Raw genomic sequence first — 50,278 nt, 5'->3', positions numbered from 1 at the left:
GTTCATCAAAAAGCAAGATTTTAGGCAGTTTTGTTTTAAACGGGTTCATTGGCTGGTAGAATTTTTTGAGTATACGATAGACGGAAGAAGTGGAAATTTTTTTATGATGGGCGATTTCAGTCATTGACGTGTTCTTTTGGAGTCGCTCAACAACTGACCATCTTACTTTACGACTAATGAAACAATGTATGTCGACTACTGAAGTGTCAGCTACGACAGTCTTTTCACAATGCTTACAGCGGAAACATTGTTTTTCTAAATCTAAATAGGTTTTGTATTCCGACACATCATTGACTAACAACCGGACGGTTGTTTTACCCCAACGAATCATCGTATTTTTCTCAGTACAATGAGTGCATGATCTAGGTGCATAAGAAAGCTTTCCACGATAAATCATGCAGATAGCCCCTTTATACTTTTCTTTTGTTAAACAATTTTTTTTAAAAGTGATAGTTAAATCTAGAATATCTAATGTATCTTTGATAAGCTGAGTATAGGACATCTTAAATCCTCCTTTGAATTGGTTCGCCAAATTGATTCAATTGGATTTTAAGGTGTCTTTTTCTTTTTTACAACAAAAAAGATGCTGGTGAGATTCACCAACATCAAAAAGTATAGAGCCACTTTTATCAAATACGAAAAAAATAAAATAGAAAGAGAAATCACTAAAGGCTATTCTTTTAAGAAAGAGAACCCACAATGTTTAATAATAGTCGGTATTTCAAATGTAGGATGTTCGAATACGACGCATTTTCATCGAATACGAGGTATTTTAGTTTTGCCATCCATAGAGAGAGTAAGATGAAGATATACACATTGAAAAAAGATAAATGGTAAGACCAACTATATGTAGGGTTAAGCAGTTGAAAGCACAGGTAAGACAACCCTAACTAGAAAAGACACCTTTGTTGGCTTTTATCAGTACAAATTTTTCATTTTAACTGAAAAAATAGATCAGTAACCTTATCGACGAATCTGTAGTAATCAGGTGGCTTAGAATTTATCTGTCTCAAATGATGTATGATACACTTATTAGAACGGGGGTTCCCTCATGGGGTTAATTTATGCTAGTGATGAATCATCAGAGATGATGAGCGCTCTTTCTCGTAACTTGTCCATTGCCCGCACTACCGTCAATGAGCTAACTGCTGGGAGTAAACGCGTTATCGATGCTGTAGATGGGCAAACCTTATCTGGCGCTGCTTATACAGCAGGAAAGGGGTTGTTTTCGGAACTGATCTTACCCACGATCAAACGGGTCACCACTGCGATAGAGGGGATTCAAGAAGACTTAGTGAAGTATTCCGCCGCCAATCAGTTTGTCTCAAGGGAAGGCTACTTAGATGAAGACAAGCTGAATTTGAAATTGGAACTTTTGCGGCGTAACCAAAACAGCTTGATGAACACTGCTAGTTATCTCAATAAAATGGTGACGGGGACGTGTGATCCTACCTTAAGTGATCAGTATCGCTACATGGCCAAGAGCCATCGAAGGATGGCGGACAGTTTCCAAGAGGACATCAACAAAGTCCAAGACCAGCTGAGAAAATTGCGAGACTTTGCCAGTAAGACCAATGGTCTTTTCCATGGCCGAATAAATGAACTAAATCTCGCGATGCAAGGGGTTCTGGTCTTGAACGCTACTACGGTAAAAGCAAATGGTCAGTATGTACTTCCTAGTGGAAAAGATAAAAGTTGGTTTACAAGGTTAAGGAAGGAGTCTCGTGGGCTCGACCCTGCCAAAAATAAGGAGCTAGAAAAATATCATGTGTTCGCTGTTGTGATACAAGACGAAAAGGGAAATCGGAGATTATTTTGGAAGATTGAAGATAAGGCAACCGGATATTGCATCCAAAACCCAGAATTATACCGCTATGTACAGAAAACAGGGGGGAATTTAGGCTCAGATTTTGTTCAATTAATGGATATGGACACGTATCACGAAAAGATAGATAAAGCTTGGAGTGAGGGGGTCAACTATGAAACAGGGGAAAAACTTAATCGTGTCCTGAGCGGGGTCGTCCGTGTTTCACAACGCGCAGAAGATATCTATACATGGGCCAATGAAAGTGAAATAGGTCAAGCGTTGCAACTACTGGGTTTTACGTATGGGACTTACAAGTTAACAACTGTAAAAGGGGTTAAAACGATTGAAACTGGCACGGTTAAGAAAGTCAGTGAGACAAATAGGGTAATAACAGGCAGCAAAAACGGGAAAACCTATACTCTGGATAAAAATAAAAGCACCGGAAACCAGACTTATAAGAAAGCCAGTGGGGCTGAAAATATAATGAGTAATGCGGATGCTGAAAAATATGCTTTCGATGCAACTAAAGGTGCTAACAACTCAGACTCAATTGTTTTAGGAAAATTTGATGGTGGTGGACCAACTGCATATACAACTAAAGCTAAAGAAGTTGGGGCACAGTATTTTGAACTAGATAATTGGGACGAATTGAGTAAAATGTATAGCGATAAAGAAATCTGGAAAATAAATGAGAAGTTTTTAGATATACAAATTGGTTCTGGAAGAGATATATATTTTTCACATAATCCGCTCGATTTTATTGGTGATGGTTCGTTTTACTCGCAAGAAATAGCCTATTTGCAAAATCATGGATTTGGGTTTGAAAAGATTGGAGATCTTTGGCATGTTATCAGGTGACGAAATATTTATCAATAAATATTTTTTAGACTATACAAAAAATTCTTTTTCAAATTATTTTGGTGAAACTCTTTTTTTGAAAAAAGAGGAGTTTTCCAATAATACTGCTGGTATGGGATTTTACAGATTAACTTATGAAAAAAATTCAAAATATCAAATTGTTTTTGAGTATGAAAGATTGCGTTTTACAATTAGAATAAAATGGGGAGAAGCTACTTCTAACTTCTTCTCACAGCATAAAGGATTGCGAAATAATTTAGCAGAAAAAAATATAGATGAAGCTATTTCTGTTTTAAAAAATGATATTATTAATGGTGAATTGGAGTTTTTTCAAATTTCAAAAAAAGGTGAGATAAAGAAAGTTGAAGGGAAGCTTATCGATGATACAAAATTTTAACCTTGACAAACAAGTTGATGAAAAATATTTGAATAATAGATTACGAGTGTTAAATTACACAAATAAAGATATGAATTTAGAACTTGAAAATAATGACCAAGTTTATATCGCTTTGTTTGATATTCCTGTAGAAACAAGTATTATGGGTTTTCAGACAGAAACTCTGGCTTTAGTTTTTGGGTTAAATGTTCATCTTTATCATGGAAGTGGTTCTACAATTACTAATTTAGAACAATATCCAGAGGTAATGAAAGCAATGCAATCTTTATTAATTAGTAGCTCTCAAGCATTGCCATATATGGAGCTAACTAAGGACATGAACTTTTACAACAGTCAATGTGTAAGAGTTTATTTAAAAACAGAACAAGGGATATACTTTAGAGAGCTCTGTAAAAATGATAAAATCGATACTTTTTTACAAGGCATGATGAATTACGTTTTAGATGAAATTACAAAAACTGGTGTATGAAAACAAAATAAAAAAGCACTCTATCACTTGACGAGAATTGAGGAGATGGAGCCTTGAACAATAAGTATAATCTCACTAATTAAGTTGCCAATAGCTAACAAAATCTATCTGTATTATGGAACAAAAATATAAACAAGAAAAAGAAGCGACTAAAACTTGTCGTTTCTTTTTCTAGTTTGGAGGATAAGTTATACCTCTTTTAGCGCAGAGAATCCTGTATCTGTCAAGATTGAAATATTTTTAACATAGTCAAATAATTGCAGACGATTGAAACGGTATTAGGGGACAGATTATACTTTAAAGTGCAAAGGTGATAGAAAACTTATCACTAGCGCATTTTAAAGTATTTTTTATGGAGGAAAACTCATGAAGATGTTTAAATGGTCAGTCGAAAGACTTCATCGGGTTCAAACAACAAAACGTCCTCTTATGTATCTGAAAACAAGAATAATACCTCTAAGAAGACACCATCGAATAATTCTAATAGTTCCACTAGTAGCGGAGGTAACAAGAAGTCCTCAAATGGTGGTTCGACTAGTAACAGAAATAATTCTTCTAACACAGGTGGAGTGACATCTAACAATAGTTCTACCAGCAGTGGACAATCTGGAAGCTCTCAAGGAAGTACGACACCTAAGACTCCATCGAAACCCGCTGAATCAAGCGAACCTATTACACCAAGTGGACCTCCTGCAGAATAGAATGTACCAAAGTATCCGATTGGAAGTGCTGAATTGGCGGGTTACCTAGCAGACCAAGGTTACAGTGGTTATGATTCAGCTGGTGAGTATGACGTTGCTACAGGTAAAACAACGTTGACTAAACAGGATGAAACAACTGAAACAAATGAATCACTAAACCCGAACTATCCAATGACAGGTGCGCAATACGGTCTATTTAAAGAATATGGTACATTATTGAAAGAATTCACCTTAGATAAAACACTGACGGCATCTATGGATAGTTTAGAATTAGGTACCTACTATTGGCAAGAAACAGTTGCACCTATTGGCTATACGTTAGATACAAAAAACACATCGTAGAATTAACTTATAAAAATCAACATACCCCTGTAGTTGTAAAAGATGTTAAAAGTAATGATGATGTTATTCGTATGGGGATAGATGGACAAAAACTGATTCAAAATGAAACAAATGAAATGTTTAAAAATGATGTCGAGTTTACTCTGACGAATAAAAGAACCAATGATACACATGTTGTTACAACTGCGAATGTAGACGGTAAAAAAGGATATTCCAAATTTACTGACATTCCATTAGATGATTATGTATTGACGGAATCAAAAGGCGTTGACGGCTATAAAGACATTGACCCTATTGAAATTACCCATGAATATGATGGAGAAACATCTTCTTTTACTTTTGTTGTTAAAGACCAAAAAAACGGAAATATCTTGAACGAGGAAACAATCACGCAGCTAGAACTATATAAAGGGAATCAGGTTGATTTAGACACATATACCCTAAAAGATAAGGCTGTAGTCATTGAAGAACCTTATGTTCGAATTACTTCCCAAGCCCATATTGGTGATGGTGAAACTCAAACTTTTGTTTGGGGTGAAGATGTTGAATTTCATGACGATGTAACTATCACGCATAAAAACATAGAAGAAGATTCCGAACGAGCTTATGAAGTAATTCAAGTGGCAGTAACTCCCGAAGGTGAAGAAAAAGATGTTTGGACATCTGGTAAGATTGATTACACCGTAACAGACAATGAATTTACCACGCGCATTCCTTCTGAATATGATTATAAGAATGATCCCGAAGGAACACGTTATTAATTTATGGAAATCGGTTATAGTAAGCCTTCTGAAGAAGATTATGTAAAAGATACAGAACACAACTTTGACGGGAAAGAAAAAACTGTAGATTTCATCCTTTTTGGGGACTTTGTCTACAGTCTGAGAACGACAATATATGTCGTTCTTTTTTCTATAATCAAAATGAGCAACGAGTTTAGAAGAGAGAATTCGATGACGAACATGCAAATGCCAATAATTAAAAAAGCAGAGATCAACTATCCTGATCCATGGGTTCGGCCATACGGTGGCAAGTCAGTCGCCCATCATGGTTCTCACTATAATCTGTTGGTAAAATCAGGGATGAAAGAGTATTTTTAGCTGGATTACAGATCAAGATTGGGTTTTTATTAAGCGGAACTGGACACGTCAAAACGCCGTTGTTTTTAGCTTTTTTTAACCGATGATTACTGATGTGACAATATCTTACAAAAGAGTTAGATTGGTTTGCACCGGTGCGTGTTATAGTGAAAACAACCAAAATAGACGAAAGGGATGAAGTAAGGTGTATTCAAAACAAAAAGTTCGCGGTTTAAGAAGGCGTTGGGGCAACATGATCCATTCTTTTGAGTTGGAATTACGCGATTCACAGACAGATGAAGCATTTTTTGAAGAATCATTTGCGACGGGGAAACGAAAACTCTCTAATGCGTATCAGCGTGAGATATTTGAGTTATTGAGGAAGTCGTTGAAGAGGTATCCGAGGTATCCCGTTGAATCTGAAGAGGAAATTAGCCTATTGTGGGTTCAACTAGATGATATTTTAGAATCTTCAATTTTTAGGATTCGGAATAAAGATGAATTCAGTGAGTTTCTGATTGCGAAAAATCAGCATAATCTGACAGCTGAATTCTACTTAGAAAAAATCAGTATGACTGAATTACCAGAAATGTATCGATTCTATTTCCCAGAGGCTGTGGAGCTGTCGGGTTTTCTAATGAAAGGTATTTGCGAAACGGAGGATGGCGCATACACGGGTTACTACTATCTGCAGGCAAGGAATGAAATTGGTCAACAACTGATTCACGAGTTGTTATAATCTAAAGACAAAAAAGGCTGATCTGTATGAGATCAGCCGGCTTAATGGACTAGAAACGTTTTTCCATCATCATGTGTGGAATGTTGGCGTCTAAAAATTCTTCGCCGTACGCAGTGTAGCCCAATTTTTCGTAAAAGCCCAGTGCTGTTAGTTGGGCGCCTAACTTAATGGTGTTATAGCCTTGCAATTTGGCGAAGGTTTCCGCCTCCGTCACAATCAGCTCACCATAGCCTTTACCACGAGCCTCTTTAATGACCGCCATTCGCTGCAACTTCATCACACCATTTTCCAGTGGCAGTAAACGGCAAGTGGCCAAAGCTTTTTTCTCATCATCGTACAGGACGAAATGAACGCACAGAGCTTCGTATTGATCGACTTCCTCTTCAAACGGCACGTCCTGTTCTACCATAAAAACTTGGTGGCGGATGCGCATAGCATCAACATAGATGTCACTTAAAGTATCTTTGGTTTGTATAACTCTCATGGTATCCCTCCAAAATTATCTAAATCTTAATGATGCACTTGCGAGCATTTTCAGAATGGTTCCATTATACTATAATCAGTGACAACCGTCATTTTGAAAGGAGGAATACTATGTTTGATAAATTCCGCCAGTCCAAGCTGATGTTCTGGTCGTTAGAACTACTGATTTTGGCGTGTTTGATTTTTGTTTCGTCTAAGATTAATTTTATTTTTGGTCCAATCGGCACTTTTTTCTCAACACTCTTTGCGCCAGTTTTAGTGGCAGGTTTTTTGTATTATATTTTAAATCCGATTGTCAAACTGCTGACGAAAGCCAAAATCAAACGCATCTGGGCAATTGCTATCGTGTTTGTGATTTTGATCCTCGCGTTAGCCTTAACATTAGGAACAGTTATTCCTAACCTGGTAAGACAATTATCTTCTCTAGCAACAAGTCTGCCAGATGTCTTTGCCAGTTTAGAGGCGTGGTTCTACAAAACGGCTGATTTACCGATTTTTAAACAATTGGATTTGGTGAGCTATATCAAAAATATCGATATCTCATATGGCGCGATTATCCAACAATTCGTCAGTGGCTTGTCTAACAGTTTAGGCTCCATCGTATCTACCGTGACCTCAGTGGGAATCGTGGTCTTCACCGCACCTTTTATTCTGTTTTATATGTTGAAGGACGGGGAACGGATGGTACCGGCGATGCGTCAGTTTTTACCGAAAAAGCATCAAGCTGAAATCGAAGAATTACTAGGTAAGCTGGATTATACATTGTCGAAATATATTAGCGGGCAAGCCATTGAATGTTTATTTGTGGGAACCTTCACCTTTATCGGCTATTGGCTAGTGGGGGTGGATTACGCCTTCTTGTTCGGCGTGATTGCCGGCTTAACCAATCTGATCCCATACCTCGGACCTTATATCGGCTTAGCACCGGCTGTGTTCGTCACCGTCTTTGATTCACCCTTTAAAGCGTTACTATGCTGTATCGTGGTATTAGTGGTGCAACAGTTAGACGGTAATATCATTTACCCAAATGTAATAGGCAAATCCTTACAAATTCATCCGCTGACGATTATTTTGGTGTTGTTGGTCGCCGGAAATCTAGCCGGACTTTTAGGCATCTTCTTGGGCGTGCCAGTTTATGCGATTTTGAAAACCATTGTGGTTTACGCGATGGGCATCTTCAAAACCGCGCGTCAGGACAAAACCATGGGGATGATCACCACCGAGCAGAAAGAATGACCTGTAACGCACGATTTTATTGCCAAGAAAATCGGATTGTGATACCATTTTAACGTGACCACTTGTGGGTCACGTTTTTTCATATCGTAAGGTGGAAATATTCTGCTATTACGCGAGTTTATTTCATTTATTTTAAGGAGAGAATGCCCTATGAACGCTGACCCCGAGAGTCAGTCGATCTTCGCCCAACTGTTATTGCTTGTTTTCCTAACTTTGCTGAATGCTTTTTTTGCCGCGTCAGAGATTGCCGTTGTATCATTGAACAAAGGCCGCGTGGAACAAAAAGCCGAAGAAGGAGACGTCAAGGCGAAGAAACTTGTTAGTCTGTTAAAAAATCCCAATAACTTTTTGTCTACGATCCAAGTTGGGATCACCTTGGTCAATATCCTATCCGGGGCGTCCTTAGCGGATTCATTATCTGCTAAACTAGCACCCGTTTTAGGCGGCACACCCGGTGCCAAACAAATTGCCAACGTGATCATCTTAGCCTTGTTGACCTACATTTCGATTGTATTTGGGGAATTGTATCCGAAACGAATCGCTTTAAACAAATCCGAAGAAGTGGCTGGTTTTACTTCTGGCCCGGTGAAATTCTTAGGAACCTTGATGCGGCCATTCGTATGGTTACTATCTGCGTCAACCAACCTGTTGGCGAAATTGACCCCTATGAAATTTGATGATACTGATCCAAAAATGACCCGTGATGAAATGCGCTATATGCTGGAAACAGAAGGCGTGTTGGATAATGATGAGTTGGAAATGCTGCAAGGTGTCTTTTCACTAGATACCAAAGTGGCACGTGAAGTTATGGTGCCTAGAACCGATGCATTTATGATTGATATCAATGACGACATCGAGACCAATATAAACGAAGTCTTATCTGAAAATTATTCGCGGATCCCTGTTTACGATGAAGATAAAGATAAAGTCGTGGGTATCTTGCATACTAAAAATCTCTTGAAAGCCGCACATGAAAAAGGCTTTGATAAAATCGTCCTAAAAGAGATTATTCAAGAACCACTATTTGTCCCTGAAACCATCTTCATTGATGACCTTTTGTATGAATTGAAGAAAACCCAAAACCAAATGGCAATCCTCCTAGATGAATATGGTGGCGTCGTTGGTTTAGCAACTTTAGAGGATTTACTAGAAGAAATCGTCGGTGAAATTGATGATGAAACGGATGAAGTAGAATCACTTTATGAAAAAGTTGGCGAGAAGGAATACCTTGTCCAAGGTCGTATGCTGATTGATGACTTCAATGAAGTCTTCGAAACAGATCTCCACATGAGTGATGTGGATACCATGGCGGGCTATTTAATCACCGCTTTAGGAACGATTCCTGATGAAGGCGAAAAATTAGCCTTTGAAGTCGATAATCTCACCTTGATTTCTGAGGAGATGGAGGGCTCGCGTGTGTTGATGCTACGGGTGATTTTCCATGATCCAGAAGTAACGGAAGTCGAACCAGAAGAAGAGCGCCGTCTCTTCCGTAAAGAATTTGACGACGACGAACCCAGAAGATAAAAGATAGTCAAAAACCTGAAATGATTAGCTGTTTTACAACAGTCAGTCATTTCAGGCTTTTTTTGTTTAGGAATCTTTACTAGGCATAGTCAGCTAGTTTGGCTTTCATCTGTATTATGAGCCATATTGGCATAGCATTTTTTACGATAATTGCGTTTTAAATTCGCATACAATTTTTCATAGTTGGTTTCACCATCAAAAAAGTTGAAGACCACATAAGGCAAATGATTTTCTTCCGGTATCAGCATAGCCGAGGAGGTAATCAAAAAATCAGTCTTAGGTAAATGCTCGGGGGAAAAGGGAATCAGTTCGATAAAACTCAAGTCTTTTAAAAAACCTTTTATCTCCTGTGAAAAAAGATAGTTAGATTCCATTACCAAGGCTACCTGAAGTTTTTCACGGAATTGATGCTCCTCAAAAATATCCAACGTCAACCAAGCAAATAAATCCGCCAGATCCTCATAACAAGTCGTGAGCCACTGCAAATCTTTCCGGCGACTCATTTTTTTCAAAAAGACACTGTATTTTCCCTTCAAATACTTGTAGCAAGTAGTTTGTTTTCGCCGAAAATAGCTCATTAATAGAAATAAAGTGGGAATCCGTTTTGGAAATATATAGTAGCAGAACAACACGTTGAAAAGATTGCCATGCACCACCTTATTGTCTGGAAAAGAGGTATCACCAGGTAAAATCTCGGCTGCCCAATAATTATCTAGTTTGTACAGTAAAGGCATCAAGACTTGACCATGCCCAGAAAAAGAGGGCATTTGTGCAATCCGCACATCCTCTGGAAACTGGAAGGTAGGTGCATAGAACATCATAAATTGAATAAAATGAAATTCCGCATCCAAATGTTCTGGCGGGATGGCAAGATGTTCCACTAAAGTCGTTTTTACCCGCTGATTTTCACTAAATTTTGCCTCTTCATAACGAGTATCATCTACCACGTAATACCCTTGGCGAATGCGCTGATACATAATCTCCGCAAAAAGATGAATCTCTCGCCGCCCCACATAGTCCTGTAATAGAGGAATTTCATGCTGCAAAAAAAGTAGCGCTTCGTCAATCGGTTGCTTTGCCAGCACATTCAAGCTCTTTTCGGTTCCACGAGACGCAGCCCAAATAAAATTAAACAAGGTAATACGGATCAAACGCTCGTCCCCTTTAAAGGTTAGCTGACTGCGATTAAAGAGTAAATCAAATTCCTGCACATAATCAGCTAAAGCCTGCAGCTGCCGCATAGCAGAAGCACGACTCAAAAAATTCTCCTTACAAAAGCTCAACAAATCCTTGTCCGGCTCCGTTAAGGAACAGATAATCGCGCGATAGGGAATACTGCGATGGATCAAATAATTATAGTAGGTGTCATAATTCAGATTGGTAGGTACTAGTTGAACTGTTCCCAACTCCGTCAGTAAAGAAAAGTCCTCCTGAAAAAAATCTTGGAATTCAGCCTCCATCTCGTTCAGGATCTTTTGCGTACTCGTATAAGAATAAGACAGCAGCTCGCTAATCTTTTTCACCGTGTATTCTCCATTTGGTAATTCCTCAAATAAACGGAAAAATTTTAGCTTACGCCTTTCTTTCTGCGCCAACATGATTTTCAGAAACACTTTTTTCACTCCTTTGATTAAATAACTCTCAAAAACATCCCTAATAATTCTCTTTTTTCTTCTATTTTACCTCATAATTATCAAAAATTTCATCTGTTATCGAAGAATATAGGTAATATAACAGATGAATTAAGCAAAAACTTGTCTCAAATTTCGTAAATTGATTCTAATTATTTGAGAAATTATATTCAAGAGCGTTATATGAATGTTGTTTTATTTCTCTATAAATCCTTATAAATCAATGTTTAATTAGAATTCACCGTTATATTTTTTTGTATTATTAGATAATTTTATCTATTTGTTATTATTTCTTAATAAAGTTACAATAGATGTGTAAATGATGAGAATATTAAAAAATGAAGAGGGTGAGTGTGGTGATTGTCGATTTATACAGGCGTAGAATGTTGTTTCATTTAACTATCGAGGATATCGCGCACTTATCCGGCGTATCGAAGGCGCGATATAGTCAAATTGAAACTTGCCAAGTCGACCCAACGGATGTTGAGCTACGACAAATCTGCAAAGTCTTGAACATTGAGTATTTTTCGCTAGAGGGTATTGAGTACGATAAATCTGTGAGGAACGTGGGAGGAACTGTTAATGAGGAAAAAGCGCTTATTCAACAACAAGAGAGAGGGTGAGAAAATGAAGAAGTTTTGGTTACCGCTCGTAATGATCGCTGTCATGTTGATTCCGTATATCCAAACATTATCTACCGCCTTTCCTGAAAAAGCTGAAGCGGTAACGACCGAGAAACAAGTCGTGTTGGATGAGGACTACGCGAAGGTGGAGGCTTTTTATGAAGAAAAAGAAGATCACCTAGAATGGACGATCGAATTTGAAAAGAAAGCCAGCGAAAATGAACGCCGCATTCGGTTGGCGATTGATACAACTGATACTGGTTTTGGTACTGTAAGTGATATTCGTGGTGATGGTCTTACTTCCTTTAATGAAGAAGGTACTGACCTTAAAACTATGAAGGCAGAAAATGACGAAAAAAAGCTTGATTGGTATTATGCCAAACTTTTTTCAACGGATGTAGAAAAAGGAACCTTGAAGTTCTCTTCCGAAAAGGTTGAAGAAGTTGGTGAATTACCATTAATGGTCGCAATTGACGAACAAGTTATTGAAAAAGAGACTTCAGACGAAGAGTCAGAAAAAGCAGCTGAGGAAAGCGACCAAGCAGATTCTGAGTTAAAGGATGAAGAGTCCAAACAAGAAGATGAAAGACAAAACAATTCTTCTGAAAAAGCTGAAGACAGTTCAGATGACTCCTCTAAAAAGGAAGATTCATCCACTGAAACAAAAGAAGAATCAAAGAAAAAAAATGTAGTCTCACTTGCTGAACAAGCAGCTGCTGTGAAACGGATGCAGACTTTAGCCATTCGAAATATTTTTCCATTAGCAGGAGCGTTAGAAGTGGACTTAGGACCATTTGCACCATCGGATCCATTTAAATATAAAGTACTGGATAATGCTCACCCAGAAAATCGTTATCCAACACCTGTAACGAATGATTTCACAAATCCATTGAGCGGAAATAACTTTGCAAATGGAACCTATACTAATTCGTCAGCAAATCCCTTATTTGACACAGAAGGAAATGTAATTGACACAGATTACGAATCAGGAGGAGCCAATTGGCGAAACTACGACTACTCAGCAACGGATGAGAACGCACAAACTAATCCAGATGGAAAGGGATATGGCCCAACTGTACAGCTATGGGGAGACACACAGAATTTTGCTAACAGTTACCTAGATTATAATGGAGCATATTTGAAAAAATGGGTTGAACCAATCACTTCTCATGTTGGAAATGACCAAGAAAAAACAACTATCTATAATGTTTATCTTGACGTAATTGGTGGTTCGAAACAGACGATTCAACCATTAGATATCGTGTTTGTACTCGATAAGTCTGCCAGTATGGATAACGCAGTTGGTGGAGGGACATCGGAGTCTAGAATAGATATACTTGTAAGTTCAGTTGAAGAGATGGTAAAAGATTTATTTGCAAATAAAAATTTGGATTTGCGAGTAGGAATGGCAGACTTTAAGGGGTCTGTTGTAGGGGATTATGATGGTTCGACGGGGATAAAGGCGGATAAATTTGAGCTAAGTGACAGTTTAGCTGATATTTTAAATGAAGATGAAAATATCGCTTTATATGCTGATATCCCTGCTATGTCAGGTACACCATTATCTTTAGGAATTCAAAAGGGTTATGAGGTATTATACAAAGATCAAAATGAAAATAGAGAAAAAATCCTTATTGTTGTCGGAGACGGAATGCCAACATATGCCTATACTGGCTTTAAGTATTCCAATAGAACCAATGATAATATCTATGGTAGAAACAGTAACAATTGGTCTGAAGATGATAGTGTGCTTAATTCTGCTAACTATCTAACTGCAAATGGAGTGCTAAATCAATTTTGGGCGACGGACAAAGAAGGCTCTTTTATTCGAAATTACGCTACTGGAAGTAATTCAAGTTTTACAAAAACAGAAACTTATCCGACAAGCTTTGATATAAATGAACTTAAATCAGTAATAGGGTTTAATGGAACAGGTGAAATAGATTTTGATACAGATTATCGCAGCGGTTGGCAGACAACTACTAGAAAACTGAAATATCGCTTTGGAGAAGATACTTCATGGGTGATAGGAAATGGGCAGACCGCGACTCATCGAAAAGAAATGGCAGTTTCAACAATTGCATATCATCATTGGCTAAAAGATAAATATGTTTCAAATCCAAATACCATGAGTCCACGAGTATATTCTATTGGATTAGGCTTGAGTAATAGTGATGACGATGCCTTGGGAACAAACGTTTTGAAAAATATTGCTGATTTAAAATCTACTACTGGAACTGATTCCTACTATTATGGAGCGCAGAGTAAAGATGAATTAACAAAAGCTCTTCAAGAAATCGCCGGTGACTTTATCCGTACAATCCAGAACGCTGATTTGTACGATGAGACTGGTAGTAATGTTTCCTTGTACAATGCAGGTACTAATGCGCAGGTAGAGTACTTCCATTTAGACTCTGCAGGTGAGTCAGCAAGTACTAAGTACAAAACGCCGGTTGCGTGGGATGAAGCTTTACACGGCAAAAAACCAGATGTAACAGCGCACCCGACAACTTATGAAGAAGGTAGTCGAGACAATCACGCCTACCGCTTCTCTGGTATCTCTTTGGGAGAGGGCGATATGGTTCGTATCAAGTATCAAGTGAAGCTTGACGCTGGGGCGCAAAATGGCAACTTTTATGCAGTAAACAATCAAGCATACCTAATGAATGAGTCAGATCGCATTGAGGAAAATGACAATAAAATGTATATTCCAGCACCATCTATACGATATCAACATAATCAACGGAATTTACAGATTAGAAAAACGGATGAAAATGATAATCCAATATTAGGAATTACCTTAACGCTGTATCGGGAACCAAGTAGTGGCGATGCAGATGAGGATATTAGTATAGTACATGGAAGACGAGTAGTAAAAATAGAAGATAAAATCACGGAAAGTAGCGGGCAAGCTATTTTTGATACACAATTTGATCTTTTAGATAACGCTGATAGTGAAAAGTATTGGGTTGGTGAAACAAGTGGGCCAAGTCATTACGAGCTACTGGATTATCTGATTCCATTCCAAATTCATAAAGAACTTGCTGCTTCAGGCGAAAAAACTGGTCATTATGAGTTAACTGATTTTACTGGAATGCCAGATGGTTCTGAAGGTACTCGTGTAGCTGAAGAAGTAAGTTATGATACGGACAAAACTCACCTCTGGCCATATGCATACAATAGTGTGGATTCCTTGTACTCCATGTATATTGTCCAAACATTATCTGATAGTGGTTCTGGAGAGGTTGACGAAGATGACTTCTACCAGCAATTCGATCAACTATATGTTCAGCTTGATTTGAAAAATCCAATGAAACCATTAAGAGTAGGAATTAATAAACTGATAAGCGGAACAGCTGGGGAGATACTTCCAGGAGCTGAATTTGAATTACAGAAGCAAAATGGAGATGATTTTGAAAAAGTAGCAGAAGGAACAGCAGACAAAGATGGGAAAGTCCATTTTAAAAAAGAAAATGATGAGGCCTATAATCTTGAAATTGACTATACAGCGACAAACGGCTTAACTAATTATCGCATTTACGAAACCTTAGCGCCAGATGGCTATGAAACACCTAACCCGGACAATGTATTCTGGAACGTAAGAATTGATATGATGAATAACCGAATTAGCTATCAAAAAAATGGTGACGCGATGGTGTATAAAACATTTGCAGAATTATTAGCAGGTCAAGAAGATAAGTCTATCATAGAGCTCTTCTTCGATGTATTCAACGAAATGACAGATCGAGAGATTCTGGTTAAAAAAGTAGACTCTGAGGGCAATCCACTTAACGGTGTAGGTTTTGAAATTGAAAGAACTGGTGGTGCCAACACGTATAAAGCATACTCAGGAATTTTGGGTAAAGATGACTTCAGTGAAGACGGTACTGGGAAGTTCTATCAAAAAATAAAACCAGAGATTGGTGAACCTGAGATTTATAAGGATCAAGACTTTAATCTACCGTATAAGCTAGTCCCTGGTAAATGCACTGTCAAAGAGGTAAACCCATTACTAGGATATACACCTCTAGCTGAAGAATTTGAATTTGAAATACTGGTTAACGGTGATTTTGAATTTGAGAATCCTGAAGACTCATCTTATGGATTTGAAGTTTCAGATGATAAGACGACACTTACGCTGACAGTGAAAAACGAACTTCAGCCAATGTTATTAGAAATTCTGAAACTTGATAGTCATACAGAAAAAGAGCTTGCTGGAGCTGAGTTTGAAATTGCTAAGCAAGATGAACAAGGAACTTGGGAAGCTGGAGAAAAATTAACTATTGATGGAAATGGATATCTCTTTACAAAAGATCCAATAGAAGTCGGACGTTATAAGATTACGGAGACTAAAGCGCCAGATGGGTTCAGAAAGTTACCAGGTTACTTTGTTTTAGATATCTCGCTAAGAGCTGCAGATGAGTCTGATTCAGATGGGACAATTATCCATCGAAAAGGTAGTATCAAAGCCGAAGTTACTTACTATGATGATGAAGATAATGAAGTGGAATCACGTGATGTACAACTTGAACAATTAACAGAAGAAGACACTGAAAAAGTAAAAATTGCTTTTAACATCAGCAATGATCCAAAACATCCTCTACCTTCTACTGGTGGTCAAGGTCGGGAACGTTACTTCTTAATCGCAGCTGCTGTCATCATCGCCATGGGTGCGGTGGGCGCTGTATATGTCTTCCGTAACAGAAAGGGGGCGAAGTAAATGTTGAAAAAAGTATTTGCTGTATTTTTCACCTTACTTCTTGTCCTCTCAGCGGGAGGAACATTATTCAGCACGAACGCGAATGCGGCTGATGAAACAGTAGAAATCATCTTGCATAAGCATATTACGCGGGATGTGACAGCTGACGAAATAGAGGAGTATCAAAATACTGGCTTACCAATTGAAGAGTCGGACTGGGAAAACATCGATGTTGTCTCAAAGGCGACGCCGCTAAATGGTGCCAACTTCACTATTTATGACGTAACAGATTACTATGAACAAATTAAAAAGACGCCTGAAAGTTTTGTAAAATACTTTGCGGAGATGAAACGTTCAGAGCTTTACGATTTGATTGAAAAGAAAGAATTAACCCCAGTCAAAGGAAGTCCAATCAAGACGAAACAAGATGATGACTTCGGCGCTGGTACAGCTAGAATCACGCTGCCACGGTTCAATGATAATCGTGATGCGGTGTATCTAATCGTAGAAAATGCGCTGGATCCAGAAAAAGGTTTCAATATTGACTTGGAGAAAAAAGCAATTCCTTTAGCAGTTGTTTTACCTATCTTGAATCCAAAAGATGAAACAAAAGAATTGCAACAAATTCATATTTATCCGAAAAATATCGGTTACCTTCGCGATCCGTATTTCTTCAAATATGGTGCCGTGAAAGGGGAAGAGGACAAGGCGATTCCATTGGAAGGTGCGCAATTCGTACTATTCCGCTACAACGAAAACAACGAAAAGCTTTATCTTGATATGAGTCCTGCCAGTGATTTGAAGAACAAATGGGTTGGCTCAAATGATCCATTGACTGATCCTGATGTGAACAAGTTTACTTCAGATAAAGATGGCTTGGTAGATATGGGTGAACGCTTCTTACCTTCAGGCACATATTACTTTGAAGAAGTGAAGAGTGTCGATGGTTATGAAATTGAAACGTCGAATAAAAAAATCGAAGTCGTTATTCCAGATTCTTGGGAAGACAAAGATGGTAATCCACTTTATGTGACGGTCAACGGCCAGATCATGGATGAGCTTGTTTCAGGGAAGGTCCCACAATCTGCTTACGATAAAGCAGAGCCACGTGTATACAACTACACAGACGGTAAGACAACGGAGTCTGACCCTCCTGGAACAAGTGAAGAAAAACCTGAAACGCCGCAAAAACCACAAGATCCACCAAAAAAACAAGGTGGTTTGTTACCAAACACTGGTGAAGCCAAAGCGATGATTTCTCTATTTGGAATCATGTTGATTGCCTTTGTCATCTACGCGAAGAAACGGAAGAAAGCTTAAGGACTGTTTGCTACTGGAGGAGAAAGCCTCCTCCAGTTCAAAAAATATAACAAAAAGGAAGCGAATCTTTTAAAAAACGGGAGGAAACAAAAATGAAGAACAGAAAATTATTAAGAACATGGGGCTTGTTGGCATCAACAACAATGTTGTTACCACTAGTAGCAGGCTCACTAGGAACAGGGTTAGTTGCTGATGCGGCCGCGCAAGATACTCAACCTGATACAATCAGCATCACGTTACACAAGAAGAAATTCAACTCTAATGAAGGGCTTGATGAAGCAGCAAAGCCCAATACAGGTTTGGTAGAAACCTTTGGGGGTGAAGCACTAAATGGTGTTGACTTCTCCATGTATGATGTAACTGATACCTATTATAATTTGCTAGCTGATAATCCGGAAACTGAAGACATTAACGATGATGGAATGGATCAACAAGATGCGATAGACTGGATTGAAGCTAACTGGGATGCTAAATATGTAAAAGACAATTATACTTTTGTAGAGATGAAGACAACTACAGGAACAGGCGAAGCCGCATTTACTAATATTGCGACAAAAGAATCTGGTGACAATGGTCGGAATAGGGTAATTATGTTCTTAGAAACATACTCTCCTGCAGATGTTAACGTTATTTCAGCGCCAATGGTGGTTCATATGCCAGTCATGATGCCGGACTTAACTGGTGAATGGGATGGAACTGCTTGGTTAGATACTTACAATGATGATGTTCATTTATATCCTAAAAACGTTGTCCAAGAATCCGCTAAGAATGTGCTCAATGCTACTCCTACCGAAATTACTTACACAAAAGACGGTGAGACACATACAGCCAGTGTTATCGATTTAGAAAAAGGTGTACCACTTGATTACCAAATTCAAGTTCCAGTTCCTTATTTCATTGATAAGGTGGATACTACAGGTAAAGCAGTAATCCAAAACTTCAAGATCGTCGATACTCCTATTTTGAATCTAGCGTTAATTCCAGGTTCATTAACGGTAACTGCTGGAACAACAGTACTAGATGAAGGTACAGATTATACACTAGAACCAGCAGAAGAAGGTGGTTTTGAACTAGTAATCTTAACTGATATTGGTGATCCTGCTCAAGCAAATACAACTACTTTGGACAAATTGGCAGCAGTTAAAGGCGGAGTGTTAACAGTAGACTATCAGATGCTACTTACGGGCGATGCGATTCCTGATGAATTACACGGCAATACTGCTACAATTGATATTGGTCGTGGGGATGACTACGATTATAAAGCAGAGGTAACGCCTCCCGAAAAACCTGTAACTGGTGGTCGTAAATTCGCAAAAATTGATGGTTCTTCAAAAGTAGAACTTGATGGAGCGGAGTTTATCCTTTGGAATGAAGATAAAACTGAATATGCTGTATTCTATGATGGTGAAGCCGCAGTAGCCGAATATGCTGGCAAGCATGACAGCGTCGAATGGGTTACTCCAGCAGAAGATGCACCTAAAGCTACCGTGTTCACTACAACAGATGGTTTATTTGAAGTTGACGGTCTAAAATATGGCTCTTATGTTATGGAAGAAAAAGTAGCTCCAGATGGCTACGCTCTTCCAACAAATGGCTTACAGTACACTGACTTCGAAGTATTCTTCGGTAGTTACGATTATGATATTGTAAATGCAGAAGTTGGTGAAGCAGCATCTGATGTGACTGTTTATAACACCAAAAAAGGTGCTCTTCCTTCAACTGGTGGTACTGGGATATTCGCTTTCTTAGCTGTTGGTACGGCTTTGATGATGGGTGCTTACCTTTGGTTCAAAAACTCTAAAAAACAAGAAGTTTAATCACTAGACTTCTACTAGGGAAACTTCATTTTGAAGTTTCCCTTCTTTACATAGTATGCGAAAATAGAAGGGAGGAGGGCACTGATGAAAAAAGATGATAAGATCAACTTCGGGTTGAAGGTGATAATGGCGCTTTTATTTTTGACGGGCGCGGCGGTGTTTTCCTATCCTTTTGTGGTGGATTCATTGAATAATTTTATTGATCAACAGATGATTGCCAAGTATCAGCAGGAAGCCAATGAGCGGAATGCAGCGCAGCGTGATCAGCTGATTGAAGAGATGGCGCAGAAAAATGCGGAGATGTCTCATTCTACGAATATCCCGGGAATGGGTCTGGTAGAGGATCCATTTGAGGATGCGGTGGCGGACGCAGGAAATCCTGGGCGGGAGTATTATGAAGAGCATACGCTAGGCGCGATTTATATTCCTGCTATCAATGTGAGCTTACCGCTGTTTGATGAAACAAATGATTTATTACTCCAGCGAGGGGCGACTTTGTTACAAGGAACCTCCTACCCAATTGGTGGTGAGGATAGTCATTCGGTGATTACTGGACATACTGGCTTGCCAGATAAAAAGCTGTTTACTGATTTGGAAAAATTGAAAAAGGGTGACATGTTTTATATTGATGTTTTAGGGGAAAAGCTAGCGTATAAAGTGGATTCCTTTAAAACGGTCTTGCCGACAGAAATTGATAGTTTGGTGATTCAGCCAGGGCGTGATTTAGTTACGCTGTTGACTTGTACGCCTTACATGGTGAATACCCACCGCCTTTTAGTCACCGGCTACCGGGTTCCCTATGAGGAAGAGATGGCACAGGCGATTCAAAAGGCTCAGAATTACCATAAATATCGTTTGATCCTTATGATTATAGGCATTATTGCCTTTCTTGCACTGTTTTGCTACTGGATCTGGCGCAAAATTGTGGCCTTTTTGGCAACCAAGCACCGTTATGATTTACGGTTTACGATTGCACCGCAAGCGGAGGTTGCTTTTGAGTTACTGGATAAAAAAGGTCAACCGATACTGCTGGAAAATGAACCGCAACAGGCGTCTGCTGATGAAAATGGCGAAGTTTTATTTGCGGCTATTCCTGGCGGCTTTTACAAAGTGCGAGCTGTGGCGGGGGATTGGCAGCTGGTTAAAGCGAAAGTTTGGCGTATTAAGGACAAAGAGTTTAAACTAAGAGGAAAAACCATCAAGCGTTTGAAGAAACCAACGCGTTATGTGTTGCGGCGAGGAGGGGCGAAGTGAAGAAAAATACGAAACAATTGATCAGCAAAATTTTAATGATCGTGATTTTTATGGTGGGTAGTTTAATCACTTTCTACCCGTTCTACTCAGATGCGCTGAATAATTATTTGGATCAGGTGATGATCGCCAAGTATCAGCGTGAGGCAACCCAACGCAATGAAGTGCAACGTGCGAAGTTAGCGGCGGCTAATAAGAAGTTACAAGAAAAAGGCGGCAATCCTGGTGCCGACCCCTTTGGTGAAGGAGGGAGCGATAGTGCCAATGATGCTTATTTTCAGGACCATTTGATTGGGACTATCAATATTCCTTCTATTAATACTGAGGTGCCGGTTTTTGACACCACCAATGATAAATTGCTGGACCGTGGAGCAACGGTTTTACAGGGGACCTCGTTTCCAGTGGGGGGCGAGAGCACGCACTCGGTGATTTCGGCCCACCGAGGCTTACCAAATAAAATGCTGTTTACCGACTTGCCGGAGGTCAAAAAAGGGGACGTGTTCGTTCTCGATATTCTGGGGGAAAAGCTCGCCTATGAGGTGGATCAGCTGAAGGTGGTGGAGCCCAACGAGACGGATGAGCTGCGCATTGTTCCGGGCGAAGATTTGGTGACATTGTTGACATGTACGCCTTATATGATCAATTCACATCGGCTTCTCGTTCGCGGACATCGAGTACCTTATACGGAAGAAGTCGCAGCGACGGTGGAGAAAGGGGATCAATGGCGCTTATTGAAGCAGTGGCTGATTATAGGTGGCATGATCTTACTATTGTTACTGCTGCTCTATCTGCTTTATCGTTCGTGGATGACCTATCTTTTACGCAAACGCAAGATTGATTTAGTCTTTTATTTGCAGGATCCAGAACGGCAGCCAATCCCAGGCTTAGCTTATACCCTAGGGGATAAAAAAGGACGTCCTTTGAAGCGAGATGGTCAAAACTATCAAGCAATTTCAGACGAAGCTGGGCAGGTTCGTTTTGAAAACTTGCCTGGTGGCATGTATACGATTGAAGAAACCGGACATTTGGCTGCTTATCAACCGCTAAAAACCATGCGGGCAGGTCTGCAAAAGCGCAAGCAAAAGGAACCAACCTTTAAATTACCAACCGCTTTTAATGCCGAGGTGATTGAAGGACCAAATCGGGAAATTATTTTGCGACCTCATACAAAATAAACAAAGGCTCAGATTTCTGCACGAAACAGAGATCTGAGCCTTTTGGCGTTTAGAAAGGGGGAGTCAGCTGGATAATCCATAAATAGAGGGGTGATTGCAAAACTATCTACATAAGTTTGAAACGGAATCCTGTTATCATAGCCGTTTTGCTTTAAGCCGGTAAAAATTCTTCCTTAGTGGCGTTGATGTTTAATTCCACATGAGCCGTTTTTAGTAGCTGAAAAAGTTCTTGGATATAGTCGGATTTTCCTGAAAAGCTAATAATGTAGGACTTCTCCGGCGGTACATCTTTTAACAGATAGGTGGAAGTGGCAATATAAAAATCACAGTTTTTTTGCTCGGTACTCGCCAGGACAAAGCTATCGGTGTAATTGAGATTTTCCAAAAAGTCCTGAATCTCATGCAGCAGTAGAAAGTTAGGAATGGCAATGATTCCTACGGTTAACTTCTTTTGTCGCTTTGATAGCTCAAACTGTGGCAAAAGGATAAAAGTACAGAGAAAAGTTAAATCATCTAATTTATCTTCTAGCCAGTCATAGTCCGTTTCCTGAATCCGTTTATGTAAGTAATCTGAAACGTAATGATGCAATACGGGATAAAGGGACGTCTTATTTTCCATTTGACTACGCATAAATGCGGAAATCATGGGCAAGCGATAGCTGCTAAATCGCTGATTGTAAAAGGCAATAAACAGATTGGCCTCCAGTAAACGCCGGGCATCTTGATCAATAGGTGAAAAGACCAAACGTCCGGTAATATCTTTGACCATCTCGCGAATCAATTGAGTCAGACCTAGTGGGTTTATAGCCAAAGTGGCTTCTACATAATCAAGCCGCGGATCATCCTTCAAATAGTAGTTCGGCCAGTAAAATGCCAAATAGGCCAAGTAGGTTAACTCATCTTTTTTCTGCTGAGGACTAACATAGTAATCAGCCATCAACGTTTCATAAGGGTCCTTTAGCTGGGGTAAGGTCAGGCCTTCAAAGTCAAAGTGACGAATAAAATGACCTTGTTGCTGCCGTAAAAAGCCAATCGTTAAGCGTAGTCGCCATTCTTGCGGATTCACAGGGGTAATATAGGTATTCCAGCGCTCATCCCGCTGCAATTTGTCCGCAATTGAGATATGTGCAAACACATCTTCACCGTAACTGCCAAACCAGATGAAATTGAAATAGACTAGGCGCAGCGTTTGTTCCTCACCTTGCAGCTTCAATTGAGAACGGTTGAGCTTGATTCCTAGTGTCGCTAAATAATCAGCTAAAGGGCGCAATTTACGTGCCATAGACGAACGGCTGGTAAAATTTTGTTCGAAAAAATCTTGTAGCGTAATCTCAGGATCAATTAACGAAGTTAAAAGAAAACGATACGGAATCCCATCACGAATCAAATACTGTTGATACGCGTTATAATCAAAAATATGTTCCGTTATTTCAAACTTCCCCTCCACATCTCTTAAAGAAGTTGAGTTCATCTTTTCCATATCTTGATCAATCTCGTCCAATAAACTCTGAAGGCGGGCATAGGAGCATTCCAATGTTTCACAAAGAGTGGCAAGGTTAAGGATAGAGCTTTGCAACGTCGAAAAATGAGCGTAAATCTTTAGTTTTGTTTGACCAACTTCATCTAACATCAATAATTCTAACATCCTACCACCTCCAAGCATTTTCATCCATTATACAATTGAACGTACGTTATTTAAAATAAAACTCATTGTTTTTTCATTTTCAGTTGGATATTTTGTGCATTCTGAAACTTTTTGAAATAGCGGCTCTTCCATGCTATACTAACCTAGTTGAAATTTGCCTATTAATAAGGAGAAAACCATGAATAATCCACACTTACACGAACAAGTCGATAGTCGCCGCACCTTTGCGATTATTTCCCACCCGGATGCGGGGAAAACGACAATTACTGAACAATTACTATTATTTGGAGGCGCGATTCGCCAAGCCGGAACCGTTAAAGGGAAAAAGACCGGCAATTTTGCCAAGTCTGACTGGATGGAAATTGAAAAACAACGGGGAATTTCCGTTACCAGTTCTGTTATGCAGTTTGATTATGATGATAAACGCGTAAACATTTTGGATACCCCTGGACATGAGGACTTCTCGGAAGATACCTACCGTACATTGATGGCGGTGGATAGTGCCGTGATGGTCATCGACAGCGCCAAAGGGATCGAAGCGCAAACGAAAAAACTTTTCCAAGTTGTAAAAAAACGCGGTATCCCAATTTTCACGTTTATCAATAAATTGGACCGTGATGGCCGTGAACCATTGGAATTGTTAGAAGAATTAGAAGAGCTGTTAAACATTGAATCTTATCCTATGAACTGGCCGATTGGGATGGGGAAAGGTTTAGCGGGCCTGTATGATATCTACAATAAACGCGTCGAAATCTATCGTCCAGAAAATGGCGAGCGATTCCTGCCGCTAACAGATGGCGATATCGAAGCTAGCCACCCATTGCATAGCGATAGTGTCTACCAACAAGTGTTAGAAGAAGTCGAATTGCTGCAAGAAGCCGGCGATGAATTTGATACCGAAAAAATTGCTCGCGGCGACCAAACACCGGTCTTCTTTGGCTCAGCTTTGACCAACTTTGGGGTACAGACATTCTTGGAAACCTTCTTACAGTTTGCGCCGAAACCGCATGCTCATCATACCCAAGAAGATAGTGCCGTTAGCCCATATGAAGAAGAATTCTCAGGCTTTGTCTTTAAAATCCAAGCCAACATGAACCCTGCTCACCGTGACCGGATTGCCTTTGTTCGGGTCTGCTCAGGGACCTTTGAACGCGGCATGGATGTCACCTTGGAACGAACTGGCAAGAAAATGAAACTCAGCAATGTGACGCAGTTTATGGCGGATACACGGGAAAACGTGCAGGAAGCTGTGGCGGGTGACATTATTGGGGTTTATGATACCGGAAACTACCAAATTGGCGATACCTTGTATGAAGGCAAGTTGAAAGTCGCTTATGAAGAATTGCCGTCCTTTACACCGGAATTATTTATGAAAGTGACTGCTAAAAACGTCATGAAACAAAAATCTTTCCATAAAGGAATCTATCAATTGGTACAAGAAGGCGCGATTCAGTTGTACAAGACTTACCTAACGGATGATTATATCATCGGAGCAGTCGGACAATTGCAGTTTGAAGTCTTCCAGTACCGCATGATGAATGAATACAATGCCGAAGTGATTATGAGCCCAATGGGACACAAGATTGCTCGTTGGATCGACCCAGAACAACTGGATGAGCGCATGAGCTCTAGTCGGAATATCTTGGCGAAAGACCGCTTTGACCAACCTTTGTTCTTATTTGAAAATCAATTTGCGATGCGCTGGTTTGCGGATAAATATCCGGATGTGGAATTGAAGAGCTTGATGTAAGAGACATTTTAAAACCTACTTGCTGATTTCCATCGTAAGAATTGAGCGATAAAATGAGTGATAACGAGAATGTTTTTTCATAAACGTGATTTTAATAGAATTTTCAGACAAACAAAAAAACTCCGACTGATTTTTTGAAATCGGTCGGAGTTTTAGTTTACATATGAAATACTACTCAGTGCCTACAGCCCCGTCAATGTTTCCTCGAACACTGTGGAAAAAGCCAGAAGCTGTGACTGTAATCACTTTATCAACTGAAATTTCTAGTTCTTGGAGGAAATAAGGTTTTGTTATACATCGAACTTCTGAGTCGGTCAGCTCTAAAACAAGTGGCTGGAAATCACCATAGGTTTGTGTGGGACTTAGCAGAACAACTAGTCCTTCTTCATTGGTTAAAAGTGATAATTCTTCTGGAAATTCAATCTTCCAGTCAAAAAGTAAGGTTTCAGTTTTCATAAGATACCTCCGTTAGCTTCCAAATTAGTTTTAAACAAGTATAGATAACTTCCAACAAGCAGAGAACAAGTCAATTTCCGTTAATTATTCCAATTGAATACGCAGCTCCATCACTTTCACCATCATTCAAGATCTCGACTCTAATCGTTTTATTGATTGAAACCGTAAGACGTTGGATAAAATCTGGATTACTTTGACAGGCGATTTTCTTTTCGCTTAATGAAAAAACAAAGGATTGAATATTGCCAAACATTTTTTGAGTATCCATTAAGGCAATTATACCGTCTTCGTTGTGTAAAAGGGTCAAGGATTCAGGGTATTCAATTTTCCAGCCAAACATCAATTCTGTCGTTTTCATTTTATGACCTCCCAAAAGGATTTGTTAAGGTTATTGTAGCATGTAAGGTGAGTAAAAAGGGGCATATAAAACGTTATTTATTTACGATTTACAGGGAAAAATAAGTAGATGAAAGAAGCAATCAAAACGACCATCGTTATATACAGCGATGGTCGTTTACGTTACTGTTTCGCCCAGCCATTTCCGTGTCCTGGTGAATAATTGGCTGCTTCGGCATCTGTAATTAATTGGAAGTTGTTTGGTCGTTTCACTTGTCCGTAGGTTTTGCCACTATCGACTTTCAAGTATTTATAGCCAGCTGGAGCTTGATACCACTCACCAACTTGACTTGGCGCAGGGGCTTGACTTGCAGCTTGCTGCGTTTCTTTCGCTGCATCCTTTTCTGCTTGCTGCTGTGCTTCTTTCTCGGCGGCTTGCCGGGCTTTTTCTTTTTCAGCCGCTTTACGTTCCGCCTCTGCTGCTGCTTTTTCCTGGCGATCCTTGCTCTTATCAGATAAACTTCGATATTGTGTATTTAGGAGGTCATATTGCTTGCCCAAGTCACCTGGCGCGTAAGAATGCATTTTCAATGCAACTTCGGTATCTTTGATTCGCTGATTCAATTCCTTTTTCTCATCAGCGGTGAGGTCGCCCTTGGATGAAAGATTTTTAGTATCACTTAGGAGATTCTTCGCTTTAGATTCATACTTTTTAAAATCCGTCTGGATGGTTTCTTGCTTTTCAGTTAATTCTGCTAAAAGTTGAGATGCTTGCGTTTCTCGGCTATGAACTGCCGCTAAACTGTCTGCATTTTTGAAATAGGTCCCAAGAATTTTGCGGGTTTCAGCTAATTTCTCTTTATCAGCCTTAAGTAAATAGCTTTTTTTACTTAATTTTTCTATATCCTGGTCAAGTTGTTTAAGTGAGCTAACCGTCGCAGTTAAGTCTGCTTGATTTTCTTTCATATCACGATTAAGTGCGGTAGCGCGTTCGGTCAATTCACGAATAGGGGCAACTTTTTTACTGTTTTGTAGCTCAGTGACATCTTGTTTCAGCACTGTTAACTTGCTTTTATCCTCTTTTTCTGTAAAAGGTTTTTGACTCAGTTCCGTCAACCCATTCACAGTTTTCTCCAGCTCAGAATATTCTGTGTGTGCTGTGGCGGCCTCTGTTTGAGCAATCCGTGTTTTTACTTGCTGAATCAGCCTTTTTTCCTTCTGAATTTTGTTCGTCAAGGAACGGCGCGTGGCTCTTTTCTCAATTTTTTGGATCTCATTTTGCTCATTTGCTAATTTTGTTTTATCAGCGCTTGAAATAAATTCAGAATGGCTCAATTGCGTAATGGTCTGTTCTTGCTTATCTTGTTCGTCATAGACTTTTTGATAGGCGGTAGCATCTGCACCTGTTGCCAGGGTTCCCGCAGTTACGAAAGCTAAGACAACTCCAATCAAATCACGGCGAAATCTCATAGGAATGCTCCTTTCTATAGTAGGTCTTGTTTGCGAGTATCGATGGTTTCCCGATACCATGCTAGCGAAATTTTAAGATCATTTTCCAGTTCAGAATGATCTAATAAATAGTTGTAGTATTCTTTGATTTCCGTAATGACCTCTTGTAAATGTGCTGTGGCCCGAGCATCATTTGCAGGATTTTCGTCCTTAAGGGCTTTGAAAAGCTGATCAGATTCTCCGCCAAAATAGTTTTTCAATTGATAGTCAATAAAGAAGACCAATTCACGATTTTCCAGTACATCAGGATCGTATTCCTCTAAATAATCTTTCAATAACGAAAAATTTTTACTAGTAGTTTGCAGTCTTCTTGAATAGAAAAGTACTAAGGCCATCGCCACCATAAAAATAAGAAAAGGGGAGATGCGGATAAGATCTAATGACGAAATTATACTCGCCACAATAATAGCCAGCGCTGAAAGTAGAACCAAACGCAGAGGGTATTTCTTCTGCTTTTCATACAGAGATTGGATATAACGAAATTCACTCATAAATTTTTCTCCTAATTCATGTCATTTATACATTATTATATCGTATTTTTAGGCAATTACTCAAAGATTGTGAAGAGATAAGCTAGTGGCTGGGAGTAGGGCAAATAAAAAAGAGACAAAATCCTACGACTTTGTCTCTCTGGGCTATTCAGCTACTACTGGTTTATGAATTGGTATCGAGATTTCAACAACGCCATCCATGCGAATGATGGAGATTTCGGATTTTTCGTAGATATCATTGGGTGTGCGTTTTAGGAAGTAACCTAGTGATTCAGTGATTTCGACTTCTTTGATGTTGCGTGCCTTATTCACTAGGAGGATTTCGTGGTGAGTAGGTGCTTGAGTATAAATGACGGTCGTTTTGCCGATCGTATAAACTTTAACTAAATGGGCGTCAGTATTCGCTAATTGGCTATAAACCAGACGTGAATGACTGTTAGTCACATTTACAAATTTCATAGATTTCACCTCACTATATAATCTTTTCTTTAATTATAATTATTTTTTAACGAAATAGAAAGAATTTTGTATCGAAATGTTATCTAATGACGTAAAAAAATCCCATGATTCAACAATCATGGGATTTTGTCGTACTATTCGTTTATTTCCGGTGCTTCATCTGTGTTATCAGCAGGCTCTGTGGATGCTTCCTTAGAAGATTCAACAGGCTTTGCGGTTACGACGATTTTATCATCTTCTAACACAGCGGATAATTCATGAACTTCAGGATGATCTAAATAGTATTCAGCAATACCATCTTCGATTTGTTCTTGGATTGTCCGGCGTAGTGGGCGAGCCCCCATAGCTGGATTGTAGCCAAGATCCACCAGTTTTTCTTTCACGGATTCGTCAACCGTAATGTGGATGTGTTGGTCTTCCAACATATGGTTAACATCATCTAACATTAAGCCAACGATTTCCATCAAGTTTTCTTTGCTTAACGCACTGAATTCTACGATACCATCGAAACGATTTAAGAATTCTGGGGCAAAGAAGTTACCTAATTGTCCTAAGACCGAACGCGTTTTGCCATCACGAGCTGCGCCAAAACCAACATTGGCTTCGACAGCGCCGGTACCGGCATTACTTGTCATAATAATGATAGTATCTTTAAAGCTGACTGTCCGTCCTTGAGCGTCGGTTAAGCGACCATCATCCAAGATTTGTAAGAACATATGCAAGACATCTGGATGTGCTTTTTCGATTTCGTCTAACAAAATCAAGCTATATGGATTGCGGCGAACTTTTTCAGTTAATTGACCAGCTTCATCATAGCCGACATAACCTGGAGGAGAACCAATCAGTTTAGAAACACTGTGTTTTTCCATGTATTCACTCATGTCAAAACGAACCATCGCGTCATCTGAACCAAACAATTCAAAGGCTAGTTGTTTAGCTAGTTCGGTTTTACCGACCCCAGTAGGTCCAACAAAGAGGAAGGAACCAATTGGACGGTCTTTCTTCGCCAAACCGACCCGGTTACGACGAATAGCTTTTGCCACTTTGTCGATGGCTTCATCTTGTCCAATAACGTGAGCCTTCAAGTCAGGGGCCAAGTTTTTCAATTGTGTTTGTTCCTTTTCTTTCAATTCACCGACAGGGATACCAGTCCGTTGTTCCACGATTTCTTCCATAGCTTGTTCGTTAATCACCGGAGTATCTTCGTCGCTGATTTGTTTTTCTTTCAATACGTTCAATTTGTTGATTTGATCGCGGTAATAAGCCGCTTTTTCAAAGTCTTCTTCAGCAGAAGCTTGTTGTTTTTGCTTTTCAGCATCCGCTAATTTTTGTTCAATGACTTTTGGATCCACCATTTGAATCGTTAAGTTCATTTTTGAACCAGCTTCATCCAACAAGTCGATGGCTTTGTCTGGTAAAAAGCGGTCTTGGATATAGCGGTTAGAAAGAGTAGCGGCTGCTTTGATGGCAGCATCGGTATATTTCACATGGTGGTAATCTTCGTAGCGTTTTTGAAGACCTTTTAAAATAGTAATGGTTTCATCTACGCTTGGTTCATCTACTCGTACTGGTTGCATCCGACGTTCTAAAGCCGCATCTTTTTCAATGACCCGGTACTCATTTAAAGTGGTTGCGCCTACCATTTGGAGTTCACCACGAGCTAATGCTGGTTTTAAGATATTGCCGGCATCCATGTTACCGTCGCCAGCCGCGCCAGCGCCCACGATTTCGTGCACTTCATCAATAAAGAGAATCACGTCATCGCGCTCTTTGATTTCTTCGATTAATTTTTGCATCCGTTCTTCAAATTGACCGCGAATTCCTGTACCTTGTACAAGGGAAACCACGTCAAGACGAATGACTTCTTTATCTAATAGCTTTTGTGGCACGTCGCCGTCCACAATTTTTTGAGCCAGTCCTTCTACTACAGCAGTTTTACCGACACCAGGTTCCCCAATAAGTACGGGATTGTTTTTAGTCCGACGATTTAAGATTTCAATCACACGTTTAATTTCATCATCGCGACCAACGACTGGATCGATGTCGCCTTTGCGGGCTGCTTCGGTGATATTAAAACCAAATTCATCCAGTAAGCCGCCGCCTTGGCCGCCACCGCGAGGAGGTTGACCACCGTTGAAGTTATTACCGCCACCGAATTGAGTAGGTGGTGTTTGATTATATGGATCTTGTTGTCCTTGGTCCATTTGTTGAGACATGGAACGGAACAGATCATCTAAGGTACCGAAACCAAATGGATCTTGCGCCATTTGCGGCCCGTTGTTATTGCTTGCAGCTTTCAGTTTTTGATAGCAGCTTTGGCAGTAATCCAGCTGCTTGCGTTGTCCATTGACGTTTGTGTATAAGTGAATCGTTGCTTCATTTTTTCCACAATTTTGACAAAGCATAGTGTCACGTCCTTTCGCATAAGTAAAAAGGTCAAAGAAATGATTGACCATTACTGACCTTTGACTTCATTATAGCATGTTTGCATGGAGAATCAAGTAATTCAACTTGACCACGAGACTAGCAAGAGCCAGTCATGAGGATGAAACTAGCGCATTTTGAAATTTTAGCTATAATATAGGAAGAAAGTGGGGGATGAGATGTTCGAAAATCCTTATGAACAAAAATTGGCGGACTTACGTTCTGGTGCTATCACGGAATTGACCGTCAGTCAGGCGGACTTTTTGACCTTTCGCGAAGTCTGGCGCAAGATGGAAGATCGCATGGATTTTGTCGGAGAAGCGGGACTAAACGGGACCGTCATTTACCGCTACGCTGGCAAGATGGAATGAAAAGCAAATTTTCAATAACTTTTCATTTTTATCCTGCGTTTCTTTAGGGCAAAAAGAGTAAAAGTTGTTGTAAGAAAACGGAAAAAATGGTAATCTTGTTAGGTGAAAGGGCCTTTTTCGAGAATTCGGAAACCCCTAACAATAACAACTTTATTGACGAAGGAGACAGATCAATATGGAAAAGAAAGAATTTCACGTAGTAGCAGAAACAGGGATCCACGCACGTCCAGCTACACTATTAGTACAAACAGCAAGCAAATTTAACTCTGATATCAACTTGGAGTATAAAGGCAAATCTGTAAACTTAAAATCAATCATGGGCGTTATGTCTCTTGGCGTTGGCCAAGGTTCTGACGTAACAATCTCTGCTGAAGGTACTGACGAAGCAGACGCAATGGCAGCAATCGTTGAAACAATGAAGAAAGAAGGATTGTCTGAATAATGGTTGAAATGCTAAAAGGGATTGCCGCAAGTGATGGCGTTGCTGTCGCGAAAGCTTACCTGCTAGTTCAACCCGACTTATCCTTCCAAAAAGTATCTGTTGAAGATACTGCAGCCGAAGAAGCTCGTTTAGATGCTGCTCTTGCAGAATCTACCACAGAATTACAAGCTATCCGGGAAAAAGCAGCGCAAAGCCTAGGTGAAGAAGAAGCACAAGTCTTCGATGCCCATCTAATGGTATTGTCAGATCCAGAAATGGTCGGACAAATCAAAGATCAAATCAAAAACTCAAAAGTAAATGCTGAAGCTGCTTTGAAAGACGTAACGGATATGTTTATCGGCATGTTTGAAGCAATGGATGACAATCCATACATGCAAGAACGTGCGGCAGACATTCGCGACGTTGCGAAGCGTGTTTTAGCGCACTTACTTGGTGTGACATTACCTAACCCATCTATGATCAATGAAGAAGTTGTCGTAGTCGCTCATGACTTGACACCATCTGATACGGCTCAATTAGACCGTACTTATGTAAAAGCTTTCGTAACTGACATTGGTGGTCGGACTTCACACAGTGCTATCATGGCACGTTCTCTTGAAATTCCTGCTATCGTAGGAACGAAAGAAATCACGTCTAAAGTTAAAGCTGGGGATATTCTAGCAGTCAATGGTATCGATGGCGATGTTTACATCGACCCAACGGATGCTCAAAAAGCAGAAGTTGAAAAAATTGGTGCAGACTACGCTGCTCAAAAAGCAGAATGGAATAAACTAAAAGAAGCTGAAACTGTTTCCGCTGACGGCAAACACGTTGAATTATCTGCAAACATTGGAACACCAAAAGATTTAGATGGTGTTCACAACAATGGCGCAGAAGGAATCGGCTTGTACCGGACTGAGTTCTTGTACATGGACGCTCCTGACTTCCCATCTGAGGATGATCAATTCAACGCCTATAAAACGGTTCTTGAAGGTATGGGTGATAAACCTGTCGTTGTTCGGACAATGGACATCGGTGGCGATAAAGAATTGCCTTACTTGAAATTACCTCATGAAATGAATCCTTTCTTAGGCTACCGCGCATTGCGTATCAGCCTATCTGAACTTGGCGATGGTATGTTCCGTACGCAATTACGTGCTTTGTTGCGCGCATCTGTACACGGCAACTTGCGCATTATGTTCCCAATGGTTGCGACCTTGAAGGAATTCCGCGCTGCTAAAGCGAAGTTTGACGAAGAAAAACAAAAATTGATCAGTGAAGGCGTAAAAGTCTCTGATACAATTCAAGTAGGGATCATGATCGAAATTCCAGCTGCTGCTGTATTAGCAGATAAGTTTGCGAAAGAAGTAGACTTCTTCTCAGTTGGAACAAACGATTTGATTCAATACACAATGGCAGCTGACCGTATGAATGAACAAGTTTCTTACTTGTACCAACCATACAACCCATCAATTTTGCGTTTGATTAAAAACGTAATCGACGCAGCACACAAAGAAGGCAAATGGGCCGGCATGTGTGGCGAAATGGCTGGGGATCAAACTGCTATCCCATTACTACTTGGTATGGGCTTAGACGAATTTTCAATGAGTGCTACTAGCATCTTGAAATCTCGCAGCTTGATCAAACGTTTGGATACTAAGAAAATGGCTGAACTTGCTGACCGCGCATTGAACGAATGCGACACGATGGAAGAAGTTGTTGAATTAGTAAACGAATATACAAAATAAGTAAAACGAAGCCTCCGTTCTTAATTGAGCGGAGGCTTTTTTGATGTATTTTTTTCAAAGTTATTATGCTGAATAGAAGAGTTACACTCATACTAGTAACAATCTAATAGCGATGGCTTCAAAAAAAGTCCTGATGAGAGCATAACACCTCATCAGGACTTTTTGAATATTATCGTTGATAAACTTGGTTACCTCTAAGATAGCTTGTTTCAACTGGCGTTTCTCTTGAAACAAATTCTGCGGAACAATCTGCCGCAGTCAAGATGAAAGTCGCCTCATCGTTCAAATTAGGCCAGCTGCGTTGCCCATTTTGATCAAGGGTGGTGATGTGGTCGGTAATCAAGCCTAAGCTTTGTGTTAGTTCTTCTTGCGTGCTTACACTAAAAATTTCGAGGTAGCGAACCAGCTTTTGTTGCAAGGAGCCGTCACCTAATGTTGACCAACTGTCATAGACATTGTCACAACCAATATGAACCTGCACGCCATACGCTTGTAATTCCCGCAGTGGCGGAATAGTTCCTAATGACAAGGGGATGCTGGAAATAATATGGATATTATTTTCGGCTAAGGCTTGAAAAACTTGCTTGCGTTCGGCGCCAGTAAAATCATTTAAACCAAAGGCGTGACTGATGGCGACTTGCCCTTGCCAGCCATATTCCTCTGTCAGGCGGATGATTTCTTTAATAGTCTCGCGGCCAGCTGTTTCTCGGTTATGAAGATGAATATCAATGCCAGCTTGATATTTTTTCGCTAGGTCAAAGGTCTTTTTCAAGGTAGTTTGATAGTCACCATCCAAGGTATAAGGGTCAACGCCACCAATTAATTGGGCACCAGCTTTTAAAGCGGCTTCCACTAGAGATTCAGAGTTAGAACGGAGAAAACCATGTTGAGGGAAAGCCACAAATTCTACGTCATAAGGAGCATCAGCCACTAACTGTTGAATTGCCTTCAAGTAGCGTAGCTCGGTAGCCGGTTCAATATCAATATGGGAACGGAAGCGAGTGACACCATGCGTTAGTTCGGCATCAATTAAATTTTGAGCCCGTTCTTCAATTGAAAGTGGTAGCGCATCGAGGGCCGGAATCTCTTGTTCAAAACGTTCCACGATGGAACTAGCAGGAGCCACGGGTTGCCAAGGACTACCTAGTTTACTTTTATCTAAATGACAATGCTTTTCGACGATTCCTGGCAGTAATAGGGCACCATGACCGTCAACTACTGGAAGTTCATCCGCTTGCCACTCGTTCATGGGGATAATTTCTTTAAAAAGCCCTGCTTCGATCCGTAAGGCAACTAAGGCTGTCTGGGTCCCGTAAGCCCAATCATCTTGATACAAATAACCCGTTTCCATTTTGACATTTGTTAACCAATAATTCATGTGAATCGCTCCTTTAATTTAGTGAAACTAGGTAGATGGATTAGTTGTTTAAAAAAAATAGTTAAAGATTGCCGCATTTTACTTATTATAGCCGAATAATTAAATAGAGACGAATAGCAATGATTTTCCCCAAAATTTTTTGCGCTTTTTAAGCTTCCTTTATGCTAGCCTCAGTATGCTTGTTCTTGTGAAGGAGGAGAGCTTGATGAAATTAAAGTCTACTTTTCAACGGCGAGAAACAAAATACATTCTAGCGATGTGGGAATACGATGCCTTGCGTCTGGGACTACTGCCTTATATGCAGGAAGATGAATATGGGCTTCATACGATTTTGTCCCTCTATTGTGATACGACGGACTACCAGCTAATCCAACGTTCGATTGATAAACCCAAATACAAAGAAAAATTTCGGGTCCGTAGTTATGGGGTCCCCACAGACGATTCGCTGACATTTTTGGAAATCAAAAAGAAATTTCAAAAGGTGGTTTATAAAAGGCGCTTGGCTTTACCCTGCGAAGAGACAGCCGATTATTTACGCCATCCGCGGTTGTTACCCTTTAGTACACCCAAAGAAAATCAACTGATGCAAGAAATTCATTGGTTATATGGTCGGCAGCAGTTAGCGCCGAAAGTCTTGATTGCATATGATCGTCGTGCGTTGTATTCAACAGAACCAGCTTTGGCCGATTTTCGGGTCACTTTTGATTTTGCGATTCGCTATCGCCGGGAGCAACTTGATTTAAGGTCCGGCGATTTAGGTGAATTAGTTGCCCCAGAAGTCGAGGTGCTGATGGAGGTCAAGGCGTTAGGAGCCTATCCGTTATGGTTTAGTCATTTACTGACGCAGCTAGGACTGGTGAAATCGTCCTTTTCAAAATATGCCCAAGTATATCAGCGCCATATTTTACCAACTTTACAAATGGAGGGAACACGTCATGTTAAACAGTTTACTAACCGACAATCTGACCATCACGAACTTGTTAATTTGTACCTTTAGTTCGATTCTTTTAGGCTTGGTGGTGGCCTTTACTCACATGTACCGCAATGTCTACACCAAAAGCTTTGTGATTACCTTGGCGGTATTGCCAGTTTTAGTTCAATTAGTGATCATGCTGGTGAATGGAAATTTAGGAACAGGTATGGCTGTTTTAGGGGCTTTTAGCTTGATCCGCTTCCGTTCTGTAGCCGGTGGGGCCCGTGAAATCACCAGTATTTTTTGGTCCATGGGGGTCGGTTTGGCAACAGGTATGGGCTATATTGGCTATGTGGTGATTTTTTCAGCAATCACGGGATTGCTCTTGGTGATTTTACAGACGGTACCTTTTGGGGAGCATAATCGTGTCGCGGAACGGGACGTTAAGATTACGATTCCTGAAGATTTAGATTATCCTGGGCTTTTTGATGACTTGTTTCAGCGTTATACCTATCAGTTCACAATGGAAGCGGTTCGGACCACTAACATGGGTTCCCTTTATGAGTTGCGCTACCGGATTCTGCTGAAGGATGTAGCAGCCGAAAAACGACTACTGGACGAACTAAGGGTCCGTAATGGTAATTTGCCGATTCAGTCAGGCAAAGTAGCCACGAATAAAGATGAATTATAAGTATAGAGGTGAGAAGGATGAAAAAACGATATGTAATGAGTGGTCTTTTGACGCTATTGCTAATGGCAGGTTGCCAGCAAGCAGGGACCACCAGTGTTGATAGCAGTGCAGCGGGCGCAGCCAATAGTACCGCAAATAGCGCCACCAGTACCAGTGCCGCAGCAGCAACTCAGACCACCAATGCTAGTACCAAAACGAAATATGGTCAATATGCGGAGAGTGATTATGATACGAATGAAACAGGAACGACAATCCAGCTGGCAACGGATAGTGCCGAAATCGATGGGTCAGGTGCGACTTTTAAGGAGAATACGTTAACCATCACTCAGGCAGGCACTTACGTTTTAAGTGGTGAGTTGAAGGGCCAGGTGGTTGTGAAGGGAACCAATAAAGATGCTGTTCATCTCGTGCTTAAGGGTGTGACGATTACTAATGACCAAGGTCCGGCTATCAATGTGGAACAAGCCGATAAGGTAACGCTAACCTTAAGTGACGGGACTGAGAATACCGTCAGTGATGGCAGTGATTATCAGTTGGCGACTGGTGAGGATGAGCCGGATGCCACTATTTTCAGCAAAGATGACCTCACCATCAATGGCTCCGGCAGCTTGGTGGTAACAGGAAATTACAGCAATGGAATTCGCGGCAAGGATGACGTGGTAATCGTCAGCGGGACTATCAGTGTGACCGCTAAAAATAACGCCATTAAAGCCAAAGATGGCCTGTCGATTGCCGGAGGCACCTTCACGTTGAAAACCACTGAAGGCGATGGCTTGCAGACGAGTAATACTGAAGAGACGGACAAAGGCTGGTTAGCAATTGATGGTGGCACGTTTACTATCGAGGCTGGGCGCGATGCGGTTCAAGCCGCCACAGCTTTAAAGATTCAAACCGGCAAATTCACCTTAAAAACCGCAGACGGCGCTGAGAGCAGCGTTAACAGTGAAGAAAGCTATAAGGGCCTAAAGGCGGGGACAAGTGTTCAAGTTGATGATGGAACTTTTGACATCAATAGTGCGGATGATGGAGTTCATAGTAATGGCACTATCACAATTGACGGCGGGCAGTGGCAGATTGCTACAGGAGACGATGGTGTTCATGCCGATACTGACTTGGTTTTGAATGGTGGTCAAATGACTATCAGCAAATCATACGAAGGATTAGAGGGTTCAACTATTACCTTTAATGATGGCACCTTTGATGTGACGGCTGACGATGATGGCGTTAACGCTGGTGGTGGCAGCGATACAACGACGGACACAGGAAGCTTTGGTGAAGATACCTTTGGCGGTCCGGGTGGAGCACCTGGGGGCCCTGGTGGCGGAGATCAGGCAGATGATAGTAAAGAAATCATCATAAATGGTGGTACCTTGTTGGTTCATGCTGAGGGCGATGGTTTGGACAGCAATGGCAATATCACCATGACTGCTGGTACTGTCTTTGTGGATGGACCTAGTCGCGGCGGTAATGGGTCTTTAGATTACAACGGCACCTTTGACCAAAATGGTGGTGTCTTGCTTGCTACGGGGACTGCCGATATGGCTCAAGCTACTAGCGAGACTTCGCAACAAAAAGGGCTGGCTGTTTATCTAGATAGTAGTCAAGATAAGACGCTCCAAGTCACGGCTGGTGAAACAACTTATTCCGTGAAGCCAACGAAAGCCTATCAGTTTATCTTTGTTTCAGTACCGGAAATGCAAGCAGCTAACGACGTAACATTAGCTGTTGGTGGAACGGTTAAAGAAACGGGTATCGTCACCGGCGCAGTAACGGACAGTCAAAAGCTGGGGACCTATACGTTAGACAATACGATCACTCAAGTCGACCAAAGTGGGAACGCAGTTAGCGGCAACCAAATGAGCGGTATGGGTGGCTTTAGATAAACCGCAAAAAGGGCAGCAGGCGACTGTGCCCTTTTTGGCTTGTTCGTGGCAATTTCAGCGATTGTTCTTTACAATGAAGAAGAGGTGAGCGACATGACAAAAATATTATTAATAGAAGACGATCACGTCTTGTCCGATAGTATCAAAGATGTTTTGAAATCCTTAGGCGAAGTGAGCCAACAATTTGATGGGGAAGAAGGACTTTTTGAGGCTAGTTCTGGTTTGTATGATTTGATTGTGCTGGACCTGATGCTGCCGACCTTACGTGGCGAAGAAGTTTTAAAACAGTTGCGTCAGCAGGAAATTTATACGCCGGTTCTGATTTTAACAGCCAAAGATAGCTTTGATGACAAACTTAATGGTTTTCGCAATGGGGCCGACGATTATGTGACGAAACCCTTTCATCGTGAAGAGCTGCTAGTTCGCAGCCAAGCCCTTTTACGCCGAAGCCTTGGTTATACAGTAGAAAACCAATTAACAATAGGCGCACTAGTAGCCCAGCCCGAACAACATATCATTACCTTTCAGCAGCAAGAAATCCCTCTGCAGGGCAAAGAGTTCGACCTGTTACTTTATTTAATGCAAAATGCCCAACATATTTTGACCAAGGACCAATTGTTTGACCGGATTTGGGGTTTTCAATCCGATACCACCTTGACTGTCGTAGAAGTTTACATGAGTAATCTGCGTAAAAGGTTGAAACCTTTTGGCATTGATAAATGGATTACCACCATCCGCAATGTCGGCTATCTCTTTAAATCGGAGGTAACCAATGATTGAAGAACAAGTTAAACGGCAACAGCGTCACTATTTTTTAAATACCTTGATTGCTTTTGGCGTGATTTTTTTAGTCTTAGGGGTCATTGTTTTTCAATTGGTACAAACGTCAATTTACCGTTCCACCGATCAAGAATTAAGTCGGGTTGCCACAGATCAGAATTTTTTACTGGCTGAGGCGAATCACACCACACCACCAGCGGCGGGCGAGCGGGGACCTAGGCCTAATCAGTTTCAGCAACAGATTCTATTGTGGAAAGGTGGACAAATCATCAATCAAAATGACTTAGGCTCACGAATCGATGATTTCAGCCATATCAACTTATCAACGCAAGATTTGGACAAAGTAACCACGTTACAAGTCAAGGACCGGAATCAACAGACGTTGCAGTTTCGCAGTATTACCGTGAAAAGTCCCACAGCGGCGGCTGATTACATTCAAATTTTGATCAATACCGATCCTATCGTAGCCACAATTCAAAGTTTTCAGCGCATTTTGATTATTTGTATGGTGATTTTTGCGATTCTTTCGGTTTTCTTAAGCTATTTTTTATCAAAACGCTTTATGCGACCGTTGCTGACCTCAATGCGGCAACAGCAACAATTTATCGAAAATGCTTCCCACGAATTGCGGACACCGTTGACGATTATTCAGGCAAAGCTAGAAAAGCTGTTTACGCGCCCAGATCATACGATTTTGGAAGAATCAGAAGATGTCGCCTTGGCCTTAAATGAAGTCAGCCGCTTGAGCCAATTAACCAATGACTTATTAACCTTGGCACGTTCGGATAATCCGCAATGGCAGCTGCACAAGCAACCGGTTCAAATGGCTGCTTTATTGACGAAAATCGTAACCCCTTATCAGGAATTGGCTGAAGCGGAGGAAAAGCAGCTACTAATGACGGCAGATGATTTTCAAGTAAGTGTCGATCCAGAGCGGCTGCAGGAATTATTGGTCATCTTGATTGACAACGCCTTAAAGTTTACTCAAGCGGGCGAAAAGATTACGGTTACTGCAAAAAAGGAACATCATCACTGGCAACTAGTTGTGGCAGACACCGGCAAGGGTATTTCTGCTGAAGAACGGGAGCGAATCTTTGAACGCTTTTACCGCGAGGATGCTGCCCGTGGTCGCGGTGGATATGGGATTGGTCTGTCAATCGCTGAGCGGATCATTACCGCGCATAAAGGGACCGTGCAAGTTGTAGATAATCAACCAAAGGGGACTCGTTTTGTGATGCAGTTTCCTTTGAAAAGCTGAGGAAAGAATTCCATAACATGACGTACGGTTGACAACGGCTAACGATATTGTCACATAGTGTATTTTCCATGCGATACGAAACGTTTATGCTATAATTAGACTAGAAGTTCAGACTAAAGTTTGAGGGGAAATCAACTTTCCTATGCTATAATTCTGGAAGAAAGGAGCGGTTTGATGAAAGTTTTACTATATTTTGAGGGTGAAAAAATCTTGGCAAAATCTGGCGTAGGCAGAGCTTTGGATCATCAGAAGCGGGCTTTGACGGAGATGGGCATCGAGTATACCACTGACCCAGAAGCAACAGATTATGATATTCTCCATATCAATACGTATGGAATCAATAGTCATGCCATGGTGAAAAAAGCACGCAAAATGGGGAAAAAGGTCATCTATCATGCTCATTCCACAGAAGAGGATTTCAGAAATTCCTTTGTGGGGTCCAATACGATCTCACCATTAGTCAAAAAATATCTTGTGAGTCTTTATAGTAAGGCAGATCATTTGATCACGCCAACTGAATACTCTAAAAAGCTACTAGAAGGTTACGGTCTGACTGTTCCTATCAGTGCAATTTCAAATGGGATTGATTTGGAGAAATTCAAACCAAACGCTGAAAAGGAAGCAGCTTTTAGGGAACATTTTCAAGTGCGTCCTGGCGAAAAAGTAATTATTTGCGTAGGGCTCTACTTTGAACGAAAAGGGATTTTTGATTTTGTTGAAATTGCCAAAGCATACCCGGAAATCCGGTTTATCTGGTTTGGTCATACGCCAATGTACTCTATCCCTAAGGAAGTCCGCGATTTAGTGAAAGAGGATCATCCGGCTAACGTGGAATTTCCTGGTTACATTAAAGGTGAAGTGCTAGAAGGCGCCTTTTCCGCAGCAGACTTATTTTTCTTCCCTTCCTATGAGGAGACTGAAGGCATCGTCATTTTAGAAGCCTTGGCCTCTCATCAACAAATTTTAGTCCGTGATATTCCGGTCTATGAAGGTTGGTTGGAAGCTGGCGTTAACTGTTATATGGGCACCAATAACATTGAATTTATGGAAGCCATTGAGGGCATTTTAAATCAGCAATTACCAAATACAGGCACAGCGGGCTATGACACCGCCTGCCAGCGTAGTATTACGAAAGTTGGTCATGCGTTACAAGATGTGTATGAAAAAGTACTGGCAGAAGCACCGCTCGTTACTGAAAGCTAACGTTGCATCAAGGAGGATAAAAAGGTGAAAATTGGTTTTTTTACAGATACTTACTTCCCCCAGGTCAGCGGGGTCGCGACATCCATTAAAACATTGAAAGAAGAACTGGAAAAGAAGGGACATGAAGTCTATATCTTTACCACGACTGATCCCAATGCCGAAAATTTTGAAGAAGACATCATTCGTATGCCTAGCGTCCCTTTCGTTTCCTTTAAGGATCGACGGATTGTTGTTCGGGGTATGTTGTATGCGTACTTGATTGCCAAAGAGCTAGAATTAGATTTGATTCATACTCATACGGAGTTTGGTGCGGGCATTTTAGGCAAAATGGTGGCTAAAAAGTTAGATATTCCCGTGATTCATACGTACCATACAATGTATGAAGATTATCTGCATTATATTGCCAAGGGCAAGGTCCTAAAACGGTCGCACGTCAAAGCCTTTTCCCGCTTATTCGTCAATCATACAACAGGGGCTGTTTGTCCCAGTGAACGAGTAATTGACGTGTTGCGAGATTATGGTGTTAAGGTTCCTATGCGCGTAATTCCAACGGGGATCGATATCGAGAAATTCAAACGGCCGGATATCACAAAGGCGATGATTCAAGATATGCGGGATAAACTAGCAATTGAGGACGATCAATTACTAATTCTTTCTTTGAGCCGCATCTCCTACGAAAAAAATATCCAAACGATTATTAAAGGCTTTCCTAAGGTTTTGGAGGCATTGCCGCAAGCACGTTTAGTTGTTGTAGGTAAAGGGCCTTATTTGGAAAAATTGCAAGAATTGACGGAAGAGTTAGGTATTCAGGAATTTGTCCAATTCACAGGTGAAGTACCAAATGATGAAGTCGCGATTTATTACAAAGCGGCCGATTACTTCGTCAGTGCTTCTACTTCTGAAACGCAAGGTTTGACCTATACTGAGGCGATGGCCGCCGGTACAAAATGTGTAGTAGAGGGCAATGCCTATTTGGATCGATTATTCGACCATCCTTCTTTAGGAATTACTTTTGAAACAGATGATGATTTTGCAGGAGCTTTGATTGAGTATGTTAAAGACAACGTGCCAGCAGATGATCAAATTTTACAGACCAAGCTTTATGATATTTCTTCAACTCATTTTGGTGAGTCTATGATGGATTTTTATGAAGATATCGAGGAGTATTACAGCGAACGAGCTTTGGAAAAAGAAGCCAAAATCAACATGGAAAAGATTCGTGTGAAGTTCGCTGCCCTTAGAAAATAAGCAATTTTTCAAGTCAAACCCACAAAATCAGGTATACTGGTTTTGTGGGTTTTTATTTTACTAATAGAAACAAGCCGCAGGTCGGCAAAGGAGGAAGCAAATTTGGAAAAAATTGGATTTATTGGCACCGGTGTGATGGGAAAGGCCATCTGTGGGCATTTGTTGAAGGCGGGCTATGAACTTTTTGTTTACAATCGAACGAAAGAAAAAACAGCGGACTTAGTTGCGCAGGGAGCGATTTGGTGTGATACCCCCACCGAAGTTGCCAGACAAGCGGAGGTCATCTTTACCATGGTGGGCTTTCCCGCAGATGTTGAAGCGGTCTATTTTGGTGAAACGGGCATCTTTCAAGCACCACTTGCAGGTAAGATTTTAGTCGATTTGACCACGAGTACACCGACTTTAGCCGCTAAAATTGCCGAAAAGGCCGCTCTACAAGAAGCCAGCGCCTTGGACGCACCAGTTTCGGGTGGTGATATTGGCGCTAAAAATGGGACTTTAACGATTATGCTAGGGGGCGACGCCGTTGCCTATCAAGCGGTGCAACCAATTTTAGCACACTTTAGTAAACAAACTAGTCTCCATGGCGGTGCTGGCAAAGGCCAACATACCAAGATGGCAAATCAAATCATGATTGCGGGCACCATGACCGGCTTGACGGAAATGCTGGTTTACGCGGCAAAGGCTGGTCTGGACCTGGAACAAACTATGACAACCTTAGGCGGCGGTGCTGCGGCTAACTTTTCTATGACCAGTTATGGTCCGCGTATTTTAGCGGAAGATTATTCACCAGGTTTCTTCGTGAAGCATTTTATCAAGGATTTAGGGATCGCTTTAGCGGAAGCGCAAAAAATGTCGCTGCAATTGCCTGGAACGGAGCTAGCCTACAACTTGTATCATCAATTGGCTGAAAAGGGCTATGAAAACGATGGCACCCAAGCTTTGATCAAGCTTTGGTGGCCAGCAGGACAGGTACCAAAGTCCGCTGAAAATTAAATAACCCTAAAAAGTAGAAAAAAAACTAAAAATTTCACGGTTTTTGAATGCAACAGTCACCTTGTTTTGATACAATAAAGCAGAAGTAGAGAGAAGGGGGCAAGAGAAGCCATGAAACACTCACAACTGGTGGCGATCATCCGTCGTTTAGAAGCGATGGCTGAAGCGACTGATAACGAAGTCCAAGTACGCCGTTTCGAACGCGAAGGCGAAGAAATGTGTATCGTTACTTATGACAAAACGACTGATACGTTTGAATTGACTGAGACTGCAACACATCAAAGCTATCAATTTGACAATATCGACTTAGTCGCAATGGAGATTTACGATTTGATTCAACAATAAAACCAAGAGAAGAAGCGCAAACAATGGATGCGTTTCTTCTCTTTTTTCGACTTTGTGAAAGAAAAAGCATCTTTTCCAGACTTATTAAGTGAAATGTAAGCGTTTTATGGTATAATACCTAAAAAGGAGGGAGTGCTGATGCGAGTCGTAGATCCACCGATTGATGTCTTGTTGCGTAAACTGAACGAAGATGCGTTTCCTTTAGAACAAATCAAAACTATGGGCTATATTTATCACGAAAAACTTAGCCATCCGCTCCTTTTGGAAAAATTAGGTCAGTTAGCTGTTACGTCAGATATTTTTCCCCGTTTGAAATGGTTGGAGGGTTTCTCCATTGCTGATTTTGCGCTATCACTGCTATATTGGCTGGATACCCCAGATTCCTTGAACATGTATCAACAGATTTTTCCGCATTTAGCGGAATCGCGCAAAGTGCGAGTCATGGACCTGATTTCCAGACGCGTATGTGATTTCTTGTAAATAAATACCTCCTAGCATCAAGTTAATTGATGGTAGGAGGTATTTTTGGTTAATTCGGCTTGCTCCAGATAACGGGCAATAATCAGACGATTGTCCAGCTCAGACAAAGGAATAAAGGTTTCTACCGGTGGCAGGGCGGTCTCGGCAAAGATAGCCACTGCAAAATCTTGATTTTTATGAAGAACCTTACCGGCAACAATTTTACCTTGATACACCAGAAAAACTTTTCGCCGCTCTTTATCCATCTTATCGTACAGATAACGAGGCTTCGGTTGTAAAATTTCTTGAATAGCATGGGATTGCTTGCGGAACCGGCGTAGGAGCTTTTTATCTTCCTCCAGTGCTTGCGCCCATTCAAAGGCTTGCTGCTGGATGGCCTGTTCCTGTTGGAAGGTGATGCGCTGTATCGCAGCATCGCTACCAGTTAAGACTTGGCGAATTTCAGTTTCGCGACTATCAGCTGAGAGCGGTGGTAACAGTGCCCTGCGTTTTTCATGAAGTGCTCGCGCCACAGGCATTTGCCAACGCTTGTCTGGTAAATCATAAAGATCATTCATGATGCGAATCCATTCGGGAATTTGCTTATACATGGCAAAAGGTCCAAAGGAATGCTGGTCAGGTGCCGCGGTAATCTGCAATTCTTCTAAAAATTGGATATAGTGATAGCGCTCCGCATAGTTCATCATCCGATTATAAGGTGGATGGAGTTTCGCAATCATTTGCTGTTCTAGCAGCAAGGCCTCTAATTCCGTATCCACTACCTGATAAGTAAAATCATGGATGTGAAAAATCATTCGCTGGTTTTTGCGGGATTGCGGGGTGGAGGGCAGAAAATAACTGATAACGCGCTTATTTAAGCGTTTGGCTTTACCGACATAAAGGATTTCGCCAGCTTTATCTCGCATAAAATAGACACCGGGACGGGCCGGCAGTTGATGTGCTTTTTCTTTTAAATTCATTTTTTTCACCAAGGGAAGTATAGTCGGAAATGCCGAAAAAAACAAGCACCGTCTCCCTAGGGACAGTGCTTGGATTGGCTAACAGGTCAATTCTTGGAACAATTTTTGAACAGTGGTCTTTTCTTGAAGACGATACGCATTGGCACCGGCGAAAACCAAGGCATGATTTGGGTCTTTCGTAACGGCGTTCAATAAAGTCTCTGAAATACAATAAGGAATCGTCTTACGGTCACAGTGTTTTAGCTGCAAACAATTCCGACATTTTTCAATTGGAATCCGCTCTTCTTGAATCCGTTGGGTAAAGTCGTTTTTGATAGCGCGTCCCGGCATGCCCACGGGACTCTTAATGATGGTAATATCTGCTTCTTGGGCATTGAGGTAGGCTTCTTTAAAGCTTTCCGGCGCGTCGCATTCTTCCGTGACTACAAAACGCGTCGCCATTTGGACACCGCCGCAGCCAAGATCTAAATAATGTTGGATATCTTCTTTGTTGTAGACGCCCCCCGCAAAGATCACAGGGATCTCTTGGCCAAATTCTGCACCAAATTTATTGACGGTTGCAATAATGGCTTTTAGTTCATCATCCATTCGGTCGATACTGACCTTCAACTCATCAGCCTTAAAGCCTAAGTGGCCGCCAGCTTTAGGTCCTTCTACCACGACAAAGTCGGCAGTACGGTCAAAGCGCTTTTTCCAAGTACCTAATAAGACTTTCGCGGCTTTATTAGAAGAAACGATCGGAGCAATTTTCGTTTTGCTACCGGCAACTAATTCCGGCAAGTTAATGGGTAAGCCTGCACCGGAAATAATCACATCCGCGCCCACTTCCACACAGCGTTTGACATAGCGGTCATATTGGAAACTAGCGGCCATGATATTGAAGCCAATCAAACCACCTTGCGCCAGCTCTTTGGCCCGGTCAAATTGTTTTTTGATGGCCGCCATATTTGCCCGTAGCGGTGATTTTTCAAAATCCGGCTCTTGGTAACCGATTTGTGCAGTAGATAAGATACCAATCCCGCCTTCACGGCCAACTGCCCCGGCAAGATTTGCCAAGCTGACGCCAATTCCCATGCCACCTTGAATGATAGGAACCTTGGCAACTAATTGATCAATGACTAAAGGTTTAAATGTCATAATAAAACTCCTTTGATAGGTGAGTTAGATAGTTTGAGTGTCAAACTATTTTTTAACTATAAGGTCCGTGATTTTGTTTGTCAAACAAAAATTTTAAAAACCGCATCAAATCAAGGCTAATAACGAACGTGATGCAATCAGCTATTCATGAAATTTTCATTTTCACAAAAAAAGTGTTGCATTTTAAAATAAATCGAGATATAGTTTGAACATCAAATGATTTGATAATCAAAATATATCGGCAGGTGGTCAAAAGATGGAACCCAATTTAGAAACAGTCAACGATTATTTAGTCAGTGTCTTTAACGACATTTTGACCATCGAAGAATCCGAACTGCAAAAAAGTCAGTTTAAAGATCTTTCGATAAAAGAAATGCACACCATTGAAGCCATCAGCATGTACAAGAAAAAGACCATGTCCGAAGTTGCCAAAGAGTTATCCATTACCGTCGGAACTTTGACAGTAGCTGTCAATAATCTTGTTAAAAAGGGTTATGTTGAACGAATCCGCAGCGAAGATGATCGCCGAGTCGTCAAGCTAGGTCTTACCAAAAAAGGCAAGCTCCTTTATCGGGTCCACCAACATTTCCATCGTGAAATGGTGAAAAATGTCTTAGTGAACATGGACAGCGCAGAAGAACAAGCTCTATTGAAGGCTTTGAAAAATCTGCATGACTATTTACAAGGCTACAAGTAAGAGGTGCAAAGCATGCAATATGGAAAAATCACAGCGATTGCCAAATATGTGCCGGAAAAGCAGGTCAGCAATCATCAGTTAGCCGAGATTATGGATACTAATGATGAATGGATCAACTCCCGCACAGGAATTTCTAATCGGCATCTCGCCGTGACGGAGAACACCTCCGATTTATGTACACAAGTTGCTAGACAGTTGTTGGCGCAAAGTCAGACAACTCCTGCAGAATTAGACTTTATTCTGGTGGCCACTATGACGCCGGATTTTCAAACGCCATCGGTTGCCTGCCAAGTACAAGGGGCAATTGCGGCCGATAATGCCTTTGCCTTCGACTTGAACGCAGCTTGTTCTGGCTTTGTCTATGCCCTGGCGATGGCTGAAAAGCTGATTCGTTCCGGCAGCCGCAAAGGTCTGGTAATTGGCGGAGAAGTTCTTTCCAAGATTCTTGACTGGCAAGACCGGGGAACAGCTGTCCTTTTCGGTGATGGAGCCGGCGGTGTGCTACTAGAAGCTGATGACACTGCGCATATTTTAGCTGAGAAATTAGCAGCTGATGGAAAGCGGGGACTGTCGTTAAAAAGCGGCGGAGCTAGTGGGGGCAATCCCTATGGCCTAGCAGCAGTGGCCAATGAGCCGTTGCAAATGAATGGGCGCGATATTTTTGATTTCGCCGTGCGAGACGTGCCTAAAAATATTCAAGCTGTCCTGAACTTAGCGGAGCTGGAAACGTCGATGGTGGATTATTATCTCCTTCATCAAGCCAACCAGCGCATCGTAGAAAAAATTGCCCGCAAGCTGAAGGAACCATTGACGAAGTTTCCCATGTCAATGGCGACATACGGCAACACATCGGCTGCCAGTATTCCTTTACTGCTGCATGATGAAGTGGCGGCTGGCAACATTACTTTAGGTAGTAACCAAACTTTGGTGTTAACAGGCTTCGGCGGTGGACTCACATGGGGTTCCCTCGTCTTGAAGGTTTAACCTGTTTCATAAAATAAAACTAACAAAATTACGGAGGATTTTACGTATGGTATTCGAAAAAATTCAAGCAATTATCGTGGAAGAACTAGGAAAAGAACCTGAGGAAGTAACTTTAACAACTAAGATCCAAGAAGAATTGGACGCTGATAGCTTAGACTTATTCCAAATCATCAACGAGATCGAAGACGAATTTGATGTGAAAATTGAATCTGAAGACGGTTTGGCGACTGTTCAAGATTTGGTGACTTACGTAGAAAAACAAATGGCATAATCACTGCCGCATAAAAAGGAAAAAAGGGACTGTGGTGACGAAAAAAAGTTGCTACAATCCCGTTTTCCTTATGGTGGTAGAAATTGTAGAAATCCTCACAATACTAAAAAGCACTTATTCGATTATTTTATAAAGGATGAATCTAGATGGAATCTAAAATCACACAATTATTGGGGATCCAATACCCGATTTTTCAAGGCGGGATGGCTTGGGTCGCGGACGCTTCTTTAGCAGGAGCAGTCTCAAAGGCTGGCGGACTAGGTATTATTGGCGCCGGCAATGCACCGCGGGAAGTCGTGGCGGCAGAAATCAAAAAAATCAAAGAAATTACGGATAAACCCTTTGGCGTCAACATTATGTTGTTATCGCCTTTCGCTGACGACATCGTGGACTTAGTCTGCGAAGAAGGGGTCAAAGTTGTCACAACAGGCGCCGGCAATCCAAGCAAACATATGGCGCGTTTTAAAGAATTGGGCATTACCGTCATTCCAGTCGTACCTTCCGTTGCGTTAGGCAAACGGATGGAAAAAATTGGAGCGGATGCTGTAATCGTAGAGGGTATGGAGGCTGGCGGCCATATCGGTAAGCTGACTACCATGAGCTTAGTTCCACAAGTAGTCGATGCTTTAGCAATTCCTGTGATTGCAGCCGGCGGTATTGGCGATGGACGCGGGATGGCAGCGGCCTTTATGTTAGGCGCAGAAGGGGTTCAAGTTGGTACCCGTTTCTTAGTAGCTAAAGAATGTACGGTTCATCAAAACTATAAAGATAAAATCCTGAAAGCGCGCGATATTGATACTGTGGTTACTTGTCAGCATTTCGGTCACCCAGTCCGGGCAGTTAAAAATAAATTAACAAAAGAATACGACAAGCTGGAAAAAGCCGCCTTACAGGCAGAAGATCCTGATTTGACCGCTTTTGATGAACTAGGGCGCGGTGCCTTGCGCAATGCGGTTGTTGATGGCGATGTGGATCATGGGTCAGTCATGGCTGGCCAAATCGCCGGTTTGGTTCAAAAAGAAGAAACCGTGGCAGAAATCATTGAGAGCTTTGTTGCAGAAACGCGCCAAGTCATCGAAGCCAATATGGCCAAATGGGTGGTTCGCGTATGAAAACAGCCTTCTTATTCAGTGGTCAAGGAGCACAATATGCTGGTATGGGCCAAGAGTTAGCTAGCCATGCTATTGTCCGGGAAACTTATGAAGAGGCCAGCGACGTGTTAGGTTATGATATGGCGGCCTTGTGCTTTGAGGAAAACGAGCGCTTGAATGAAACCATGTATACACAACCG

The 50,278-nt window shown here is 41.2% G+C and carries 47 protein-coding genes and 1 pseudogene (1 of these 48 cut by a window edge); 34 read left to right on the top strand and 14 right to left on the bottom strand.

Going from position 1 to position 50,278, the window contains the following annotated elements:
* Positions 1–502, bottom strand: a pseudogene (locus ECA01S_RS03395) (transposase family protein); the annotation flags it as partial.
* Between the two features lie 549 nt (positions 503–1,051).
* Between ECA01S_RS03395 and ECA01S_RS03390 the strand changes: the two are divergent.
* From ECA01S_RS03390 to ECA01S_RS03380, 3 genes are read left to right on the top strand one after another with little or no spacing between them, the layout of a single operon-like run.
* On the top strand, positions 1,052–2,665 hold the full coding sequence (locus ECA01S_RS03390; RefSeq protein ID WP_067391039.1) for a T7SS effector LXG polymorphic toxin: 1,614 nt from the start codon (positions 1,052–1,054) through the stop codon (positions 2,663–2,665).
* Positions 2,652–3,062: a hypothetical protein gene (locus tag ECA01S_RS03385; RefSeq protein ID WP_067391037.1), complete on the top strand. Its 411-nt coding sequence runs from the start codon at positions 2,652–2,654 to the stop codon at positions 3,060–3,062. The genes ECA01S_RS03390 and ECA01S_RS03385 overlap by 14 nt, the downstream gene beginning before the upstream one ends.
* Positions 3,046–3,531 (top strand): hypothetical protein, encoded by a 486-nt coding sequence (locus tag ECA01S_RS03380; RefSeq protein ID WP_067391034.1) that lies wholly within the window; start codon positions 3,046–3,048, stop codon positions 3,529–3,531. Before ECA01S_RS03385 ends, ECA01S_RS03380 begins: the two co-directional genes overlap by 17 nt.
* Before the next feature lie 427 nt (positions 3,532–3,958).
* Here the strand turns inward: ECA01S_RS03380 and ECA01S_RS14690 are convergent, their stop codons facing one another.
* Positions 3,959–4,093, bottom strand: a complete 135-nt coding sequence (locus ECA01S_RS14690; RefSeq protein WP_281176629.1) for a hypothetical protein — start codon at positions 4,091–4,093, stop codon at positions 3,959–3,961.
* 172 nt (positions 4,094–4,265) lie between these two features.
* Between ECA01S_RS14690 and ECA01S_RS14545 the strand changes: the two genes are divergently transcribed.
* The 4 genes from ECA01S_RS14545 (at position 4,266) to ECA01S_RS03355 (ending at position 6,392) form a co-directional block, all read left to right on the top strand.
* Complete coding sequence (locus tag ECA01S_RS14545; RefSeq protein ID WP_067391028.1) at positions 4,266–4,574, top strand: prealbumin-like fold domain-containing protein; 309 nt, start codon at positions 4,266–4,268, stop codon at positions 4,572–4,574.
* A 71-nt stretch (positions 4,575–4,645) separates the two neighbouring features.
* Complete coding sequence (locus tag ECA01S_RS14540) at positions 4,646–5,335, top strand: SpaA isopeptide-forming pilin-related protein (RefSeq protein ID WP_067391025.1); 690 nt, start codon at positions 4,646–4,648, stop codon at positions 5,333–5,335.
* Positions 5,336–5,527: 192 nt separating this feature from the next.
* Positions 5,528–5,674: a hypothetical protein gene (locus ECA01S_RS14535; RefSeq protein WP_157490283.1), complete on the top strand. Its 147-nt coding sequence runs from the start codon at positions 5,528–5,530 to the stop codon at positions 5,672–5,674.
* 184 nt (positions 5,675–5,858) lie between these two features.
* On the top strand, positions 5,859–6,392 hold the full coding sequence (locus ECA01S_RS03355; protein WP_143139615.1) for a hypothetical protein: 534 nt from the start codon (positions 5,859–5,861) through the stop codon (positions 6,390–6,392).
* Between the two features lie 49 nt (positions 6,393–6,441).
* On the opposite strand, the gene ECA01S_RS03350 is transcribed toward ECA01S_RS03355, so the two are convergent.
* Positions 6,442–6,876: a GNAT family N-acetyltransferase gene (locus ECA01S_RS03350; RefSeq protein ID WP_067391017.1), complete on the bottom strand. Its 435-nt coding sequence runs from the start codon at positions 6,874–6,876 to the stop codon at positions 6,442–6,444.
* A 110-nt stretch (positions 6,877–6,986) separates the two neighbouring features.
* Between ECA01S_RS03350 and ECA01S_RS03345 the strand changes: the two genes are divergently transcribed.
* Entirely contained in the window at positions 6,987–8,111 is a 1,125-nt protein-coding gene (locus ECA01S_RS03345; protein ID WP_067391014.1) for an AI-2E family transporter, read from the top strand.
* Positions 8,112–8,261: 150 nt separating this feature from the next.
* Complete coding sequence (locus ECA01S_RS03340) at positions 8,262–9,638, top strand: hemolysin family protein (RefSeq protein ID WP_067391011.1); 1,377 nt, start codon at positions 8,262–8,264, stop codon at positions 9,636–9,638.
* Between the two features lie 89 nt (positions 9,639–9,727).
* Here ECA01S_RS03340 and ECA01S_RS03335 read toward each other — a convergent pair whose 3' ends face one another.
* On the bottom strand, positions 9,728–11,251 hold the full coding sequence (locus ECA01S_RS03335) for a helix-turn-helix domain-containing protein (RefSeq protein WP_067391008.1): 1,524 nt from the start codon (positions 11,249–11,251) through the stop codon (positions 9,728–9,730).
* A gap of 356 nt (positions 11,252–11,607) precedes the next feature.
* Between ECA01S_RS03335 and ECA01S_RS03330 the strand changes: the two genes are divergently transcribed.
* The 6 genes from ECA01S_RS03330 (at position 11,608) to ECA01S_RS03305 (ending at position 22,154) form a co-directional block, all read left to right on the top strand.
* Positions 11,608–11,892, top strand: a complete 285-nt coding sequence (locus tag ECA01S_RS03330) for a helix-turn-helix domain-containing protein (protein WP_082703230.1) — start codon at positions 11,608–11,610, stop codon at positions 11,890–11,892.
* 4 nt (positions 11,893–11,896) lie between these two features.
* On the top strand, positions 11,897–16,612 hold the full coding sequence (locus tag ECA01S_RS03325) for a VWA domain-containing protein (protein WP_067391002.1): 4,716 nt from the start codon (positions 11,897–11,899) through the stop codon (positions 16,610–16,612).
* The gene (locus ECA01S_RS03320; protein WP_143139617.1) at positions 16,613–17,911 is read left to right on the top strand and encodes a pilin N-terminal domain-containing protein; all 1,299 of its coding nucleotides are present in this window, start codon (positions 16,613–16,615) and stop codon (positions 17,909–17,911) included.
* Between the two features lie 92 nt (positions 17,912–18,003).
* Positions 18,004–19,728, top strand: coding sequence for a SpaH/EbpB family LPXTG-anchored major pilin (locus ECA01S_RS03315; protein WP_067390998.1), 1,725 nt, complete (start codon positions 18,004–18,006; stop codon positions 19,726–19,728).
* Between the two features lie 84 nt (positions 19,729–19,812).
* The gene (locus ECA01S_RS03310; protein WP_067390996.1) at positions 19,813–20,982 is read left to right on the top strand and encodes a class C sortase; all 1,170 of its coding nucleotides are present in this window, start codon (positions 19,813–19,815) and stop codon (positions 20,980–20,982) included.
* Complete coding sequence (locus tag ECA01S_RS03305) at positions 20,979–22,154, top strand: class C sortase (protein ID WP_082703229.1); 1,176 nt, start codon at positions 20,979–20,981, stop codon at positions 22,152–22,154. The genes ECA01S_RS03310 and ECA01S_RS03305 overlap by 4 nt, the downstream gene beginning before the upstream one ends.
* Positions 22,155–22,305: 151 nt before the next feature.
* Here ECA01S_RS03305 and ECA01S_RS03300 read toward each other — a convergent pair whose 3' ends face one another.
* Entirely contained in the window at positions 22,306–23,799 is a 1,494-nt protein-coding gene (locus ECA01S_RS03300) for a helix-turn-helix domain-containing protein (protein ID WP_067390993.1), read from the bottom strand.
* A 178-nt stretch (positions 23,800–23,977) separates the two neighbouring features.
* Between ECA01S_RS03300 and ECA01S_RS03295 the strand changes: the two genes are divergently transcribed.
* The gene (locus ECA01S_RS03295) at positions 23,978–25,549 is read left to right on the top strand and encodes a peptide chain release factor 3 (RefSeq protein WP_067390990.1); all 1,572 of its coding nucleotides are present in this window, start codon (positions 23,978–23,980) and stop codon (positions 25,547–25,549) included.
* 171 nt (positions 25,550–25,720) lie between these two features.
* Here the strand turns inward: ECA01S_RS03295 and ECA01S_RS03290 are convergent, their stop codons facing one another.
* The 6 genes from ECA01S_RS03290 to ECA01S_RS03265 all read right to left on the bottom strand — a co-directional run bounded on the left by ECA01S_RS03290 (position 25,721) and on the right by ECA01S_RS03265 (position 31,205).
* Positions 25,721–26,005 carry a hypothetical protein gene (locus ECA01S_RS03290; RefSeq protein WP_067390986.1) on the bottom strand — a complete coding sequence of 95 codons (285 nt, stop codon included), beginning with the start codon at positions 26,003–26,005 and terminating at the stop codon, positions 25,721–25,723.
* Between the two features lie 70 nt (positions 26,006–26,075).
* Positions 26,076–26,363 carry a hypothetical protein gene (locus ECA01S_RS03285; RefSeq protein ID WP_067390983.1) on the bottom strand — a complete coding sequence of 96 codons (288 nt, stop codon included), beginning with the start codon at positions 26,361–26,363 and terminating at the stop codon, positions 26,076–26,078.
* A 161-nt stretch (positions 26,364–26,524) separates the two neighbouring features.
* Positions 26,525–27,811, bottom strand: coding sequence for a hypothetical protein (locus ECA01S_RS03280; protein ID WP_067390980.1), 1,287 nt, complete (start codon positions 27,809–27,811; stop codon positions 26,525–26,527).
* Positions 27,812–27,825: 14 nt separating this feature from the next.
* On the bottom strand, positions 27,826–28,341 hold the full coding sequence (locus ECA01S_RS03275) for a hypothetical protein (protein ID WP_067390977.1): 516 nt from the start codon (positions 28,339–28,341) through the stop codon (positions 27,826–27,828).
* A gap of 144 nt (positions 28,342–28,485) precedes the next feature.
* Positions 28,486–28,800 carry a DUF1827 family protein gene (locus tag ECA01S_RS03270; protein ID WP_067390974.1) on the bottom strand — a complete coding sequence of 105 codons (315 nt, stop codon included), beginning with the start codon at positions 28,798–28,800 and terminating at the stop codon, positions 28,486–28,488.
* Positions 28,801–28,934: 134 nt separating this feature from the next.
* A complete protein-coding gene (locus tag ECA01S_RS03265) occupies positions 28,935–31,205 on the bottom strand; it encodes an ATP-dependent Clp protease ATP-binding subunit (RefSeq protein ID WP_067390971.1) in 2,271 nt (756 codons plus the stop codon).
* Positions 31,206–31,403: 198 nt separating this feature from the next.
* On the opposite strand from ECA01S_RS03265, the gene ykzS reads away from it, so the two are divergent.
* The 3 genes from ykzS to ptsP all read left to right on the top strand — a co-directional run bounded on the left by ykzS (position 31,404) and on the right by ptsP (position 33,764).
* On the top strand, positions 31,404–31,595 hold the full coding sequence (gene ykzS, locus ECA01S_RS03260; protein ID WP_067390968.1) for a protein YkzS: 192 nt from the start codon (positions 31,404–31,406) through the stop codon (positions 31,593–31,595).
* A 175-nt stretch (positions 31,596–31,770) separates the two neighbouring features.
* Positions 31,771–32,037, top strand: a complete 267-nt coding sequence (locus ECA01S_RS03255; RefSeq protein WP_067390966.1) for a phosphocarrier protein HPr — start codon at positions 31,771–31,773, stop codon at positions 32,035–32,037.
* Positions 32,037–33,764, top strand: coding sequence for a phosphoenolpyruvate--protein phosphotransferase (gene ptsP, locus ECA01S_RS03250; RefSeq protein WP_067390963.1), 1,728 nt, complete (start codon positions 32,037–32,039; stop codon positions 33,762–33,764). Before ECA01S_RS03255 ends, ptsP begins: the two co-directional genes overlap by 1 nt.
* A 169-nt stretch (positions 33,765–33,933) precedes the next feature.
* On the opposite strand, the gene ECA01S_RS03245 is transcribed toward ptsP, so the two are convergent.
* Positions 33,934–35,142, bottom strand: coding sequence for an amidohydrolase family protein (locus ECA01S_RS03245; RefSeq protein ID WP_067390960.1), 1,209 nt, complete (start codon positions 35,140–35,142; stop codon positions 33,934–33,936).
* A 205-nt stretch (positions 35,143–35,347) separates the two neighbouring features.
* Between ECA01S_RS03245 and ECA01S_RS03240 the strand changes: the two genes are divergently transcribed.
* The 10 genes from ECA01S_RS03240 (at position 35,348) to ECA01S_RS03195 (ending at position 44,939) form a co-directional block, all read left to right on the top strand.
* The gene (locus tag ECA01S_RS03240) at positions 35,348–36,139 is read left to right on the top strand and encodes a polyphosphate polymerase domain-containing protein (protein ID WP_067390957.1); all 792 of its coding nucleotides are present in this window, start codon (positions 35,348–35,350) and stop codon (positions 36,137–36,139) included.
* Positions 36,078–36,746 (top strand): DUF4956 domain-containing protein, encoded by a 669-nt coding sequence (locus ECA01S_RS03235; protein WP_067390954.1) that lies wholly within the window; start codon positions 36,078–36,080, stop codon positions 36,744–36,746. The genes ECA01S_RS03240 and ECA01S_RS03235 overlap by 62 nt, the downstream gene beginning before the upstream one ends.
* 17 nt (positions 36,747–36,763) lie before the next feature.
* Positions 36,764–38,629, top strand: a complete 1,866-nt coding sequence (locus ECA01S_RS03230) for a carbohydrate-binding domain-containing protein (protein WP_067390951.1) — start codon at positions 36,764–36,766, stop codon at positions 38,627–38,629.
* Positions 38,630–38,722: 93 nt separating this feature from the next.
* Complete coding sequence (locus ECA01S_RS03225; RefSeq protein WP_067390948.1) at positions 38,723–39,409, top strand: response regulator transcription factor; 687 nt, start codon at positions 38,723–38,725, stop codon at positions 39,407–39,409.
* Positions 39,402–40,667: a sensor histidine kinase gene (locus ECA01S_RS03220; protein ID WP_067390946.1), complete on the top strand. Its 1,266-nt coding sequence runs from the start codon at positions 39,402–39,404 to the stop codon at positions 40,665–40,667. Before ECA01S_RS03225 ends, ECA01S_RS03220 begins: the two co-directional genes overlap by 8 nt.
* A 174-nt stretch (positions 40,668–40,841) precedes the next feature.
* Complete coding sequence (locus tag ECA01S_RS03215; protein ID WP_067390943.1) at positions 40,842–41,870, top strand: LTA glycolipid anchor biosynthesis glycosyltransferase, IagA/BgsA family; 1,029 nt, start codon at positions 40,842–40,844, stop codon at positions 41,868–41,870.
* A 24-nt stretch (positions 41,871–41,894) separates the two neighbouring features.
* Positions 41,895–43,118: a glycosyltransferase family 4 protein gene (locus ECA01S_RS03210; RefSeq protein ID WP_067390940.1), complete on the top strand. Its 1,224-nt coding sequence runs from the start codon at positions 41,895–41,897 to the stop codon at positions 43,116–43,118.
* Positions 43,119–43,220: 102 nt separating this feature from the next.
* Positions 43,221–44,114: an NAD(P)-dependent oxidoreductase gene (locus ECA01S_RS03205; protein ID WP_071858986.1), complete on the top strand. Its 894-nt coding sequence runs from the start codon at positions 43,221–43,223 to the stop codon at positions 44,112–44,114.
* Between the two features lie 111 nt (positions 44,115–44,225).
* On the top strand, positions 44,226–44,459 hold the full coding sequence (locus tag ECA01S_RS03200) for a YkuJ family protein (protein ID WP_067390937.1): 234 nt from the start codon (positions 44,226–44,228) through the stop codon (positions 44,457–44,459).
* A gap of 138 nt (positions 44,460–44,597) precedes the next feature.
* Positions 44,598–44,939, top strand: a complete 342-nt coding sequence (locus ECA01S_RS03195) for a hypothetical protein (RefSeq protein WP_067390935.1) — start codon at positions 44,598–44,600, stop codon at positions 44,937–44,939.
* 17 nt (positions 44,940–44,956) lie between these two features.
* Here the strand turns inward: ECA01S_RS03195 and ECA01S_RS03190 are convergent, their stop codons facing one another.
* The gene (locus ECA01S_RS03190) at positions 44,957–45,898 is read right to left on the bottom strand and encodes a GIY-YIG nuclease family protein (protein ID WP_157490282.1); all 942 of its coding nucleotides are present in this window, start codon (positions 45,896–45,898) and stop codon (positions 44,957–44,959) included.
* 78 nt (positions 45,899–45,976) lie between these two features.
* The gene (locus ECA01S_RS03185) at positions 45,977–47,035 is read right to left on the bottom strand and encodes an NAD(P)H-dependent flavin oxidoreductase (RefSeq protein ID WP_067390929.1); all 1,059 of its coding nucleotides are present in this window, start codon (positions 47,033–47,035) and stop codon (positions 45,977–45,979) included.
* 256 nt (positions 47,036–47,291) lie between these two features.
* On the opposite strand from ECA01S_RS03185, the gene fabT reads away from it, so the two are divergent.
* From fabT to fabD, 5 genes are all read left to right on the top strand, one after another.
* Entirely contained in the window at positions 47,292–47,732 is a 441-nt protein-coding gene (gene fabT / locus ECA01S_RS03180; RefSeq protein ID WP_067390927.1) for a fatty acid biosynthesis transcriptional regulator FabT, read from the top strand.
* Between the two features lie 12 nt (positions 47,733–47,744).
* A complete protein-coding gene (locus ECA01S_RS03175) occupies positions 47,745–48,716 on the top strand; it encodes a beta-ketoacyl-ACP synthase III (RefSeq protein ID WP_067390922.1) in 972 nt (323 codons plus the stop codon).
* Positions 48,717–48,762: 46 nt separating this feature from the next.
* On the top strand, positions 48,763–48,987 hold the full coding sequence (locus ECA01S_RS03170; RefSeq protein WP_067390919.1) for an acyl carrier protein: 225 nt from the start codon (positions 48,763–48,765) through the stop codon (positions 48,985–48,987).
* A 146-nt stretch (positions 48,988–49,133) separates the two neighbouring features.
* Positions 49,134–50,099, top strand: coding sequence for an enoyl-[acyl-carrier-protein] reductase FabK (gene fabK / locus ECA01S_RS03165; RefSeq protein ID WP_067390916.1), 966 nt, complete (start codon positions 49,134–49,136; stop codon positions 50,097–50,099).
* A protein-coding gene (gene fabD / locus ECA01S_RS03160) for an ACP S-malonyltransferase (RefSeq protein ID WP_067390913.1) crosses the window boundary here: on the top strand, positions 50,096–50,278 show its 5' portion. The gene runs 747 nt beyond the window's last position; 183 of the gene's 930 nt are visible here — the first part of the coding sequence; its start codon is at positions 50,096–50,098; the stop codon falls past the right edge of the window. Before fabK ends, fabD begins: the two co-directional genes overlap by 4 nt.

This window comes from Enterococcus canis NBRC 100695 (genome assembly GCF_001544375.1).
GTDB lineage: Bacteria > Bacillota > Bacilli > Lactobacillales > Enterococcaceae > Enterococcus_H > Enterococcus_H canis.
This window is presented reverse-complemented; position numbering and strand designations above follow the sequence as displayed.

Excerpts from the sequence above, each read along its gene's own strand:
- ECA01S_RS03390 (WP_067391039.1), top strand. The coding sequence starts at position 1,052 with ATGGGGTTAATTTATGCTAGTGATGAATCATCAGAGATGATGAGCGCT.
- ECA01S_RS03385 (WP_067391037.1), top strand. The coding sequence starts at position 2,652 with ATGTTATCAGGTGACGAAATATTTATCAATAAATATTTTTTAGACTAT.
- ECA01S_RS03380 (WP_067391034.1), top strand. The coding sequence starts at position 3,046 with ATGATACAAAATTTTAACCTTGACAAACAAGTTGATGAAAAATATTTG.
- ECA01S_RS14540 (WP_067391025.1), top strand. The coding sequence starts at position 4,646 with ATGGGGATAGATGGACAAAAACTGATTCAAAATGAAACAAATGAAATG.
- ECA01S_RS14535 (WP_157490283.1), top strand. The coding sequence starts at position 5,528 with ATGACGAACATGCAAATGCCAATAATTAAAAAAGCAGAGATCAACTAT.
- ECA01S_RS03350 (WP_067391017.1), bottom strand. The coding sequence starts at position 6,876 with ATGAGAGTTATACAAACCAAAGATACTTTAAGTGACATCTATGTTGAT.
- ECA01S_RS03345 (WP_067391014.1), top strand. The coding sequence starts at position 6,987 with ATGTTTGATAAATTCCGCCAGTCCAAGCTGATGTTCTGGTCGTTAGAA.
- ECA01S_RS03340 (WP_067391011.1), top strand. The coding sequence starts at position 8,262 with ATGAACGCTGACCCCGAGAGTCAGTCGATCTTCGCCCAACTGTTATTG.
- ECA01S_RS03330 (WP_082703230.1), top strand. The coding sequence starts at position 11,608 with ATGAAGAGGGTGAGTGTGGTGATTGTCGATTTATACAGGCGTAGAATG.
- ECA01S_RS03325 (WP_067391002.1), top strand. The coding sequence starts at position 11,897 with ATGAAGAAGTTTTGGTTACCGCTCGTAATGATCGCTGTCATGTTGATT.
- ECA01S_RS03320 (WP_143139617.1), top strand. The coding sequence starts at position 16,613 with ATGTTGAAAAAAGTATTTGCTGTATTTTTCACCTTACTTCTTGTCCTC.
- ECA01S_RS03315 (WP_067390998.1), top strand. The coding sequence starts at position 18,004 with ATGAAGAACAGAAAATTATTAAGAACATGGGGCTTGTTGGCATCAACA.
- ECA01S_RS03310 (WP_067390996.1), top strand. The coding sequence starts at position 19,813 with ATGAAAAAAGATGATAAGATCAACTTCGGGTTGAAGGTGATAATGGCG.
- ECA01S_RS03300 (WP_067390993.1), bottom strand. The coding sequence starts at position 23,799 with ATGTTAGAATTATTGATGTTAGATGAAGTTGGTCAAACAAAACTAAAG.
- ECA01S_RS03295 (WP_067390990.1), top strand. The coding sequence starts at position 23,978 with ATGAATAATCCACACTTACACGAACAAGTCGATAGTCGCCGCACCTTT.
- ECA01S_RS03290 (WP_067390986.1), bottom strand. The coding sequence starts at position 26,005 with ATGAAAACTGAAACCTTACTTTTTGACTGGAAGATTGAATTTCCAGAA.
- ECA01S_RS03285 (WP_067390983.1), bottom strand. The coding sequence starts at position 26,363 with ATGAAAACGACAGAATTGATGTTTGGCTGGAAAATTGAATACCCTGAA.
- ECA01S_RS03280 (WP_067390980.1), bottom strand. The coding sequence starts at position 27,811 with ATGAGATTTCGCCGTGATTTGATTGGAGTTGTCTTAGCTTTCGTAACT.
- ECA01S_RS03275 (WP_067390977.1), bottom strand. The coding sequence starts at position 28,341 with ATGAGTGAATTTCGTTATATCCAATCTCTGTATGAAAAGCAGAAGAAA.
- ECA01S_RS03270 (WP_067390974.1), bottom strand. The coding sequence starts at position 28,800 with ATGAAATTTGTAAATGTGACTAACAGTCATTCACGTCTGGTTTATAGC.
- ECA01S_RS03265 (WP_067390971.1), bottom strand. The coding sequence starts at position 31,205 with ATGCTTTGTCAAAATTGTGGAAAAAATGAAGCAACGATTCACTTATAC.
- ykzS (WP_067390968.1), top strand. The coding sequence starts at position 31,404 with ATGTTCGAAAATCCTTATGAACAAAAATTGGCGGACTTACGTTCTGGT.
- ECA01S_RS03255 (WP_067390966.1), top strand. The coding sequence starts at position 31,771 with ATGGAAAAGAAAGAATTTCACGTAGTAGCAGAAACAGGGATCCACGCA.
- ptsP (WP_067390963.1), top strand. The coding sequence starts at position 32,037 with ATGGTTGAAATGCTAAAAGGGATTGCCGCAAGTGATGGCGTTGCTGTC.
- ECA01S_RS03245 (WP_067390960.1), bottom strand. The coding sequence starts at position 35,142 with ATGAATTATTGGTTAACAAATGTCAAAATGGAAACGGGTTATTTGTAT.
- ECA01S_RS03240 (WP_067390957.1), top strand. The coding sequence starts at position 35,348 with ATGAAATTAAAGTCTACTTTTCAACGGCGAGAAACAAAATACATTCTA.
- ECA01S_RS03235 (WP_067390954.1), top strand. The coding sequence starts at position 36,078 with ATGTTAAACAGTTTACTAACCGACAATCTGACCATCACGAACTTGTTA.
- ECA01S_RS03230 (WP_067390951.1), top strand. The coding sequence starts at position 36,764 with ATGAAAAAACGATATGTAATGAGTGGTCTTTTGACGCTATTGCTAATG.
- ECA01S_RS03225 (WP_067390948.1), top strand. The coding sequence starts at position 38,723 with ATGACAAAAATATTATTAATAGAAGACGATCACGTCTTGTCCGATAGT.
- ECA01S_RS03220 (WP_067390946.1), top strand. The coding sequence starts at position 39,402 with ATGATTGAAGAACAAGTTAAACGGCAACAGCGTCACTATTTTTTAAAT.
- ECA01S_RS03215 (WP_067390943.1), top strand. The coding sequence starts at position 40,842 with ATGAAAGTTTTACTATATTTTGAGGGTGAAAAAATCTTGGCAAAATCT.
- ECA01S_RS03200 (WP_067390937.1), top strand. The coding sequence starts at position 44,226 with ATGAAACACTCACAACTGGTGGCGATCATCCGTCGTTTAGAAGCGATG.
- ECA01S_RS03195 (WP_067390935.1), top strand. The coding sequence starts at position 44,598 with ATGCGAGTCGTAGATCCACCGATTGATGTCTTGTTGCGTAAACTGAAC.
- ECA01S_RS03190 (WP_157490282.1), bottom strand. The coding sequence starts at position 45,898 with ATGAATTTAAAAGAAAAAGCACATCAACTGCCGGCCCGTCCCGGTGTC.
- ECA01S_RS03185 (WP_067390929.1), bottom strand. The coding sequence starts at position 47,035 with ATGACATTTAAACCTTTAGTCATTGATCAATTAGTTGCCAAGGTTCCT.
- fabT (WP_067390927.1), top strand. The coding sequence starts at position 47,292 with ATGGAACCCAATTTAGAAACAGTCAACGATTATTTAGTCAGTGTCTTT.
- ECA01S_RS03175 (WP_067390922.1), top strand. The coding sequence starts at position 47,745 with ATGCAATATGGAAAAATCACAGCGATTGCCAAATATGTGCCGGAAAAG.
- ECA01S_RS03170 (WP_067390919.1), top strand. The coding sequence starts at position 48,763 with ATGGTATTCGAAAAAATTCAAGCAATTATCGTGGAAGAACTAGGAAAA.
- fabK (WP_067390916.1), top strand. The coding sequence starts at position 49,134 with ATGGAATCTAAAATCACACAATTATTGGGGATCCAATACCCGATTTTT.